General features: G+C 70.8%; 50 protein-coding genes (2 of these 50 only partly in view). 30 read left to right on the top strand and 20 right to left on the bottom strand.

Annotated elements, in window-relative coordinates; genetic code table 11:
• From prpC to M6I34_RS01070, 4 genes are all read right to left on the bottom strand, one after another.
• Positions 1–1,071, bottom strand: the 5' portion of a protein-coding gene (gene prpC, locus M6I34_RS01055) for a bifunctional 2-methylcitrate synthase/citrate synthase (RefSeq protein ID WP_272483866.1). Its footprint begins 87 nt before the window's first position; 1,071 of the gene's 1,158 nt are visible here — the first part of the coding sequence; its start codon is at positions 1,069–1,071; the stop codon falls past the left edge of the window.
• Between the two features lie 54 nt (positions 1,072–1,125).
• Positions 1,126–2,007 carry a methylisocitrate lyase gene (gene prpB / locus M6I34_RS01060; RefSeq protein ID WP_272483867.1) on the bottom strand — a complete coding sequence of 294 codons (882 nt, stop codon included), beginning with the start codon at positions 2,005–2,007 and terminating at the stop codon, positions 1,126–1,128.
• 68 nt (positions 2,008–2,075) lie between these two features.
• Positions 2,076–3,086 (bottom strand): HpcH/HpaI aldolase/citrate lyase family protein, encoded by a 1,011-nt coding sequence (locus tag M6I34_RS01065; RefSeq protein ID WP_272483868.1) that lies wholly within the window; start codon positions 3,084–3,086, stop codon positions 2,076–2,078.
• A 61-nt stretch (positions 3,087–3,147) separates the two neighbouring features.
• Positions 3,148–4,131, bottom strand: a complete 984-nt coding sequence (locus M6I34_RS01070; RefSeq protein ID WP_272483869.1) for a malate dehydrogenase — start codon at positions 4,129–4,131, stop codon at positions 3,148–3,150.
• Positions 4,132–4,320: 189 nt separating this feature from the next.
• Here M6I34_RS01070 and M6I34_RS01075 point away from each other — a divergent pair, with 189 nt between their 5' ends.
• The 8 genes from M6I34_RS01075 (at position 4,321) to M6I34_RS01110 (ending at position 11,512) form a co-directional block, all read left to right on the top strand.
• Positions 4,321–5,088: a GntR family transcriptional regulator gene (locus M6I34_RS01075; protein WP_272483870.1), complete on the top strand. Its 768-nt coding sequence runs from the start codon at positions 4,321–4,323 to the stop codon at positions 5,086–5,088.
• A gap of 113 nt (positions 5,089–5,201) precedes the next feature.
• Positions 5,202–5,627, top strand: coding sequence for a succinate dehydrogenase, cytochrome b556 subunit (gene sdhC / locus M6I34_RS01080; protein ID WP_272483871.1), 426 nt, complete (start codon positions 5,202–5,204; stop codon positions 5,625–5,627).
• 3 nt (positions 5,628–5,630) lie between these two features.
• A complete protein-coding gene (gene sdhD / locus M6I34_RS01085; protein WP_272483872.1) occupies positions 5,631–5,981 on the top strand; it encodes a succinate dehydrogenase, hydrophobic membrane anchor protein in 351 nt (116 codons plus the stop codon).
• 1 nt (position 5,982) lies between these two features.
• Positions 5,983–7,773, top strand: coding sequence for a succinate dehydrogenase flavoprotein subunit (sdhA, locus tag M6I34_RS01090; RefSeq protein ID WP_272483873.1), 1,791 nt, complete (start codon positions 5,983–5,985; stop codon positions 7,771–7,773).
• Between the two features lie 55 nt (positions 7,774–7,828).
• Positions 7,829–8,590 carry a succinate dehydrogenase iron-sulfur subunit gene (locus tag M6I34_RS01095; RefSeq protein ID WP_272483874.1) on the top strand — a complete coding sequence of 254 codons (762 nt, stop codon included), beginning with the start codon at positions 7,829–7,831 and terminating at the stop codon, positions 8,588–8,590.
• Positions 8,590–8,856, top strand: a complete 267-nt coding sequence (locus tag M6I34_RS01100) for a succinate dehydrogenase assembly factor 2 (protein ID WP_272483875.1) — start codon at positions 8,590–8,592, stop codon at positions 8,854–8,856. Before M6I34_RS01095 ends, M6I34_RS01100 begins: the two co-directional genes overlap by 1 nt.
• A 48-nt stretch (positions 8,857–8,904) precedes the next feature.
• Positions 8,905–10,212: a citrate synthase gene (gltA, locus tag M6I34_RS01105; RefSeq protein ID WP_272483876.1), complete on the top strand. Its 1,308-nt coding sequence runs from the start codon at positions 8,905–8,907 to the stop codon at positions 10,210–10,212.
• A gap of 169 nt (positions 10,213–10,381) precedes the next feature.
• Positions 10,382–11,512, top strand: coding sequence for an NAD-dependent epimerase/dehydratase family protein (locus M6I34_RS01110; RefSeq protein WP_272483877.1), 1,131 nt, complete (start codon positions 10,382–10,384; stop codon positions 11,510–11,512).
• On the opposite strand, the gene M6I34_RS01115 is transcribed toward M6I34_RS01110, so the two are convergent.
• Genes M6I34_RS01115 through M6I34_RS01130 form a run of 4 tightly spaced genes read right to left on the bottom strand, consistent with a single transcriptional unit; the run spans position 11,494 to position 16,566 of the window.
• Positions 11,494–11,820 carry an NIPSNAP family protein gene (locus M6I34_RS01115; RefSeq protein WP_272483878.1) on the bottom strand — a complete coding sequence of 109 codons (327 nt, stop codon included), beginning with the start codon at positions 11,818–11,820 and terminating at the stop codon, positions 11,494–11,496. The two genes, M6I34_RS01110 and M6I34_RS01115, sit on opposite strands and share 19 nt — an antisense overlap.
• Before the next feature lie 26 nt (positions 11,821–11,846).
• Entirely contained in the window at positions 11,847–12,902 is a 1,056-nt protein-coding gene (locus tag M6I34_RS01120) for a 2-oxoacid:ferredoxin oxidoreductase subunit beta (protein ID WP_272483879.1), read from the bottom strand.
• A gap of 2 nt (positions 12,903–12,904) precedes the next feature.
• The gene (locus M6I34_RS01125; protein WP_272483880.1) at positions 12,905–14,746 is read right to left on the bottom strand and encodes a 2-oxoacid:acceptor oxidoreductase subunit alpha; all 1,842 of its coding nucleotides are present in this window, start codon (positions 14,744–14,746) and stop codon (positions 12,905–12,907) included.
• A complete protein-coding gene (locus tag M6I34_RS01130) occupies positions 14,746–16,566 on the bottom strand; it encodes an FAD-dependent oxidoreductase (RefSeq protein ID WP_272483881.1) in 1,821 nt (606 codons plus the stop codon). Before M6I34_RS01130 ends, M6I34_RS01125 begins: the two co-directional genes overlap by 1 nt.
• 227 nt (positions 16,567–16,793) lie before the next feature.
• Between M6I34_RS01130 and M6I34_RS01135 the strand changes: the two genes are divergently transcribed.
• From M6I34_RS01135 to M6I34_RS01170, 8 genes are all read left to right on the top strand, one after another.
• Positions 16,794–17,189, top strand: a complete 396-nt coding sequence (locus tag M6I34_RS01135; protein WP_272483882.1) for a PA2779 family protein — start codon at positions 16,794–16,796, stop codon at positions 17,187–17,189.
• A complete protein-coding gene (locus M6I34_RS01140) occupies positions 17,186–18,133 on the top strand; it encodes a PA2778 family cysteine peptidase (protein ID WP_272483883.1) in 948 nt (315 codons plus the stop codon). The genes M6I34_RS01135 and M6I34_RS01140 overlap by 4 nt, the downstream gene beginning before the upstream one ends.
• Positions 18,134–18,439: 306 nt before the next feature.
• On the top strand, positions 18,440–21,301 hold the full coding sequence (locus M6I34_RS01145) for a 2-oxoglutarate dehydrogenase E1 component (protein ID WP_272483884.1): 2,862 nt from the start codon (positions 18,440–18,442) through the stop codon (positions 21,299–21,301).
• 58 nt (positions 21,302–21,359) lie between these two features.
• Positions 21,360–22,640, top strand: a complete 1,281-nt coding sequence (gene odhB, locus M6I34_RS01150) for a 2-oxoglutarate dehydrogenase complex dihydrolipoyllysine-residue succinyltransferase (RefSeq protein WP_272483885.1) — start codon at positions 21,360–21,362, stop codon at positions 22,638–22,640.
• A 12-nt stretch (positions 22,641–22,652) separates the two neighbouring features.
• Positions 22,653–24,086: a dihydrolipoyl dehydrogenase gene (lpdA, locus tag M6I34_RS01155; RefSeq protein ID WP_272483886.1), complete on the top strand. Its 1,434-nt coding sequence runs from the start codon at positions 22,653–22,655 to the stop codon at positions 24,084–24,086.
• Between the two features lie 2 nt (positions 24,087–24,088).
• Positions 24,089–25,195: a cell division protein ZapE gene (gene zapE, locus M6I34_RS01160; protein WP_272483887.1), complete on the top strand. Its 1,107-nt coding sequence runs from the start codon at positions 24,089–24,091 to the stop codon at positions 25,193–25,195.
• Positions 25,196–25,197: 2 nt separating this feature from the next.
• Positions 25,198–26,586, top strand: coding sequence for an AAA family ATPase (locus M6I34_RS01165; RefSeq protein ID WP_272483888.1), 1,389 nt, complete (start codon positions 25,198–25,200; stop codon positions 26,584–26,586).
• Between the two features lie 11 nt (positions 26,587–26,597).
• Positions 26,598–28,259, top strand: coding sequence for a VWA domain-containing protein (locus tag M6I34_RS01170; protein WP_272483889.1), 1,662 nt, complete (start codon positions 26,598–26,600; stop codon positions 28,257–28,259).
• Here M6I34_RS01170 and M6I34_RS01175 read toward each other — a convergent pair.
• A complete protein-coding gene (locus M6I34_RS01175) occupies positions 28,244–29,029 on the bottom strand; it encodes a PP2C family protein-serine/threonine phosphatase (RefSeq protein ID WP_272483890.1) in 786 nt (261 codons plus the stop codon). The genes M6I34_RS01170 and M6I34_RS01175 overlap by 16 nt on opposite strands.
• 23 nt (positions 29,030–29,052) lie before the next feature.
• Between M6I34_RS01175 and M6I34_RS01180 the strand changes: the two genes are divergently transcribed.
• Together M6I34_RS01180 and M6I34_RS01185 are read left to right on the top strand one after the other, a co-directional pair.
• A complete protein-coding gene (locus M6I34_RS01180; protein WP_272483892.1) occupies positions 29,053–29,262 on the top strand; it encodes a YdcH family protein in 210 nt (69 codons plus the stop codon).
• A gap of 49 nt (positions 29,263–29,311) precedes the next feature.
• The gene (locus tag M6I34_RS01185) at positions 29,312–31,387 is read left to right on the top strand and encodes a DNA repair helicase YoaA (protein WP_272483893.1); all 2,076 of its coding nucleotides are present in this window, start codon (positions 29,312–29,314) and stop codon (positions 31,385–31,387) included.
• 16 nt (positions 31,388–31,403) lie between these two features.
• Here M6I34_RS01185 and M6I34_RS01190 read toward each other — a convergent pair whose 3' ends face one another.
• Complete coding sequence (locus tag M6I34_RS01190) at positions 31,404–32,210, bottom strand: outer membrane protein assembly factor BamD (RefSeq protein ID WP_272483894.1); 807 nt, start codon at positions 32,208–32,210, stop codon at positions 31,404–31,406.
• On the opposite strand from M6I34_RS01190, the gene M6I34_RS01195 reads away from it, so the two are divergent.
• Together M6I34_RS01195 and pgeF are read left to right on the top strand one after the other, a co-directional pair.
• The gene (locus M6I34_RS01195; RefSeq protein WP_272483895.1) at positions 32,209–33,315 is read left to right on the top strand and encodes an RluA family pseudouridine synthase; all 1,107 of its coding nucleotides are present in this window, start codon (positions 32,209–32,211) and stop codon (positions 33,313–33,315) included. The two genes, M6I34_RS01190 and M6I34_RS01195, sit on opposite strands and share 2 nt — an antisense overlap.
• Complete coding sequence (gene pgeF, locus M6I34_RS01200; protein ID WP_272483896.1) at positions 33,312–34,124, top strand: peptidoglycan editing factor PgeF; 813 nt, start codon at positions 33,312–33,314, stop codon at positions 34,122–34,124. The genes M6I34_RS01195 and pgeF overlap by 4 nt, the downstream gene beginning before the upstream one ends.
• A gap of 90 nt (positions 34,125–34,214) precedes the next feature.
• On the opposite strand, the gene M6I34_RS01205 is transcribed toward pgeF, so the two are convergent.
• On the bottom strand, positions 34,215–34,493 hold the full coding sequence (locus M6I34_RS01205; RefSeq protein WP_272483897.1) for a hypothetical protein: 279 nt from the start codon (positions 34,491–34,493) through the stop codon (positions 34,215–34,217).
• A 123-nt stretch (positions 34,494–34,616) separates the two neighbouring features.
• Here M6I34_RS01205 and phaC point away from each other — a divergent pair, with 123 nt between their 5' ends.
• From phaC to M6I34_RS01230, 5 genes are all read left to right on the top strand, one after another.
• Positions 34,617–36,470, top strand: coding sequence for a class I poly(R)-hydroxyalkanoic acid synthase (phaC, locus tag M6I34_RS01210; protein ID WP_418953416.1), 1,854 nt, complete (start codon positions 34,617–34,619; stop codon positions 36,468–36,470).
• Between the two features lie 119 nt (positions 36,471–36,589).
• Entirely contained in the window at positions 36,590–37,327 is a 738-nt protein-coding gene (gene phbB, locus M6I34_RS01215) for an acetoacetyl-CoA reductase (RefSeq protein WP_272483899.1), read from the top strand.
• 4 nt (positions 37,328–37,331) lie between these two features.
• The gene (gene phaR, locus M6I34_RS01220) at positions 37,332–37,889 is read left to right on the top strand and encodes a polyhydroxyalkanoate synthesis repressor PhaR (RefSeq protein ID WP_418953417.1); all 558 of its coding nucleotides are present in this window, start codon (positions 37,332–37,334) and stop codon (positions 37,887–37,889) included.
• Positions 37,890–38,028: 139 nt separating this feature from the next.
• The gene (rimO, locus tag M6I34_RS01225) at positions 38,029–39,423 is read left to right on the top strand and encodes a 30S ribosomal protein S12 methylthiotransferase RimO (RefSeq protein ID WP_272483901.1); all 1,395 of its coding nucleotides are present in this window, start codon (positions 38,029–38,031) and stop codon (positions 39,421–39,423) included.
• Positions 39,424–39,521: 98 nt separating this feature from the next.
• On the top strand, positions 39,522–40,793 hold the full coding sequence (locus M6I34_RS01230; protein ID WP_272483902.1) for an O-acetylhomoserine aminocarboxypropyltransferase/cysteine synthase family protein: 1,272 nt from the start codon (positions 39,522–39,524) through the stop codon (positions 40,791–40,793).
• A 315-nt stretch (positions 40,794–41,108) separates the two neighbouring features.
• Here the strand turns inward: M6I34_RS01230 and M6I34_RS01235 are convergent, their stop codons facing one another.
• The 4 genes from M6I34_RS01235 to mfd form a co-directional block, all read right to left on the bottom strand.
• Positions 41,109–42,293 (bottom strand): YbfB/YjiJ family MFS transporter, encoded by a 1,185-nt coding sequence (locus tag M6I34_RS01235; protein ID WP_272483903.1) that lies wholly within the window; start codon positions 42,291–42,293, stop codon positions 41,109–41,111.
• Between the two features lie 71 nt (positions 42,294–42,364).
• The gene (locus M6I34_RS01240) at positions 42,365–42,742 is read right to left on the bottom strand and encodes an MAPEG family protein (protein WP_272483904.1); all 378 of its coding nucleotides are present in this window, start codon (positions 42,740–42,742) and stop codon (positions 42,365–42,367) included.
• A 17-nt stretch (positions 42,743–42,759) separates the two neighbouring features.
• Complete coding sequence (serB, locus tag M6I34_RS01245; RefSeq protein WP_272483905.1) at positions 42,760–43,605, bottom strand: phosphoserine phosphatase SerB; 846 nt, start codon at positions 43,603–43,605, stop codon at positions 42,760–42,762.
• Positions 43,606–43,651: 46 nt separating this feature from the next.
• Positions 43,652–47,182 (bottom strand): transcription-repair coupling factor, encoded by a 3,531-nt coding sequence (mfd, locus tag M6I34_RS01250; protein WP_418953526.1) that lies wholly within the window; start codon positions 47,180–47,182, stop codon positions 43,652–43,654.
• Positions 47,183–47,412: 230 nt separating this feature from the next.
• Here mfd and ispD point away from each other — a divergent pair, with 230 nt between their 5' ends.
• The 5 genes from ispD (at position 47,413) to M6I34_RS01275 (ending at position 51,243) form a co-directional block, all read left to right on the top strand.
• Entirely contained in the window at positions 47,413–48,138 is a 726-nt protein-coding gene (ispD, locus tag M6I34_RS01255) for a 2-C-methyl-D-erythritol 4-phosphate cytidylyltransferase (protein WP_272483906.1), read from the top strand.
• 29 nt (positions 48,139–48,167) lie between these two features.
• Positions 48,168–48,686 (top strand): 2-C-methyl-D-erythritol 2,4-cyclodiphosphate synthase, encoded by a 519-nt coding sequence (ispF, locus tag M6I34_RS01260; protein ID WP_272483907.1) that lies wholly within the window; start codon positions 48,168–48,170, stop codon positions 48,684–48,686.
• Between the two features lie 105 nt (positions 48,687–48,791).
• Positions 48,792–50,162 carry a TrpB-like pyridoxal phosphate-dependent enzyme gene (locus M6I34_RS01265; RefSeq protein ID WP_272483908.1) on the top strand — a complete coding sequence of 457 codons (1,371 nt, stop codon included), beginning with the start codon at positions 48,792–48,794 and terminating at the stop codon, positions 50,160–50,162.
• Between the two features lie 59 nt (positions 50,163–50,221).
• Positions 50,222–50,506 (top strand): GNAT family N-acetyltransferase, encoded by a 285-nt coding sequence (locus M6I34_RS01270; RefSeq protein WP_272483909.1) that lies wholly within the window; start codon positions 50,222–50,224, stop codon positions 50,504–50,506.
• A 20-nt stretch (positions 50,507–50,526) separates the two neighbouring features.
• Complete coding sequence (locus M6I34_RS01275) at positions 50,527–51,243, top strand: lipoyl protein ligase domain-containing protein (protein WP_272483910.1); 717 nt, start codon at positions 50,527–50,529, stop codon at positions 51,241–51,243.
• Positions 51,244–51,394: 151 nt separating this feature from the next.
• Here M6I34_RS01275 and M6I34_RS01280 read toward each other — a convergent pair whose 3' ends face one another.
• The 5 genes from M6I34_RS01280 to ompR all read right to left on the bottom strand — a co-directional run.
• Positions 51,395–51,991: a DUF3501 family protein gene (locus tag M6I34_RS01280; RefSeq protein WP_272483911.1), complete on the bottom strand. Its 597-nt coding sequence runs from the start codon at positions 51,989–51,991 to the stop codon at positions 51,395–51,397.
• Positions 51,992–52,088: 97 nt separating this feature from the next.
• Positions 52,089–53,447 carry a heterodisulfide reductase-related iron-sulfur binding cluster gene (locus tag M6I34_RS01285; RefSeq protein WP_272483912.1) on the bottom strand — a complete coding sequence of 453 codons (1,359 nt, stop codon included), beginning with the start codon at positions 53,445–53,447 and terminating at the stop codon, positions 52,089–52,091.
• 184 nt (positions 53,448–53,631) lie between these two features.
• Positions 53,632–54,051 (bottom strand): rubrerythrin family protein, encoded by a 420-nt coding sequence (locus M6I34_RS01290; RefSeq protein WP_272483913.1) that lies wholly within the window; start codon positions 54,049–54,051, stop codon positions 53,632–53,634.
• 198 nt (positions 54,052–54,249) lie between these two features.
• Positions 54,250–55,575 (bottom strand): ATP-binding protein, encoded by a 1,326-nt coding sequence (locus M6I34_RS01295; protein ID WP_272483914.1) that lies wholly within the window; start codon positions 55,573–55,575, stop codon positions 54,250–54,252.
• Between the two features lie 11 nt (positions 55,576–55,586).
• A protein-coding gene (gene ompR / locus M6I34_RS01300; protein WP_272483915.1) for an osmolarity response regulator transcription factor OmpR crosses the window boundary here: on the bottom strand, positions 55,587–56,116 show its 3' portion. It continues 199 nt past the right edge of the window; 530 of the gene's 729 nt are visible here — the last part of the coding sequence; the start codon falls outside the window, past its right edge — the gene reads right to left on this strand; its stop codon occupies positions 55,587–55,589.

A 56,116-nucleotide genomic window follows, 5' to 3' on the forward strand; every position in this document is an offset into this window, starting at 1 on the left:
CTGCTCGATCACGTGCGCAGCCCAACCCGAGGTCCGGGCGATCACGAAGAGCGGCGTGAACATCGAGGTCGGCACGCCCATCATGTGGTAGCTGACCGCGCTGAACCAGTCGAGGTTCGGGAACATCTTCTTGACGTCCCACATCACGGTCTCGAGCCGCTCGGCGATGTCGAACATCTTCATGTCGCCCGCCGACTTCGAAAGCTTGCGCGCAACCTCCTTGATGATCTTGTTGCGCGGGTCGGCGATCGTGTACACCGGGTGGCCGAAGCCGATGATCACTTCCTTGTTCTCGACGCGCCGGCGGATGTCCGCCTCGGCCTCGTCGGGCGAGTCGTAGCGCTTCTGCACCTCGAAGGCGACCTCGTTGGCGCCGCCGTGCTTCGGGCCGCGCAGCGCGCCGATGCCGCCGGTGATCGCCGAGTACATGTCGGAGCCGGTGCCCGCGATGACGCGGCAGGTGAAGGTGGACGCGTTGAACTCGTGCTCGGCGTACAGGTTCAGCGAGGTGTGCATGGCGCGCACCCACTCGTCCGAGGGCTCGCGGCCGTGCAGCAGGTGCAGGAAGTGGCCGCCGATCGAGTCGTCGTCGGTCTCGACGTCGATCTGCCTGCCGTTGTGGCTGTAGTGGTACCAGTACAGCAGCATCGAGCCGAGCGAGGCCATCAGCCGGTCGGCGATGTCGCGCGCGCCCGGCGTGTTGTGGTCGTCCTTCTCGGGCAGCTGGCAGCCGAGCGCCGACACGCCGGTGCGCATCACGTCCATCGGGTGCGACGAGGCCGGCAGCGACTCCAGCGCGTCCATCACGTTGGCGGGCAGGCCGCGCATCGAGCGCAGCTTGGCCTTGTAGCCGGCCAGCTCCGCGCGGTTGGGCAGCTTGCCGTGCACCAGCAGGTAGGCGATTTCCTCGAACTCGGCCACGTCGGCGATGTCGAGGATGTCGTAGCCCCGGTAGTGCAGGTCGTTGCCGCTGCGGCCGACGGTGCACAGCGCGGTGTTGCCGGCGGTCACGCCGGACAGGGCGACCGACTTCTTCGGCTTGAAGCCGGCGGCTGGGGTCTCTTTGCTCATGGGATCTTCCTCTCGTCTTGGCGGTATTTCTTGGCCCGGCCGGTTCCCGGCGGCTCAGCGCGACTTGGCGAACAGCTCGTCGAGCTTGCGCTCGTAGTCCCAGTAGCCGATCGCGTCGTAGAGCTCCTTGCGGGTCTGCATCGTGTCGACGACTGCCTTCTGCGTGCCGTCGCGGCGCAGCGCCTCGTAGACGTTCTGCGCGGCCTTGTTGGCGGCCCGGAAGGCCGACAGCGGGTACAGCACCATCGCCACGCCGGTGCCGGCGAGCTCCTCCACCGTGTACAGCGGGGTCTGGCCGAACTCGGTGATGTTGGCCAGCACCGGCGCCTTCACCGCGTCGACGAAGCGGCGGTACATCGGCAGCTCGGTCAGCGCTTCGGCGAAGATGCCGTCGGCGCCGGCCTCGATGCAGGCGATCGAGCGCTCGATCGCCGACTCGATGCCCTCGACGGCCAGGGCGTCGGTGCGGGCCATGATGAAGAAGGAGTCGTCGGTGCGGGCGTCGGCCGCGGCCTTGATCCGGTCGACCATCTCCTGCTGCGACACGATCTCCTTGCCCGGCCGGTGGCCGCATCGCTTGGCGCCGACCTGGTCCTCGATGTGCATCGCGGCGGCGCCGAACTTGATCAGCGACTTCGTGGTGCGGGCCACGTTGAAGGCCGACGCCCCGAAGCCGGTGTCGACGTCGACCAGCAGCGGCAGGTCGCAGACGTCGGTGATCCGGCGCACGTCGGTCAGCACGTCGTCGAGCCCGGAGATGCCCAGGTCGGGCAGGCCCAGCGAGCCGGCCGCCACGCCGCCGCCCGACAGGTAGACGGCGCGGAAGCCCGCGTTGCGCACCAGCAGCGCGTGGTTGGCGTTTATCGCGCCGGGGATCTGCAGCGGCGTTTCCTCGGCGAGGGCCTGCCGGAACTTCTGGCCTGCGGTCTGTGTCATGTCGGTGTCTTCCTTGGGTGTTCGGATTGTCGTTCGGGCTGCCTTCGCGGGCTCGGGTGCGGCGCGCCTCAGCCGCCGCCGGCCCGCGGCCCGAAGAAGGCCTGCGCGGCTTCGTCGGGAATCTCGGCGCCGGCCGCCCTTGCGCGCCTCAGCAGGCTCCACCAGTAGCGGTAGCTCGCACGGTCCTGCAGGCGTCCGGCGTGGCGGATCGGGCCCCAGTCCGCGCGCTGCGCGGCCAGCAGGATCTCCGCGCCTTCGCGGACCTGCTCCGGCGACGGGGTCAGCGCGGCCACGATCGGGCCGATCTGGATCGGATGGATGCTCCACATCCTCGTGAAGCCGAACTCGGCCAGCGCCCGGCCGGCGTCGGCGCCCGCCGTGGCGGGGTCGGCGATGTCGGTGCAGACGTTGTGCGACGGGACCTTGCCCTCGCGGTGGCAGGCCATCGCGATGTCGACCTTCGCGCGGCGCACCAGCGGATGCTCGAACTGGCCGGGCGAGGCCATCGCGGAGCCCGGCACGGCGCCGTCGAAGGCGCTGACGTAGTCCATCAGGCCGAAGGAGACCGACTCGACGCGCGGGTGCGCGGCGATCGCGCCGACCTCGGCCAGCGCGCGCGGCGACTCGACCAGCACGTGGACCGGTACCGGCCGCGCGAGCCCCGCCGCGGCCGAGATCGCGTCGAGGGTCTCGACGACACGGGCGAGATCGCGGGCGCGATCGACCTTCGGGACCATCAGGTATGGCAGCCGCTCGCCGGCGCCGCGGACCAGGATCTCGAGGTCGGCGCGCCAGTGCGGATGCGAGGGGTCGTGGATGCGCGCGCCCAGCCGGCCGAAGCGGTTGTCGCCCGAGCGGAGCAGGTCGACCACCATCGCCGCGTGCTCGGCCTCGCGGCCGACCGCCGCGCCGTCCTCGCAGTCGGCGGTGACGTCGAACAGCGGCCGTCCGTTGCGCGCGCCGGCGGCCTGCCGGGCCAGCGACTTGCGGATCAGCGCTTCGCTGCCCGCGTAGTGGTCGCACACCGGAAGCGCCGCCGGCGGCGCCGAGCCCGGGAACAGGACGTCGGCGGGATGCACGCGGCGGCTCCGGTCTGGCGTTTGGTCGCGGGCGCGATCGGCGGCGGCGCGGTGCGCGGCCTCAGCCGAGCAGGTGGGCGACGCCGTCGCGCTCCTCGAACAGTTCGGCGAGCGTGGCGTCCATCCGCGAGCGGCTGAACTCGTCGATCTCCAGGCCCTCGACCATCTTGTACTCGCCGTTGGCGCAGGTGACCGGGAAGCCGTACATGACGTCCTCGGGAATGCCGTAGGAACCGTCCGACGGGATGCCCATCGTGACCCAGCGGCCGTTCGTGCCCAGCGCCCAGTCGCGCATGTGGTCGATCGCCGCATTGGCCGCCGAGGCCGCCGAGGACAGGCCGCGGGCCTCGATGATCGCGGCGCCGCGCTTGCCCACGGTGGGGATGAAGGTGTCGCGGTTCCAGGCGTCGTCGTTGATCATGGCCTTGACCGACTCGCCGCCGATCGTGGCGAAGCGGTAGTCGGGGTACATGGTCGGGCTGTGGTTGCCCCAGACGACCAGCTTCTCGATCTGGTCGACCGGCTTGCCGGTGCGCGCGGCGATCTGCGACAGCGCGCGGTTGTGGTCCAGGCGCAGCATCGCGGTGAAGTTCTTCTTCGGCAGGCCGGGGGCCGACTTCATCGCGATGTACGCGTTGGTGTTGGCCGGGTTGCCGACGACCAGCACCTTGACGTCGCGGCTGGCGGCCTCGTCGAGCGCGCGGCCCTGGACCGTGAAGATCGCGCCGTTGGCCTCGAGCAGGTCCTTGCGCTCCATGCCCTTGCTGCGCGGGCGCGCGCCGACCAGCAGCGCGTAGTCGGCGTCCTTGAAGGCGGCCTTCGGATCGTCGGTCACGACGACGCCGGCCAGCAGCGGGAAGGCGCAGTCCTCGAGCTCCATGACCACCCCGCGCACGGCCGGCAGCGCCGGCGTGATGTCGAGCAGCTGCAGGATGACCGGCTGGTCCTTGCCGAGCATGTCGCCGTTGGCGATGCGGAAGAGCAGGCTGTAGCCGATCTGGCCGGCCGCGCCGGTGACGGCGACGCGCTTTGCGGGTTTGGACATTGTCTGACCTCTGGGCTGAGTGGGATCGGACGGGCGCCCCTGAACGGCCGCGCGGAGCGGCGCCGACGGGCAGGGCCCGGATGGCGCGAAGTTTAGGTCCGGGCGCCCCCGGTGTCAACTTTCATGTATATCTTATATAAGACATAAGAAACTGGACTTCCGGGGCTCGCTCGTGGTTCAATCTCGGCGATGAACGACCCCCAGACCCGTCCCGGAAACGACGCGCCGACCTTCGCGCCGCTCTACCGCCAGATCCAGGCGCTGCTGATGCGCAGCCTGCAGGACGGCGAGTGGAAGCCGGGCGAGGCGATCCCGAGCGAGACCGAGCTGGCCGCGCGCTACCGCGTGAGCCAGGGCACGGTTCGCAAGGCGATCGACGAGCTCGCGGCCGGCCACCTGCTGGTCAGGCGCCAGGGACGGGGCACCTTCGTCGCCTCGCACCAGGAGGTGCGCACCCAGTTCCGTTTCCTGCGCATCCGGCCCGACGAGCCGGCCGGCGCGGGCGAGCCGGCAGCCATGCCGATGACCAGCCGCATCCTCGAGTGCCGCCGCCTGCGGGCGCCGGTCGAGGTGGCGCGGCTGCTGCAATTGCGCACCGGCGAGGCGGTCGTGCAGATCCGGCGTATGCTCGAAGTCGACGGTCGCCCGACCGTGCTCGACGAGATCTGGCTGCCGGGCGCGCGCTTCAAGGGCCTGTCGGCCGAGCGGTTGAGCGCCTACAGCGGGCCGCTCTACGGACTGTTCGAGGCCGAGTTCGGCACGCGGATGATCCGCGCGACCGAGCGGCTGAAGGCGATCGCCGCCGAGCCGGCGCTGGCGCGAGAGCTGGCCGTGCCCGAGGGGTCGCCGTTGCTGCTGGTCGAGCGGCTCACCTACACCTACGAGGACCGACCGGTCGAGTTGCGCAGGGGCTATTCGGTGACCACCGGCCACCACTACTACAACGAACTTATCTGAGCATGCGGGGGGCGTCGGGAGGGGTCCGGAAATACCCGACAGGCGCCGCGACGCGTTGGTGCGATGCGCCAATTTGCGTCAAAATGTAAAGGTTTTGCATCCCAGAGGACGCCATGGCCGACGCGGCACAAAAAGCAGCGGGCAGAGCACGCCCAGAATTCAGGAACATCCACGTCACCCAGATCGTCGGCTACCGATTGCCCCTTGCCGGCATCGTCTCGATCCTGCACCGGGTCAGCGGCGCCCTGATGTTCCTGGTGGGCCTGCCCTTCGTCCTGTACCTGTTCCAGCAGAGCCTGGTCTCGGAGATCAGCTTCGAGAGCTACCGGGCCATCGTCTCGCACTGGTTCGCCAAGCTGGTTCTGCTGGCGCTCGCCTGGGCCTACCTGCACCACCTGTGCGCCGGCATCCGCTACCTGTTCCTCGACATGCACGTGGGCGTCGAGAAGGCGGCCTCGCGCGCCTCGGCGGCGGCGGTGCTGGCGGTCAGCCTCACGCTGACCCTGCTGGTCGCGCTGAAGATCTTCGGAGCGTTCTGAACCATGACCACGAAACGACTGATCGTCGGCGCGCACTACGGCCTGCGCGACTGGCTCGCGCAGCGCATCACCGCGGTGATCATCGCGGCGTACACGCTGGTGCTGCTCGGCTGGCTGTTCGCGCTGCCCGAGCTCACCTACGGCAGCTGGGCCGGCATGTTCGCGTCCACCTGGATGAAGGTGCTGACGCTGCTCGCGCTGGTGTCGCTGGTCTGGCACGCGTGGGTCGGCGTGCGCGACATTTTCATGGACTACATCAAGCCCACGGGCCTGCGCCTGTTCCTGCTGATCGCCACGATCGTGGCGCTGGTCGGCTACGGCATCTGGGCGATCATGATTCTCTGGAGCGTCTGAGATGGCCGACGTGCTGAACCATCTGTCGAACAACCTTCCGCGACGCAAGTTCGACGCGGTCATCGTCGGCGCCGGCGGCGCCGGCATGCGCTGCTCGCTGCAGCTGGCCGAGGCCGGCTACAGCGTGGCGGTGCTGTCCAAGGTCTTCCCGACCCGCTCGCACACGGTGGCCGCGCAGGGCGGCATCGGCGCTTCGCTCGGCAACATGAGCGAGGACAACTGGTACTGGCACATGTTCGACACCGTCAAGGGGTCGGACTACCTCGGCGACCAGGACGCCATCGAGTTCATGTGCCGCGAGGCGCCGAAGGTCGTCTACGAGCTCGAGCACTTCGGCATGCCGTTCGACCGCAATCCCGACGGCACGATCTACCAGCGCCCGTTCGGCGGCCACACCGCCAACTTCGGCGAAAAGCCGGTGCAGCGCGCCTGCGCGGCGGCCGACCGGACCGGCCACGCGCTGCTGCACACGCTGTACCAGCGCAACGTGCGCGCCCGCACCCAGTTCTTCGTCGAGTGGATGGCGCTCGACCTGATCCGGGACAGCGAGGGCGACTGCGTCGGCGTGATCGCGCTCGAGATGGAGACCGGCCAGGTGATGATCCTCGAGGCCAAGGTCACGGTGCTGGCCACCGGCGGCGCCGGCCGGATCTGGCAGGCCTCGACCAACGCCTTCATCAACACCGGCGACGGCATGGGCATGGCTGCGCGCGCCGGCATCCCGCTCGAGGACATGGAGTTCTGGCAGTTCCACCCGACCGGCGTGGCCGGCGCGGGCGTGCTGATCACCGAGGGCGTGCGCGGCGAGGGCGGCATCCTGCTGAACAAGCACGGCGAGCGCTTCATGGAGCGCTACGCGCCCACGCTGAAGGACCTGGCGCCGCGCGACTTCGTGTCGCGCTCGATGGACCAGGAGATCAAGGAAGGCCGCGGCGCCGGCCCCGACGGCGACTACGTGCTGCTCAAGCTCGATCACCTCGGCGCCGAGACGATCATGAAGCGGCTGCCGTCGATCCGCGAGATCGCGATCAAGTTCGCCAACGTCGACCCGATCAAGGACCCGATCCCGGTCGTGCCGACCATCCACTACCAGATGGGCGGCATCCCGACCAACTACCACGGCCAGGTCGTGGTCCCGAAGGACGGCAACCCCAATTCGGTCGTGGGCGGCCTGTACGCGATCGGCGAGTGCGCCTGCGTGTCGGTGCACGGCGCGAACCGGCTGGGCACGAACTCGCTGCTCGACCTGCTGGTGTTCGGCCGCGCGGCCGGCAACCACATCGTCTCGTCCAGGCTCAAGGACGGCGCCCAGAAGCCGCTGCCCAGCGACGCCGGCGACAACGCGCTGGCCCGCCTGGCCAGGCTGGACGGCTCGAAGTCCGGCGAGAACGCGCAGGACGTCGCCAACGACATCCGCCGCACGATGCAGGCCCACTGCGGCGTGTTCCGAACAAGCGAGCTGCTCGAGCAGGGCGTGCAGAAGATCCTCGAGATCGAGGCCCGCTGCAACGACATCCACGTAAAGGACAAGTCGCAGGTCTTCAACACGGCGCGCGTCGAGGCGCTCGAGGTCGCGAACCTGATCGAGACCGCCAAGGCCACGATCGTGTCGGCCGAGGCCCGCAAGGAGAGCCGCGGCGCCCACGCGCATCGCGACTTCCCCGAGCGCGACGACGCCACCTGGATCAAGCACACGCTGTGGTTCTCGGAAGGCAACCGGCTCGAGTACAAGCCGGTCACGATGAAGCCCCTCACCGTGGAAACCTTCCAGCCGAAGGCGCGCACCTTCTGACGCGCGCCCGCACGAGCCCAGCCAACAGACACACCGAACGAGCGCAGGAGCAGCGATGAGCGCAGTGGTCGAATCCCCGGTCAGCGTGACCCCGTCGGGCGCGCAGGCCAAACGCGTGGTGAAGTTCTCGATCTATCGCTACGATCCCGACAAGGACGCCAAGCCCTACATGCAGGACCTCGAGGTCGAGCTCCTGCCCACCGACAAGATGCTGCTCGACGCGCTGATGCGCATCAAGCAGTCCGCCGACGATTCGATCGCGTTCCGCCGCTCCTGCCGCGAGGGCGTGTGCGGCTCCGACGCGATGAACATCAACGGCAAGAATGGCCTGGCCTGCATCACCAACCTTCGCGACCTGAAGGAGCCGATCGTCCTCAAGCCGCTGCCCGGGCTGCCGGTCATCCGCGACCTGATCGTCGACATGACCCAGTTCTTCAAGCAGTACCACTCGATCCGCCCCTACCTGATCAACGACACGCCGCCGCCCGAGAAGGAGCGGCTGCAGTCGCCCGAGGAGCGCGAGGAGCTCGACGGCCTGTACGAGTGCATCCTGTGCGCCTGCTGCAGCACCTCGTGCCCGTCGTTCTGGTGGAACCCCGACAAGTTCGTGGGGCCCGCCGGCCTGCTGCAGGCCTACCGCTTCATCGCCGACAGCCGCGACCAGGCCACGAGCGAGCGCCTCGACGACCTCGAGGACCCGTACCGGCTGTTCCGCTGCCACACGATCATGAACTGCGTCGACGTCTGCCCGAAGGGCCTGAACCCGACGCGCGCGATCGGCAAGATCAAGGAACTGATGGTCAGGCGCACCGTCTGATGGCGGGCAGCCACCAGGCGGACGACGCGCGGCGCCGGCGCCTTCGCTGGCGCTCGCGCCGCGGCCTGCTCGAGAACGACCTGGTCTTCGAGCGCTTCTTCGACCGGTACGAGGAATCGCTGACCGACGACGACGTGGCGGGCCTGGACGAGCTGCTGGGCCTGACCGACAACGAACTGCTTGACCTGATTCTGGGACGGACCGAGCCCGGTCAGGACGCCTCGCCCCAGGCCAGGCGGGTCCTCGGGATGCTGCGCGAGGTCTGAGCGCGCTGCCCCCGGGGCGAAACGATCAACATTGAGAGGAAGAGTCCGATGACCTCGCAGCAAAAAGCCACGCTCTCGTTCACCGACGGCACGCCCTCGGTCGAGTTCCCGGTCTACAAGGGCACGATGGGGCCCGACGTCGTCGACATCCGCAAGCTCTACGGCCAGACCGGGAAGTTCACCTTCGACCCGGGCTTCATGTCGACCGCCGCCTGCGAGTCGAAGATCACCTACATCGACGGCGACAAGGGCGAGCTGCTGTACCGCGGCTACCCGATCGAGCAGCTCGCGCAGCACTGCGACTACCTCGAGATCTGCTACCTGCTGCTGAACGGCGAGCTGCCCAACGAGGAGCAGCGCCGCGACTTCGACTACCGGGTCACGCACCACACGATGGTGCACGAGCAGATGACCCGCTTCTTCGCCGGCTTCCGCCGCGACGCGCACCCGATGGCGGTGCTGGTCGGCTGCGTGGGCGCCCTGTCGGCGTTCTACCACGACTCGCTCGACATCAACGACCCCGAGCACCGTTTCGTGTCGGCGATCCGGCTGATCGCCAAGATGCCGACGCTGACCGCGATGGCCTACAAGTACAACGTCGGCCAGCCGTTCATGTACCCGCGCAACGACCTGTCGTACTCGGCGAACTTCCTGCGCATGATGTTCGGCACGCCCTGCGACGACTACAAGCCGAACGACGTGCTGGTGCGCGCGCTCGACCGCATCCTGATCCTGCACGCCGACCACGAGCAGAACGCCTCGACCTCCACGGTGCGGCTGGCCGGCTCGTCGGGCGCCAATCCGTTCGCCTGCATCGCGGCGGGCATCGCCACGCTCTGGGGCCCGGCCCACGGCGGCGCGAACGAGGCCTGCCTGATCATGCTCAACGAGATCCAGAAGCAGGGCGGCGTCGAGAAGATCGGCGACTTCATCGACAAGGTGAAGGACAAGAATTCCGGCGTGAAGCTGATGGGCTTCGGCCACCGGGTCTACAAGAACTACGACCCGCGCGCCAAGCTGATGCGCGAGACCTGCCACGAAGTGCTGGGCGAGCTCGGCCTGCACGACGACCCGCTCTTCGCGCTCGCGATGAAGCTCGAGCAGATCGCGCTGGAAGACGACTACTTCGTGCAGCGCAAGCTGTACCCGAACGTCGACTTCTACTCGGGCATCGTCCAGAAGGCGATGGGCATCCCGACCAGCATGTTCACCTGCATCTTCGCGCTGGCCCGCACCGTGGGCTGGATCGCGCAGTGGGGCGAGATGATCGCCGATCCCGACCAGAAGATCGGCCGGCCGCGCCAGCTGTTCACCGGCAAGACCCCGCGCGAGGTGCTGCCGATCGACAAGCGCTGAGCTGGCGGCGGGCGGGGGCCGGGCGGGAACGCGCAGGCCGGGCCCGCAAGGCTCGGGAGGGCGGCTTCGGCCGCCCTTTTTCGTTCCCGCCCTCCCGCGATGGACAGGCGGGCGCTCCGGCGTCACACTGCCCGCTCGGGGTTTCCCCGGGCGGCTGTCGGAGGCGACGATGCGCGTGTTCCTGACCGGAGGCACGGGATTCATCGGCGAGGCGCTGGTTCGGGCGATCGAGCGGCGCGGCTGGACGCTCGACGCACTGGTGCGCAGGCCCGAGGCGCCGCAGGCGCGCTGGATCGCGTCCCGGGGCGGCAGGCTGGTGCCCGGCGACATAAACGACGCCGCTTCGATGCGCGAGGCGATGCGCGAGGCGCAGCTCGTGGTCCACAATGCGGGCCTCTACGAATACGGCGCCGACCGGGCGCTGCGCGAGCGCCTGCAGCGGGTCAACGTCGACGGCACCGACACCGTTCTGGGCCTGGCGCACGAGCTCGGCGTGCCGCGCGCGCTCTACGTGTCTAGCACTGTCACCACCGGCGACACCGGCGCGCAGCCCCGCGACGAGTCCTGGCAGCGCCAGCGCCCCCCGGCGACCGCCTACGAGCGAAGCAAGACTGAGGCGCACCGGGTCGCGCGGCGTTGGGCCGACCGGGGGCTGCCGCTGGTGATCGCCCGCCCGAACGCGGTCGTCGGCGTCAACGACCATTCGGTCCTCGGCTACCTGCTCCGGCTCTACCTGCTCGGGATGCTGCTGCCGATCGGCTGGTCGCCGGCCACCGTGTTCGCCCATGTGCAGGTCGACGCGCTGGCCGAAGGGATGCTGCTCGCGGCCGAGAAGGGCGGGGTGGGCGAGGAGTACCTGTTCAGCGGCGACCCGGTCACGAACAGGCAGATGCTCGGATTCTGGGCCGCCCATCCGGGCCGATTCCTGCCGCGACTGTGGCTGCCCCCGGCCGTGGTGAAGCCGATGTTCGCCCCGATGGAGCCGCTCCTCAGGCTGGCCGGGCTGCCGGCCTTCCTGTCCCGCGAAACCGTCGCCGTCGGCGCGATGAACCTGAACTACGACAGCGGCAAGGCCCGCCGGGAGCTCGGCTGGCGGCACCCGGCCCCCGAACCGATGTGGCGGGAGATCGTCGAGGGCGAGCGGGCCCTGCTCGATGCGCGGCGCCACCAGGGCCTGCGCGCGAGGCTGATGCCCGTGGCGACGAGGCCCGACGACGCGCTTCCGGCCGATGCGAGCACCGGCCAGGCCACGGCCGCCGGGCAAGCGTCCGGCCGGCCGGATCAGCGGACGCTGGAGTAGGGCGTCGGCTTCAGGAACATGTTGGTGATGTGCCCGACGATCGGGCCATCGGCCTCGCTGGCGGCCTTGGCGGCGAGCCACTCGGGGTCGCTCGCGAACGCGCTCCACTTGCGCTCGCACTCGGCCATGCTCTCCCACTCGAGCAGGTAGTACAGGTCGTTGTTGCTTTCGCCGACCTGCACGGTCCAGAAGCCGGCCTGGCGGATGCCGTGCTTTTCCCAGAGCTTCAGCGTGACCGTTTCGAAGCGCTTGTGCAGGTTGGGCAGGCGGCCGGGCAGGCAGTGGTAGATGCGGAGTTCGTGGATCATTTCGAGGATGGGAGGGGAAGGGGAAGTCATCGAAGCGACGCGTTGATGCGGTCGAGCATGGCCGAACCGGGGCACAGCGTCCTTTCGTCGAGCAGGTTCATCGGCGTGGCCGGCGTGCCGAGGCGCTGGTGCAGGTCGCCGGCGTCGGGGTCGACGAACAGCAGCCCGGTGACGATCTCGCCGCGGGCCTGGTGCTGCATCACGTGGTTCATCGCGCCGATCCGGTCGCGCGGGTCGAAGTCGTCGGCGAGCTTGCGCAGGCGCAGGACGGAGCCATCGTGTTGCGGCACGTCGACGACCTCGCCGGCCGCGTACTCGGCGGTGATCTCGCTGCGCCGGGGCATGAAGTCGATGCGGTTGACCGCCTCGTTGTGCTCGCGAACGTAGTCGTAGCTGCGGGTGCTGCCGGCGTGGTTGTTGAAGGCCACGCAGGGACTGATCACGTCGATGAAGGCGGCGCCGCCGTGGGCGAGCGCGCCCTTGATCAGGGGCACCAGCTGCGCCTTGTCGCCGGAGAAGCCGCGCGCCACGTAGGTCGCGCCGAGCTGCAGCGCGAGCGGCACCAGATCGATCGCCGAGTCGGTGTTGACCGCGCCGCGCTTGGACTTCGAGCCCTGGTCGGCGGTGGCCGAGAACTGGCCCTTGGTCAGGCCGTAGACGCCGTTGTTCTCGACGATGTAGGTCATGTTCACGCCGCGGCGCATCAGGTGCGCGAACTGCCCGAGCCCGATCGAGGCGGAGTCGCCGTCGCCCGACACGCCCAGGTAGATCAGCTCCCGGTTGGCCAGCGCGGCGCCGGTGAGCACCGACGGCATGCGGCCGTGAACCGTGTTGAAGCCGTGCGAGTTGCCGAGGAAGTAGTCCGGGGTCTTGGACGAGCAGCCGATGCCCGACAGCTTGGCCACCCGGTGGGGCTCGACGTCGAGCTCCCAGCAGGCCTGGATGATGGCCGCCGAGATCGAGTCGTGACCGCATCCGGCGCAAAGCGTGGAGATCTTGCCTTCGTAGTCGCGCCTGGTGTAGCCGAGCCGGTTGGTCGGCAGCGTGGGGTGGTGCAGGGCGGGTTTCGCGAGATAGGTCATGGTCAGGCCACCTTGCCGCGCTTGATCGGTTCGACGTTGGCCCCGCTCATCCGGTCGGCGATCGCGTCGGTGATGAAGCGGGCGGTGATCGGCGTGCCGTCGAAGTGGAGGATCGGAACCAGCCTGGCGGGGTCGATGCCCAGCTCGTTGACCAGCATCGAGCGCATCTGGGCATCGCGGTTCTGCTCGACGACGAACACGGTCTGGTGGGCTGCGATGAACCTGCCGACCTCGTCGCCGAACGGGAACGCGCGGATCCGCAGCGTGTCGAGCTGCAGGTCGCGCGCGGCGAGCGCTTCGTGCGCCTCGGCCATCGCCGGGGCGGTCGAGCCGAAGTGGATCACGCCGAAGCGGGCGGGCTTGTCCGCTTTCTTTTCGATCGCGGCCGGCACCAGCTTCTTAGCGGTGTCGAGCTTCTTCAGCAGCCGCTGCACGTTGTAGACGTAGTCGGGCCCGGCCTCGGAATAGCGCGCGTAGGCATCCTTGGTGGTGCCGCGGGTGAAGTAGCCGCCCTTGGTGGGATGCGTGCCGGGCAGCGTGCGGAACGGGATGCCGTCGCCGTCCACGTCCAGGTAGCGGCCGAAGTCGCGGCCGGCATCGAGCATGTCGGCGGTCATCAGCTTGCCGCGGTCGTACTTGCGGGAGTCGTCCCACTTCAGTGGCGCGCACAGCCGCTGGTTCATCCCGATGTCGAGGTCGGTCATCAGGAAGACCGGCGTCTGCAGCCGGTCGGCCAGGTCCAGTGCCTGCGCGGCGAACTCGAAGCACTCGTGCGGGTCCTCGGGGATCAGCAGCACGTGCTTCGTGTCGCCGTGCGAGGCGTAGGCGCAGGCGATCAGGTCGGCCTGCTGCGTGCGCGTGGGCATGCCGGTGGAGGGGCCGCCCCGCTGCACGTCGATGATGACCGCCGGGATCTCGGCGAAGTAGGCCAGGCCGATGAACTCGGTCATCAGCGAGATGCCGGGGCCGGACGTGGCGGTGAAGGCGCGCGCCCCGTTCCAGCCCGCGCCGACGACCATGCCGATCGAGGCGAGCTCGTCCTCGGCCTGGACGATCGCGAAGCGGTTCTCGCCGCTCTCCTTGTCGACGCGCAGCCTGGAGCAGAACTTCTGGAAGGCCTCGGCAACCGACGACGAGGGCGTTATCGGGTACCACGCGCAGACCGTCGCGCCGCCGTACACGCAGCCGAGCGCCGCAGCGGCGTTGCCTTCCATGAAGATGCGGTCGCCGACGTTGGCCGCGCGCCTCACCTTGAGGCCCGTCGCGTCGTCGAGGTGCTCGGTCGCGTAGTGGAAACCCTTGCGGAAGGCGTCGAGGTTGGGCGTGAGGAGCTTCTCCTTGCCCTTGTACTGCTCGCCGACCAGCTGCGCGATCGCCTCGGGGTCGATGCCCAGCAGCGCGGCCAGCACGCCCACGTACATGATGTTCTTGAGCAGCTGCCGCTCGCGCGGGTCGGAGTAGGCCGCGTTGCACATCTGGGTGAGCGGCACGCCGATCGGGTGGACGTCGGTGCGGAACTTGCCCGGCGGCAGCGGCTTCGTGCTGTCGTACAGCAGATAGCCGCCCGGATCGATCTCGGCCAGGTCGCGGTCCCAGGTCTGCGGGTTCATCGCGACCATCAGGTCGACGCCGCCGCGCCGGCCCAGCCAGCCCTTCTCGGTGACGCGCACCTCGTACCAGGTCGGCAGGCCCTGGATGTTGGACGGGAAGATGTTGCGCGGGCTGACCGGCACCCCCATGCGCAGGAAGCTGCGGGCGAACAGCTCGTTGGCCGAGGCGGACCCCGACCCGTTGACGTTGGCGAACTTGACGACGAAGTCGTTGACGGCCTCGATCCGCTTCATCAGGCAGCCTTCCTTTGCGGGGGCCGGCAGGCAGGGCCGGCGTGGGTCATCGAGATCAGGGTCTTCTGCATGTCCCAGGCGCCGGTCGGACAGCGTTCGGCGCACAGCCCGCAGTGCAGGCAGACGTCCTCGTCCTTGACCATGACGCGGCCGGTCTTCAGGCCGTCCTGCACGTAGAGCGCCTGCTCGAGGTTCGAGGCCGGCGCGCGCAGCCGCTGCCGGAGCCCGGCCTCGTCGCCGTCGGCGGTGAACGTGATGCAGTCCATCGGGCAGATGTCGACGCAGGCGTCGCACTCGATGCACTGCGGCGCGCTGAACACGGTCTGCACGTCGCAGTTCAGGCAGCGCTGGGCCTCGCGGATCGCGGTCTTGGCGTCGAAGCCGAGCTCGACCTCGACGCGGATGTCGCGCAGCGCCTGGTTGACGTCGCGCCAGGGCACGCGGTGGCGCGCCTCGAGCGAGACGTCGTTGTCGTAGCTCCACTCGTGGATGCCCATCTTCTGGGACATCGTCTCGACCGCGGGAAGGGGGCGGTCCTCGACCGGCTCGCCGTTCAGCATGCGGTCGATCGAGACGGCGGCCTCGTGGCCGTGCGCGACCGCCCAGATGATGTTCTTGGGCCCGAGCGCGGCGTCGCCGCCGAAGAAGACCTGCGGCAGCGTGGAGCGCAGCGTGACCGGGTCGAGCTTCGGCATGCCCCAGTCGTCGAACTCGATGCCGATGTCGCGCTCGATCCAGGGGAAGGCGTTCTCCTGGCCGACGGCGACCAGCACCTCGTCGCACTCGAGGTGCACGTCGGGCTCGCCCGACGGCACCAGCTTGCGGCGGCCGCGCTCGTCGTACTCGGCGCGCACCTTCTCGAAGACCATGCCGGTCAGCTTGCCCGACTCGTGCAGGAAGGCCTTGGGCACCAGCCAGTTCAGGATCGGGATGCCTTCGTGCATCGCGTCTTCCTTCTCCCACGGCGATGCCTTCATCTCGTCGAAGCCGGAGCGCACGACGACCTTGACGTCCTCGCCGCCGAGCCGGCGCGCGGTGCGGCAGCAGTCCATCGCGGTGTTGCCGCCGCCCAGCACCAGCACGCGCTTTCCGACCGAGGTGGTGTGGCCGAACGAGACCGACGCGAGCCATTCGATGCCGACGCGGATCTTCGCCGCGGCTTCGCTGCGGCCGGGGATGTCGAGGTCGCGCCCGCGCGGTGCGCCGCAGCCGACGAACACCGCGTCGAAGCCTTCGGCCAGCAGCGCCTTCATCGAGTCGATCCGCTGACCCGCGCGGAAGTCGACGCCCAGGCCGAGGATGTAGCCGGTCTCCTCGTCGATGACCTCCTCGGGGAGGCGGAAGCGGGGGATCTGTGTGCGGATCATGCCGCCCGCCCGGTGGCCTTCGTCGAAGACGGTGACCCGGTAGCCGATCGCCGCCAGGTCGCGGGCCACGGTCAGCGAGGCCGGGCCGCCGCCGATGCAGGCGACGCGCGGCGCGTCGGGCCGCTGCGGCGGGCGGGGCAGCCGGTGCCGGATGTCGTCCTTCAGGTCGGCCGCGACGCGCTTGAGCCTGCAGATCGCGACCGGCTCGGGGCGCTCGGCCTGGCGCTCCTCGACCCGGCCGCGTCGGCAGGCCGGTTCGCAGGGACGGTCGCAGGTTCGTCCGAGGATGCCGGGGAAGACGTTGGAGCGCCAGTTCACCATGTAGGCGTCGCTGTGGCGACCGGCGGCGATCAGGCGGATGTATTCGGGGACGGGGGTGTGGGCCGGGCAGGCCCACTGACAGTCGACTACCTTGTGGAAGTAGTCGGGGTTGCGGATGTCGGTGGCCTGCAACGGTCTCCTCCTGCCGTGCCTGGGGCGACGGGCACCCGGAATGGAGCCCGCCCCGGCCGGCGCATGCTTTCGGGCCAGTCTACCCCGCTGCCTTCGGCCGGAAAAGCGCGCCGGTGCCGTTTGTCGGCAATTTCGTTGCGCCGGCGTGATTTTGTGCGCTGCGATTTGCCGTGACCGGGTTGCGCGGTGCAGACTGGACGATCCTTGCACCTTCGCGGAGATCCGCCATGTTCAGGAACGTCGTTTCACGCACCCTGTCCACCGCGCTCGTCGTGACGATCCTCGGCACCACGATGCCGGCACCGGCATCGGCCCGGATGATCGGCTCGGACGAGACGCTGACTTCGGCCCAGGTCGACGCCGACCGAGCCACGGTCGGTGCGTGGCTGGCCCGCCAGGAGGTGCGCGACGAACTTCTCGCGATGGGGGTCAGCCCGGCCGAGGTGGAAGCGCGCGTGGCCGCGCTCGGCGACGACGAGATCCGCGAACTGGCCGGCAAGGTCGGCACGGCCCCGGCCGGCAGCGGGGTGGTCGGCGCGCTGTTCGCGGTGTTCGTCATCCTGCTGGTCACCGACATCCTGGGCCTGACCAAGGTCTTCCCGTTCACCCGCTCGGTGCGTTGAGCCGGCGGGCGCTGCTCGGCGCGCTGGCCGTCGCGCCGCTCGCGCTCGCGGGTTGCGCGGCGCCGCAGGCGAGCCGGCTGCGCGACGGGATCTCGGGCGGGCAAGGCGAGGCTGCCGGCCTTCCGGCTCGCGCGCGGCTGGACGGAATCCCTTTCTTCGCGCAGCGCGACTGGGAGTGCGGGCCGGCGGCGCTCGCGATGGCGATGCAGCCCGCCGGCGTGCGCGTGTCGCCCGAGGCGCTGGTGCCCGAGGTCTGGGTGCCGGCCAGGCGCGGCAGCCTGCAGCCCGAGATGCTCGCTGCGCCGCGCCGCCGCGGCCTGCTGACGGTGCGGATCGGCAGCCGGCTCGCCGATCCGTTGCGGGCGGTCGCCGGCGGCCTGCCGGTCGTCGTGTTCCAGAACCTCGGCCTGTCCGCGGCACCGGTCTGGCACTACGCTGTCCTGATCGGCTACGACCTCGATAGCGAGAAGGTCGTCCTGCATACCGGCGTCGACGAGGCCTCCGAGCAGTCGATCCATCCGTTCGAGCGGACCTGGGTGCGCGGCGGCGCCTGGGCGATGACAGCGTCGCTGCCCGCCCGCCTGCCGGACGGTGCCGACGAGTCGTCGGTGGCGCGCGGGATGGCCTCGCTCGAGCGGGTCGATGCCGCCGCCGCCTTGCGCGGATGGCCGGCGGTGCTGGCGCGCTGGCCGGACAACCGGACTGCCGCGCTGGGGCTGGGCAACGCGGCGTGGGCGAGCGGCGATCGCGCCGCGGCGCTCGCCGCCTGGCAGCGGGCGGTGCGCCGCCACCCGGACTTCGCCGACGCCTGGAACAACCTCGCGCATGCGCTGGGCGAGGCCGGGGAGCGTGGCGCAGCGATCGAGGCAGCGCGAAAGGCGATCGAGCTCGGCGGCCCCCGCGCTGCCGCCTATCGGGAGACGCTCGAGCGCCTGTCGCGCTGAGCCTTCCGGGAGCTGGGCCGGCCGGAGGCGAGCCCCTCGGCGCGCGCGGCCGAGGCATCCGGGCAACAGGATCCGGGCGAAGTGCCGACAATCCGGCGTAACGACCCGGGGGCAAGTGCCGGTACGCCGCACCCAGGTGTTAACATTTGAAGATTCGCCAAAGCTGCCTTATGTCCTGATCCCCCTCCATCAGCTCAGCAATGTCTCGAGTCCTGCCACCGGAAGCCGGTGAGGATTCGCCGGCGTCGTCCTTTCGCGGCGGCCGGGCATCTTTGACGAGAAACTCGTTCAACAAGGTGAAGCACCATGATGAAAGCCTTCCGGTCGAACTCGTACCTGTTCGGCGGCAATGCTCCATATGTCGAAGAGCTCTACGAGAGCTACCTGAACAACCCGGGCTCGGTGCCCGACGCCTGGCGCGCCTGGTTCGACAGCCTGCAGATGGTGCCGGCGGCCGACGGCAAGCCTGAAACCCGCGACGTCGCGCACGCCCCGATCGTCCAGTCCTTCGCCGAGCGCGCCCGCGAGGGCACGCTGCAGCCGCGCGTGATGGGCGGCGACGCCGCCACCGCCCGCAAGCAGGTCTTCGTCCAGCAGCTTGTGGCCGCCTATCGCAACGTCGGTTCGCGCTGGGCCGACCTGGATCCCCTGAAGCGCCAGGAGCGCCCGCCGATCCCCGAGCTCGAGCCGGCCTTCTACGACTTCACCGAAGGCGACCACGCCAACATCTACTCGGCGGCGAACACCTATTTCGGCTTCGACAACGCGCCGCTGCGCGACATCCTGCAGGCGCTGCGCGACACCTACTGCGGCTCGATCGGCGCCGAGTTCATGTACATCAGCGACCAGGCCCAGAAGCGCTGGTGGCAGGAGCGCCTCGAGTCGACGCGCGCCCGGCCGAACTACTCGCCCGAGAAGAAGAAGCGCATCCTCGAGCGGCTGACCGCCGCCGAAGGCCTCGAGCGCTACCTGCACACCAAGTTCGTCGGCCAGAAGCGCTTTTCGCTCGAGGGCGGCGAGACCTTCATCGCCGCGATGGACGAGCTGATCCAGCGGGCCGGCGAGGCCGGCATCCAGGAGATCGTGATCGGCATGGCCCACCGCGGCCGCCTGAACGTGCTGGTGAACACGCTGGGCAAGATGCCCAAGGACCTGTTCGCCGAGTTCGAGGGGCACCACGCCGACGACCTGCCCAGCGGCGACGTCAAGTACCACAAGGGCTTCTCGAGCGACGTCTCCACCCCGGGCGGCCCGGTCCACCTGTCGCTGGCCTTCAACCCGTCCCACCTGGAGATCGTCAACCCGGTGGTCGAGGGCTCTGCCAAGGCGCGGATGGTCCGGCGCAACGACCGCAACGGCGACCAGGTGCTGCCGGTGCTCGTGCACGGGGACGCGGCCTTCGCCGGGCAGGGCGTCGTCATGGAGACGCTGAACCTGGCGCAGACCCGCGGCTACGGCACGCGCGGCACGGTGCACATCGTCATCAACAACCAGATCGGCTTCACCACCTCGGATCCGCGCGACACCCGCTCGACGATCTACTGCACCGACGTGGTCAAGATGATCGAGGCGCCGGTGCTGCACGTGAACGGCGACGATCCCGAGGCCGTCGTCTACGCGACCCAGCTGGCGCTGGAGTTCCGCCAGCAGTTCCGCAAGGACGTGGTCGTCGACATCGTCTGCTTCCGCAAGCTCGGCCACAACGAGCAGGACACGCCGGCGGTCACGCAGCCGATGATGTACAAGAAGATCGCGGCGCACCCGGGCACCCGGAAGCTGTACGCGGAGCGCCTGGCCGCGCAGAACGTGATCGCCGAGGACGAAGGCGACCGCTTCGTCGCCGACTACCGCAAGGCGATGGACGAGGGCAAGCACACGGTGGACCCGGTCATCACGAACTTCAAGAGCAAGTTCGCGGTCGACTGGCTGCCCTTCCTGAACCGCAAGTGGACCGATTCGGCCGACACCGCGGTGCCGCTGGCCGAGCTGCAGCGCCTGGGCGAGCGCATCACGACGCTGCCGGCCGACCTGAAGCTGCACCCGCTGGTCGAGAAGGTGGTCAACGACCGCCGCGCGATGGCCCGCGGCGAGATGCCGCTCGACTGGGGCATGGGCGAGCACCTGGCCTTCGCGACGCTGTGCGCGGCGGGTTACGGCGTGCGCCTGTCGGGCCAGGATTCGGGCCGCGGCACCTTCACGCACCGGCACGCGGTGCTGCACGACCAGAACCGCGAGAAGTGGGATGCGGGCGCGTACATCCCGCTGCAGTTCGTCTCGGAGAACCAGGGCAACTTCATCGTCATCGACTCGGTGCTTTCCGAGGAGGCGGTGCTCGGCTTCGAGTACGGCTACGCGTCGTCCGATCCGAACACGCTGGTGATCTGGGAGGGGCAGTTCGGCGACTTCGTCAACGGCGCGCAGGTCGTCATCGACCAGTTCATCTCTTCGGGCGAGACCAAGTGGGGCCGGGCCAACGGCCTGGTCATGATGCTGCCGCACGGCTACGAAGGCCAGGGGCCGGAGCACTCGTCGGCGCGTCCCGAGCGCTTCCTGCAGCTGTGCGCCGAGCACAACATGCAGGTGTGCCAGCCGACCACCCCCTCGCAGATCTTCCACCTGTTGCGCAGGCAGATGATCCGGATGTTCCGCAAGCCGCTGATCATCCTCACGCCGAAGTCGCTGCTGCGCCACAAGGAAGCCGTTTCCTCGCTGGACGAGTTCGCCAGGGGCGAGTTCCGGACGGTGCTGGCCGAGCCGGACGCGGCGATCGACCCGAAGAAGGTGCGCCGGGTCATCGTGAGCACCGGCCGCGTGCACTACGACCTGGTTGCGGGCCGGCGCGAGCGCGAGCGCGACGACGTCGCGCTGCTGCGGATCGAGCAGCTGTACCCGTTCCCGCACAAGGCGCTCGAGGCCGAGCTCAGGAAGTACCCGAACGCGACGCAGGTGGTCTGGTGCCAGGACGAGCCGCAGAACCAGGGCGCCTGGTTCTACGTCCAGCATCACCTGTCCGACGCGCTGAAGGAGGGCCAGAAGCTCGGCTACGCCGGGCGCGCGCCCTCGGCCTCGCCGGCGGTCGGCTACTACGACAAGCACTACGCGCAGCAGAAGGAACTGATCGCCGCCGCATTCGGCGACAGCAAGTCCCGCTCGCGCAAGGCCGCCTGACCGCAGGCCCGGCCCCATCCTCCCGATACACGAATTCTCCGCTGGAGACCCAGGAAAAATGGCCCTCATCGAAGTCAAGGTCCCGCAGCTGTCCGAATCGGTCGCCGAGGCGACGCTGCTGCAGTGGCACAAGAAAGTCGGCGAAGCGGTGGCTCGCGACGAGAACCTGATCGACATCGAGACCGACAAGGTCGTGCTCGAGCTGCCCGCGCCCGATGCCGGCGTGATCTCCCAGATCGTCAAGGGCGACGGCAGCACCGTCGTGGCCGGCGAAGTGATCGCGGTCATCGACACCGAGGCGAAGGCCGGCGCGGTGGCCGCGCCTGCCGCTGCCCCGGCGGCGGCTCCGGCGCCTGCCGCAGCCGCGCCGGCCGCGGCGCCGGCTGCACCCGCCGCCGCGGCAGGTGGCGCGAAGGCCGGCGTGGCGATGCCCGCCGCCGCCAAGCTGATGGCCGAGGCCGGCCTGTCGCCGGCCCAGGTGCCCGGCACCGGCCGCGACGGCCGCATCACCAAGGGCGACGTGCTGGCCGCTGCCGCCGCGCCCGCCGCCGCGCCGGCGCCGGCGATCCCGACCGGCGTGCCGACCAGCAGCCTGCCCGAGGTCAAGCCGCCGGTCGACCTGGCGAGCATGCTCGAGGGGCGCCCCGAGCAGCGCGTGCCGATGTCGCGGCTGCGCCAGCGCGTGGCCGAGCGGCTGCTGCAGTCGCAGGCGACCAACGCGATCCTGACGACCTTCAACGAGGTCAACATGCAGCCGGTCATGGACCTGCGCAAGAAATACCAGGACCGCTTCGAGAAGGAGCACGGCACCCGGCTCGGCTTCATGTCCTTCTTCGTGAAGGCGGCCGTGCACGCGCTGAAGAAGTTCCCGGTGGTCAACGCGTCTGTCGACGGCACCGACATCGTCTACCACGGCTACTTCGACATCGGCGTGGCGGTGGGCTCGCCGCGCGGCCTGGTCGTGCCGGTCGTGCGCAACGCCGACCAGTTGAACTTCGCGCAGATCGAGAAGCAGATCGCCGAGTACGGCAAGCGCGCGCAGGACGGCAAGCTCGGCCTCGAGGACCTCACCGGCGGCACCTTCTCGATCAGCAACGGCGGCGTGTTCGGCTCGATGCTCTCCACGCCGATCATCAACCCGCCGCAGTCTGCCATCCTGGGCATCCACGCGACCAAGGAGCGGCCGGTCGTCGAGAACGGCCAGATCGTGATCCGCCCGATCAACTACCTGGCGCTGTCCTACGATCACCGGATCATCGACGGCCGGGAGGCGGTGCTCTTCCTCGTCGCGATCAAGGAGGCGCTCGAGGACCCGTCGCGCCTTCTCCTCGACCTGTAAGGAGAGCGCGACATGTCCCAGAATTTCGACGTCGTCGTCATCGGCGCCGGCTCCAGCGGCTACATCGCCGCGGTCCGCGCGGCCCAGCTCGGCTTTCGCGTCGCTTGCGTCGAGAAGTGGCGCAACCCGAACGGCGAGTACGCGCTCGGCGGCACCTGCCTGAACGTCGGATGCATCCCGTCCAAGGCGCTGCTGGCCTCTAGCGAGGAGTACGAGAAGGCCGCCGGCCATCTCGACGAGCACGGCATCTCGGTCTCGAGCGTGAAGATCGACGTGCCGAAGATGATCGCCCGCAAGGACTCGATCGTCTCGAAGATGACCAAGGGCATCGAGTTCCTGTTCCGCAAGAACAAGATCACCTGGCTCAAGGGCCATGCCCGCTTCGTGTCCGGCGAGGGCGCGTCGATCCGCCTCGAGGTCATCGAGGACGGCGAGGCGCTGCTCGTCGAGGCCGCGAACGTGATCATCGCCACCGGCTCGAAGCCGCGGCACCTGCCCGGCATCCCGGTCGACAACAAGCTGATCTGCGACAACGAGGGCGCGCTCGCGATGACCGAGGTGCCCAAGCGGCTCGGCGTCATCGGCGCCGGCGTGATCGGCCTGGAACTCGGCTCGGTCTGGCGCAGGCTCGGCGCCGAGGTCACGATCCTCGAGGCTCTTCCGACCTTCCTGGCCGCCACCGACGTCGCGGTCCAGAAGGAGGCGGCCAAGCTGTTCGCCAAGCAGGGCCTGAAGATCGAGCTCGGCGTGAAGATCGGCGAGGTCGTGACCGGCAAGAAGGGCGTCAAGGTCGCCTGGACGGACGCCAAGGGCGGGGCGCAGGCGCTGGAGTGCGACCGGCTGATCGTTTCGGTCGGGCGGGTGCCGCACACCGAGGGGCTGGGCCTGGAAACCATCGGCCTGGCCACCGACGAGCGCGGCTTCATCCCGGTCGACGGGCACTGCCGCACCGCCTTGCCCAACGTCTACGCGATCGGCGACGTGGTCCGCGGCCCGATGCTCGCCCACAAGGGCGAGGACGAGGGCGTGATGGTCGCCGAGCTGATCGCCGGCCAGAAGCCGCACATCGACTACGACAAGATCCCCTGGGTCATCTACACCTCGCCCGAGATCGCCTGGGTCGGCAAGACCGAGCAGCAGCTCAAGGAAGAGGGGCGCGCGATCAAGACCGGCCAGTTCCCGTTCGCGATCAACGGCCGCGCGCTGGGCATCGGCTCGCCCGAAGGCTTCGTCAAGGTGATCGCCGATGCCGCGACCGACGAGGTGCTCGGCGTGCACGTGGTCGCGTCGTCGGCCTCGGACCTGATCGCCGAGGCGACGATGGCGATGGAGTTCAAGGCCTCGGCCGAGGACATCGGCCGGATCTGCCACGCGCACCCGTCGCTGGCCGAGGTGATGCGCGAGGCGGCCCTGGCGGCTTCCGACAAGCGCGCGCTGAACATGTGACGATGGGCGTCGTCCAGACCTGGCGCGCGGAGCTGGCGCGGCGAGGCTACCAGGCCGACGCCGCGCAGCTCGCGGCGATCGAGCGGCTGCAGCGGATGCACGACGAACTGGTCGTGTTCAAGGCGAAGCGCTCGACCCGGCTCAAGCGGCTGATCAACCGGCCCGCGGTGCCGCGCGGCGTCTGGATGTACGGCGGGGTGGGGCGCGGCAAGAGCTTCCTGATGGACTGCTTCTACGAGGCGGTCCCGGTGGTGCGCAAGACCCGGCTGCACTTCCACGAGTTCATGCGCGGGGTGCACCGCGAGCTCGAGGAGCTGAAGGGCACGGCCGACCCGCTCGACGCGGTCGCCGAGCGCGTGGCCAGGCGCTACCGGCTGATCTGCTTCGACGAGTTCCACGTGTCGGACATCGCCGACGCGATGATCCTCGAGCGGCTGATGCGGGGCCTGTTCGCGCACGGGGTCACCTTCGTGATGACCTCGAACTACCACCCCGACGCGCTGTATCCCGAGGGCCTGCACCGCGACCGGGTGCTGCCGGCGATCGCGCTGATCCGCGAGCACGTCGACGTGGTCAACGTCGACGCCGGGGTCGACTACCGCCGGCGCTCGATGGCGCAGGTCCAGGCCTATCACTGGCCGGACGACGCGGCCGCCCGCGCGGCGCTCGAGCAGGCCTTCGTCGCGGTGGCCGAGGCCCACGACGAGAACCCGCAGATGCTGATCGAGAACCGCGAGCTGCGCGCGCTCAGGCGGGCCGGCGGCGCGGTCTGGTTCGACTTCGACACGCTTTGCGGCGGCCCGCGCTCGCAGAACGACTACCTGGAACTGGCCAGCCTGTTCCACACGGTGATCCTGTCCGGCGTGCCGAAGATGGGCGCGAACATGGCCTCGCAGGCGCGCCGCTTCGTGTGGCTGGTCGACGTGCTCTACGACCGTCGCGTGAAGCTGATCGTGTCGGCCGCCTGCCCGCCGGAGCAGCTCTATACCGAGGGCTCGTTCGCCAACGAGTTCCACCGCACGGTGAGCCGGCTGGTCGAGATGCAGTCGCGCGAGTACCTCGAGGCGCCGCGGCGCGAGGAAGGCGCCGCGCTGGGCGCGGCGGGCTGACGATGGTCGCGGTGCCGTCCACCGAACGGATCGCCGCGCTGGTGTCCGAGCTGTCCTGCGGGCTGGTCGAGCGCGACGAGCCCGCCCGCCTGCTGCTGCTGGCGGCCTTCGCCGGCGAGCACATGCTGCTGGTCGGGCCGCCCGGAACCGCCAAGAGCGAGCTCGCGCGCCGCCTGCACCGGGTGGTCGGCGGCCGCTGGTTCGAGCGCCTGCTCACCCGCTTCACCGTGCCCGAGGAGGTCTTCGGGCCGATGTCGCTGGCCGCGCTCGACGAGGGGCGCTACGAGCGCGACGTGTCCGGCTACCTGCCGGACGCGTCGGTCGCCTTCCTCGACGAGGTGTTCCGGGCGAACTCCGCGATCCTGAACGCGCTGCTCGCGCTGCTGAACGAGCGGGTCTTCGACCAGGGCTCCCAGCGGATCGCCACGCCGCTGGTCGCGCTGGTCGGGGCCACCAACGAGATACCGGACGACGAGGCGCTGCGGGCCTTCCTCGACCGCTTCCTGGTCCGCTGCTTCGTCGAGCCGGTCGGCGACGAGGCCTTCGGCGAGCTGCTCGGGGCGGGCGCCGGCGCGGACGCGCCGGACGCATCGCCGTCGCCGCCGCGACTCGATGCAGGGGAGCTGCAGGCGGCCCGGCGCGAGGCCGCCGGCGTCGCGCTTCCGCCGCCCGTCGTCGCCACGCTCGGGGCGCTGCGCAGGCAGGCTCGCGACTGGAACCTGCCGGTGTCGGACCGGCGCTGGGTGCGCGCCGCGCAGCTGCTGCGGGTCGCGGCCGCGACCGCAGGGCGCGACGAGGTGGGCCTCGACGACCTGCTGCTGCTCAAGTACGTGTTGCCCGAGCGGGCGGACCAGGTCGAGCAGGTCGAGCAGTGGCTGCTCGCTCGCCTGGGCGCCGACGCGCCGCTCGAGCCGGTGCGGGCGGCGCGGATCGTCGAGGCCTTCGAGAAGCAGATCGAGCTGGAGCAGGGCGCCACCGAGCTGGCCTTCGACGATTCCGGCAAGCTCTCCCTGGTGCAGAAGGTCGGCGGCGCCGAGGCCGAGACGATGTCCGGCGCCGCGCCGCGTCTCTCCGCCTTCAGCCGGCGCAAGCGCTACGGTGCGACCCACATCCGCGCGCGCATCGCGCAGATCGACGCGGCGCTCGCCGACTTCGACGCTTTCGCAGGGCAGGCCGCCGGCCACCGCGACAGGGTCGCGGCGCGACTGGGCCGGCATCCCTGGCTCACGCCGGCCTTCGTGGCGCGCATCGGGCAGGTGCTGGCGGCCAATGCCGCCACGGTCGCCGGCCTGCGCGAGCGGCTCGCCGGCATCCGCGCGGCCTTCGCCGCGCTGCCGCTGGCCGACGACGACGACGGCCGTGCGCCCGCGCCGGTGGCAGTCGGCAGCTGAGCAGGGCGCCGGTGGACGATCCGCTGGCGCTCGACCGGCTTGCGCTCGAGCGTCGCTACGCCGGGCTGGACAGGCTGCATCGCCGGCTCTGGCTTCCGGCGATCGTCAACGGGGAGGGCAGCCTGCCCGAGCGGCTCGCGGCGCTGGCCGACTGGCGCGAGCGACTGCTCGCCGGCGCTGAGCCGAGGCGCGCCGACGATCGCTGGCCGGCCGCGGACGTCACGGAAGCCTTCGCCGCGGCGTTCGAGCGGCTGGACCTGCCGTCACTGTGCCGTCGTCACGAGGAAGTGACCGACCAGGTGCTGCGAAGCATGCTGTGGCACCTGGACCGGCTGGCCGCGATCGCCTCCCGCCTGGGCCGCGCCGAGGCGGCCCGGGCCTGCGCCGATGCCTTCGTCGAGGACTGGACGACCGAGTCGGCCGACCTGAAGGCGGTCCTGCGGCTCTTCGAGTCGCTCGACGGCCTGGCCAGCCTGGCGAACTGGTCCCGTGTCAGGGGCCTGTTGCGCGACGAGCGCTGGCAGTCCGTGCTCGACACGCACGCGACGCTGCAGCGCCTGCCCGGGCTGGCCGCGCTGATCAGGCGGCTGGGGCGCGTGCGGCCCGAGCACGAGATCGAGCTTCGCGACAGCGCGACCGTGACCGACGACGCGGCGGCAAGGCAGTGGGCGCGACGCCGCGTGGACGTCGAGATCCCCGGCGCGGCGGTCGAGATCGAGGGGATCCGCCGGGCGGGAGACCTGTCGCGCCTGGTCGCCAGCGAAGCGGCCGACTGGCTGCGCAGCCGGCGCCGCGCCGGGCACGAGGCGGTCGCGAGGCCGGGCGCCGCGATGACGCCCGGACGGGCCCGCCGGCTTCGCCGGCTGTTCGCGGCCCGGCTGGCCGAGCAGTCGCTGCTGGCCTACCAGCATCGGCAGTTCGTCGCCGAGTTCCGGATGATCGAGGCGCCGGCGGTGGCCTCGCGCTCGCAGCCGGCGCCGCGGGCCCGGCTGGAGGCGGGGCCGATGATCCTGTGCGTCGACACCTCTGCGTCGATGGCTGGCGGTCCCGAGCAGGTCGGCAAGGCGATGGTCTTCGAGGCGATGCGCACCGCGGCGCGAGAGCGGCGGGCCTGCCTGCTGCTGGCCTTCAGCGGCCCCGGCGACCTGCGCCAGCTCGAGCTCGGCGCCGACGCCGACGGTCTCGAGCGGCTCGCGGACTTCCTGGCGAGCAGCTTCCACGGCGGCACCGACATCGTCGATCCGGTGGAACGCGCGCTGGACCTGCTCGAGACCGGCGCCTGGCGCCAGGCCGACCTGCTGATCGCCTCCGACGGCGAGTTCGGCGCCACCTCGGCGCTGCTCGACCGGCTGCGTGCCGCCCGCGAGCGGCTGGGCCTGCGGGTGCAGGGCGTGCTGATCGGCGACCGCGAGACGATCGGCTTGCGCGAGGTCGCCGACGAGGTCTTCTGGGTGCGCGACTGGCGCCGCTTCGGCCAGCGTCATGCGCAAATCGAGTCGCCGGTGCACGACAGCCGCCTGACCCGCCTGTACTTCCCGAATGCGTCGATGCGGCCGCCCGACCCGGAGCGATCGCCCGAGCCGGCGCGATCGCCCGAGCCTGATCGGCCGGCGGGCCCGGATCAGGCGGAGAGCCCGGATCAGGCGGAGGATCCGGATCAGCCGGCCGGCTGAGTGCCGCCGCCCAGCCGCATCAGCACCAGCGAGCAGTTGTCGCCGCGGCCGCGGGCGCGCTTGCGGGCCAGCTCGATCAGGCGCGCGGCGGCGTCGCGGCACGACATCGACACGATGATCTCGGCGAGCTCCTCGGGGTGGAAGTAGGCCCAGAGACCGTCGGAGCACAGCAGGAAGCTGTCCTCCGGGCAGGGGTCGTCGATGCCGCCGATGTCCGGCCAGGGCTTGCGCAGGCCGCCGATCGAGTTCACCAGCATCTGCGCGGACGGGTGAAGCCGCGCGCGCTCGGGCGTGGACTTGCCTTCGGATACCAGCTGCCACGCGTAGTTGTGGTCGGCGGTGCAGTGGCGCAGCTCGGTGCCGCGGAAGTGATAGATCCTGCTGTCGCCCACGTGGCACCAGTCGACCCTGCCGGGCTGCACGAGCACCGACGCGAAGGTGCTGTGCGGCTCCTTGTCGGTGGCCAGCGCAGCGAGCTTGACCACGGCGTGGACTTCGGCGACCAGCGTGGCGAAGAAGCCCTCGGGCGACTCCTCGGCCGGCGCGAAGCGGTCGAAGCAGTTCTGGGCCGCCAGGATCACGTTCTCGGCCGCCAGCGCGCCGCCGCTGCGCCCCCCGAGTCCGTCGGCGAGCAGCCCGAGCGCGCAGCGCTGGGCCTGGCGGCCCTGCAGCACCGCGACGCGATCCTGCTGCTCGCTGCGGTCGCCTCGGTGCTGGCCGGTGCAGGCGACGACCTGGAGGCCGGGCAGGCTGGATTCGCTGACGCGCATGGTGCAGAATATTAGTCGATACCATGCCTGACGACCGCAGCCCAGAATCGATCCAGCGACGCATCGCCGAGCTCCAGCTCGAGCATCGCGGGCTCGACGCGATGATCGACGCGCTGGGACGCGAGCCCCGCTTCGACGAACTGCAGCTGCGCAGGCTCAAGAAGCGCAAGCTCCAGATCAAGGACACGATCACCCTGCTGCAGATGCAGCTGGTGCCCGACGTGCCTGCCTGACCTTCTTGCGAGCGGCCGCTCCGGTCCTCTCGCGCCGCCCGCTTCCCCCTTGTCTTCCCACGATCCAGATTTCGCCGACCGCGTGGCCGGGGCCTTCGATCCGGACGGCCCGCTCGACCGGGCACAACCGGGCTTCGTCGCGCGCGAGGGCCAGCGCCGCATGGCGATCGCCGTCGCGCAGGCGATCGCCCGCGGCGAGACGCTGGTGGCCGAGGCCGGGACCGGCACCGGCAAGACCTTCGCCTACCTGGTGCCGGCGCTGCTGTCGGGCGGGCGGGTGCTGGTCAGCACCGGCACCCGCACCCTGCAGGACCAGCTCTTTCGCCGCGACCTGCCGGCGGTGCGCGACGCGCTCGGGCTGGGGCTGCGTACGGCGCTGCTGAAGGGGCGCTCGAACTACGTCTGCCACCACCACCTGCGCCGCAACCTGGAAGAGGGCCGCTTCGAGCGGCGCGAGGACATCGCGCTGCTGCGCCGGATCGAGCGCTTCGCGGCGGTGTCCGCCAGCGGCGACCGGGCCGAGGCGCCGGGCATCCCGGAGGATTCGCCGATCTGGGCGAAGGCGACGTCGACCAGGGAGAACTGCCTGGGGCAGGACTGTCCCGATCTCGACCGCTGTTTCGTCTTCCGGGCCCGGCAGGCGGCGCAGCAAGCCGACGTCGTCGTGGTGAACCATCACCTGTTCTGCGCCGACATGGCGCTGCGCGACGAAGGGGTTTCGGAGCTGCTGCCCAGCGCGAGCGCGATCGTCTTCGACGAGGCGCACCAGCTGCCGGAGATCGCGGTGCAGTTCTTCGGCCGCAGCCTCGGCACCCGCCAGCTCGGCGATTTCGCGCGAGACCTGCTCAGGATAGGCATCGCGGACGCGCGCGACGCCTGCGACTGGACGAAGGCGGTCGGCGAGCTGGAGCAGGCGGTGCGCGTGTGGCGGCTGGCGGCCGGCAGGCCCGGCCGGCGCGACGCCCCGCAGCTGCGCGCCGACCGCGAGCAGCGGCAGGCGCTCGACGCGCTGCTCTCGGTGCTGGAGCGGACCGACGACCTGCTGATGGCCGCGGCGCAGCGCAGCCGCGACCTGGCCCGGCTTGCGCTGCGCGGCGCCGAGCTCCATCGACGGCTGGCACAGTGGCTCGCGATGCTGGACCGCTCCGGCGAGGCTGTCGAGCCTGCCTGGCCGGACGACGCCGCGGGCGCCGGCGGGGCAACCGCGGGCGACGCCGGCGCGGCGCCGGCCGAGCTCGCCGACGATCCCGGCGAGGCGGTCATCTGGAGCGAGGTGCACCAGGCCGGCGTGGTCCTGCACGCCACCCCGCTTTCGGTCGCGCCGGCGATGCGTCGCCATCGCGAACAGGCGGTGCGCGCCTGGATCTTCGTGTCGGCGACGCTTTCGGTCGCCGGCGACTTCGGACACTTCACCGACGCGATCGGCATGCCCGACGCGACGACCCTGCAGCTCGGCAGCCCCTTCGACTACGCGAACAACGCCAGGCTCTTCGTGCCGCGGGGCTGCGGCGATCCGGGCAGCCCGGGCTTCGCCGAGCGGCTGGTCGAGACCTGCTGGCCGCTGCTCGAGGCGAACGCGGGGCGCGCCTTCGTGCTGTGCACCAGCTTGCGGATGGTCGACCGTGTCGCCGCGCTGCTGCGCGAGCGCGCGGACCGCCAGGACGAGCCGCTGGAGCTGCTGGTGCAGGGCAGCGCGCCGCGGGCGGCCCTGCTGGAGAGGTTCCGCGCTGCCGAGCGGCCGGTGCTGGTCGGCAGCGCGAGCTTCTGGGAGGGGGTCGACGTGGCCGGCCGCCAGCTGTCGCTGGTCGTCATCGACAAGCTGCCCTTCGCGCCGCCCGACGATCCGGTGCTGCGCGCCCGGATCGAAGCGATGCGCCGTCGCGGCGGCGATCCGTTCCGCGAGCTGCAGCTGCCGGCGGCGGCGATGGCCCTGAAGCAGGGCGCGGGGCGCCTGATCCGCTCCGAGACCGACCGCGGCCTGCTGGTGGTGTGCGACGAGCGGCTCGTGAGCCGCGGCTACGGCCGCAGCCTGGTCCGCAGCCTGCCGCCCTTCGGCATCACCCGAGACGCGGACGAGGCGCTGGCCTGGCTAAGGGAAGAAGCGCAGCCTGCGGACGCGGGCTGAAGGCAGCGTGGCGCGCTCAGCGCCAGACCTGCCACCAGCGACGATCGTCGCTGGCAGCGACGCGCTCCAGCGCCTCGCTGTCCGGGAAGTTGCGATCGAGCACGCGCTTCGCGTCGTCGCGCAGGTCGTTCAGTTCGAGCTTGTCGTAGGACAGCACCAGGATCGCGAGCGCGTCCTCGACGGCCGGCGCCTGCTGGTACTTCCGGACCACCTCCTGCGCGCGGTTGGCGGCCGCCACGTAGGCGCCGCGCTGGAAGTAGTAGCGGGCGATCAGCATCTCGCCGCGGGCCATCGACCCGACCAGGTAGGTCATCCGGGCCTCGGCGTCGGCCGCGTACTTGCTTTGAGGGAAGCGGGTGACCAGCTGCTTGAAGGAGTCGAATGACTCGCGCGCGGCCTGCAGGTCGCGCTCGGCGAGGTCCTGCCCGCCGAGCCAGGCGATCAGGCCCTGCTGCTCGTTGAAGTTGATCAGCCCTTTCAGGTAGAGCGCGTAGTCCAGCGCCGGGTGCTCGGGGTGCAGCCGCAGGAAGCGGTCGATCGCGGCCAGCGCGAGCGCGCGCTCGCCGTCCTTGTAGTGGGCCCAGGCGATCTCGAGCTGCGCCTGCTGCGCCCATCGGCCGAAAGGGTAGCGCGACTCGAGCTTCTCGAGGATCTGGACCGCGCGCGGATAGTTGGCGGAGGCCATTTCCTCCTTGGCCTCTGCATATAATCGGTCGGGAGACCAGCCGAGCGTGGGATCCGGCGCATTGCTGGTGCCGCAGGCGGCGAGTGCCACAACCATCGCGGCGAGCACCGCGCGAAGCCGGAACGCTGTCGATTTCATGAAGACGATTATAGCCAAGGCAGGGGCCGACCCCTGGCCGGAAGCAGACGATTTCGAGGCCGGCGACGAGCCTGGCGCATCCGAGGCGGAGCCGATCGTGCTCGACGCCGCGGGCGGGCGCGGCGAGCGGCTCGATCGCTTCCTGGCCGCGCATCTCTCCGGCCGCTTGCCCGCAGCCTTCGGCGACGTCTCCCGGACGCGAATTCAGCGCTGGATCGAGCTCGGCGCGGTGCGCTGCGACGGGCGCGCGAGCTCGCCGAGCACGAAGCTGGGCGGCTTCGAGACGATCGTCGTCGAGCCCCAGCCTCGCGAGGCCGACGGCGCCTTCGTCGCCGAGCCGGTGCCGGTCGCGGTGGTCTGGCGCGACGAATCCCTGATCGTGATCGACAAGCCCGCGGGCCTGGTCGTGCACCCGGCGGCGGGCAACTGGCGAGGTACCCTGCTCAACGGCCTGCTGCACCTCGATCCGGCGCTCGCGGCGCTGCCCAGGGCCGGCATCGTGCACCGCCTCGACAAGGACACCAGCGGGCTGATGGTCGTGGCGCGCACCGAGCAGGCGATGTCGGCGCTGGCCGCGCAGCTCGCCGACCGGAGCATGGGACGGCGCTACCTGGCGATCGTGGCCGGCGTGCCGCCCGGCCAGGGAACGGTCGATGCGCCGATCGGGCGCGACGACAGGGTGCGCGTGCGGATGGCCGTGGTCGCGCCGGCGCGCGGCCGGTCCGCGCGCACGCACTTCGCCGCGCTCGCCGCGGGCCGGATCGACGGCAGGCCGGTGTCCCTGGTCGAGTGCCGGCTGGACACCGGCCGCACCCACCAGATTCGCGTTCACATGGCGCATGCGGGATTTCCGCTGGTCGGCGACACGCTCTACGGCGGCCCCGCGCTGGCCGGCTTCGGCCGGCAGGCCCTCCACGCCTGGCGCCTGTCGCTCAGCCATCCGGTCGATGCGCGCGCCTGCGCCTGGGTGTCGCCACCGCCCGAGGACCTGCGCGCGCTGCTGGCTCGCGCGGGAATCGACGAATCGGCGTTGCCGCAAGCCGCGCGGGCGGGCGCGCCGCACGCCGAGCCGGCCGCGCGCAAGGGCGAGGAAGCGAAGCGATGACCGGGCGAAGCGTCGAGACGTCCGGAGCGCCGTGGCGCGGACTGGCCGCGGTCGTGCCCGACTGGCCCGCGCCGCCGCCGGTGCGTGGCTTCGTCACCGGTCGGGCCGGCGGGGTCAGCACCGGCGCCTGGGGGCTTCACGGCGACCGTCCCGGCGGCCTGAACCTGGGCGCGCGCTGCGGCGACGATCCGGCCGCAGTCGGCGAGAACCGGCGACGGCTCTCCGCGGTGCTGCCGGCCGAACCCGTCTGGCTCAGGCAGGTCCACGGCGTGGACGTTCACGTGGCGATCGGCGGCGGTGCCGTCGGGGACGAACCGATCGCCGATGCGGCGGTCACGGACCGGCCGGGTGTCGTGCTCGCGGTGCTGACCGCCGACTGCCTGCCGGTGTTGTTCGCCGATTCGCGCGGCCGCGCGGTCGGCGCCGCCCACGCCGGATGGCGCGGGCTCGCCGCCGGCGTGCTCGAGCGCACCGTGCAGGCGATGCGCGCGCTGCTGCCGGACGACGCGCAGGTCCTCGCGTGGCTGGGCCCGGGCATCGGGCAGGCCGCGTTCGAGGTCGGCGACGAGGTGCGCGAGGCGTTCCTGGCAGGCGATCCCGGTTCGGGCGAGGCCTTCGAACCGGGCGCGCGCGCCGGCAAGTGGCAGGCCGACCTGTACGCGCTGGCGCGCCGCAGGCTGGCGCGCGCCGGCGTGCATCGGGTCGACGGCGGCGGCTTCTGCACCTGGACCGACAGCGAGCGCTTCTGGTCGTATCGGCGGCGGGCCGAGGGCGGGCGGATGGCCAGCCTGGTCTGGATCGAGGACTGAGCAAGCCCGGTCTGGATCGAGGACCGAGCCTGGCATGGGTCGAGGACCGGGGCAGGGCGGGAATGTCCCGTTCTGCCGGGACGTCGCTGCTCATCGGACTGGACGCGGCGGTTCCGCTGGAGGGGCGGCGGGCGTCGTCGCTCCGGGCGACTGCTCGCTCGCCTCGCCGCCGCCGGCCTTCGCGCCGGCCTCGGCCGACGCCGCGCGTTGCCGCCGGCGTCGCCGCTCGGGGGTGCCCATCAGCCACAGCAGGATCGACAGCGGGAACAGGCCGTAGAACAGGAAGGTGGCCACACCGGCCACGAACGAGGTCTCGGTCAGCGCCATCAGCAGGGTGACGTAGATCCACGCGATGGCGACGATGTACATCGGAATTCTCGTATCGGGGTGCGGCGCGCAAGCCCTTTCACGGCCGGGCGCTCGCGTTGACAAATGACCGGCGCAGTGCAGAATGCCTTAAAGATACCTGCAGCCGAACCAAGGGAGGGCTGGATGCCTGGCAAGACACGGGGGACTTCCGAAGCCGCGGGCGAGGCGCCTGCGCGCAAGCGTCGCGCGCCCGCGCAGCGGAGCGCGACCGAGGCTGCCGGAACCGCTCCGGCCAAGTCGCGGAAGTCCTCGTCGGCGTCTCGCTCCGCGAAGGCAGGCGGCACCACGAAGGCGGGCAGCGCGCCCAAGGCGCGCGGGGCGTCCAAGGCTTCCGGGGCGGCCAGGGGCGCCGCAGCGCGGGCGGACGGCGCGAGCGCGGGGGAGGCCGGGGCGGGCGGTGCCGCCCCGATGCCGCAGCCGCCGCACGTCACGCCCGATCGCCTGGCCGAGTTGCAGGCCGAGTACCTGGCACGGCTCGGCGAGATGATGTCGGGCGCGTCGGGCCAGCAGCCGGCGGACCGGCGCTTCTCCGGAGACGCCTGGCAGGCCGGCATGTTCGGCTGGACCGCCAACCTCTACCTGCTGAACGCCGAGTTCATGCGCAAGCTCGCCGAGTCGGTCGACGCCGACCCGAAGACGCAGGAGCGGATCCGGTTCGCGACGCAGCAGTGGATCGACGCGATGTCGCCGGCCAACTACCTGGCCACGAACCCCGAGGCGCAGCGCAAGCTGCTCGAGACCCGCGGCGAGAGCCTGATGCACGGCGTCCGCCACATGCTCGACGACCTGCAGAAGGGCCGGATCTCGCACACCGACGAAACCGTCTTCGAGGTCGGCCGGAACATGGCCACGACGCCCGGCAGCGTCGTCTACCAGAACGAACTGTTCCAGCTGATCCAGTACGCGCCCACCACCGCGCAGGTCGCGCGCCGGCCGCTGCTGATGGTGCCGCCCTGCATCAACAAGTACTACATCCTCGACCTGCAGCCGGCGAACTCGGTGGTCGCCTGGGCGGTCGCGCAGGGACACACGGTGTTCATGCTGTCCTGGCGGAACGTGGACGCCGAGCAGGGCGGCCTCACCTGGGACGACTACATCGAGCACGGCGTGATCGAGGCGATCCGGCGCTCGCGCGAGATCGCCGACGTCGACCGGATCAACGTGCTCGGCTTCTGCGTGGGCGGCACGCTGCTCGGCACGGCGGCCGCCGTCCTGGCCGGGCGCGGCGAGCGGCTGATCGAGTCGATGACGCTGCTGACCACCTTCCTCGACTTCTCGCGGCCGGGCACGATCGGCGTGTTCATCGACGAGAATTTCGTCGCCTTCCGGGAGCGCACGATCGGCGGCGGCGGCATCATGCCTGGCCGCGAGCTGGCCACCACCTTCAACTTCCTGCGCCCCAACGACCTGGTCTGGAACTACGTCGTCAGCAAGTACCTGAAGGGCGAAGACCCGCCGGCCTTCGACCTGCTCTACTGGAACGCGGACAGCACGAACCTGCCGGGTCCGATGTTCTGCTGGTACCTGCGGCACACCTACCTGCAGAACGAGCTCAGGATTCCCGGCCGGCTTCGGGTCTGCGGCGTGCCGGTGGACCTCGGCGCGATCGAGGTGCCCACCTACATCTACGGCTCGCGCGAGGACCACATCGTGCCCTGGCAGGGCGCGTACGAGTCCACCCGCCTGCTGAAGGGACAGAACCGCTTCGTGCTGGGCGCCAGCGGCCACATCGCCGGCGTGATCAACCCGCCAGCGCCGAACAAGCGCAGCCACTGGACCAACGACTCGCTGCCCCAGCAGGCCGAGGACTGGTTCGACGGCGCGACCGAGCATCGCGGCAGCTGGTGGCCGGACTGGGGCCAGTGGCTCGCGCAGTTCAGCGGAGGGCTCAGGCCCGCGCCGACCGCGCCGGGCAACGCGAAGCACCGGCCGATCGAGCCGGCGCCGGGCAGCTACGTTAAGAAGAAGGCCGAGTGAACGGTGCAACGGCCCGGGGCCCGAACCGCGGCGCGCAGGCGCCGGGTGCGGCGCTCCGAAAGGAGGCGCGAGTTCGCCGCGCCGCCGACCTCACCGAATAACCGAAGCAGAGGATGACGATGACCAAGAAGATCGCCTACGTGACGGGCGGAATGGGCGGAATCGGTACGGCGATCTGCCGAAAGTTCCACGACATGGGCTACACCGTGGTGGCCGGCTGCGGGCCGACCCGCAACTTCGACAAGTGGCTCGGCGAGCAGAAGGCCGAGGGCTACACCTTTCACGCGTCGGTCGGCAACGTCGCCGACTGGGACTCGACCAAGGCGGCCTTCGACAAGGTCAAGGCCGAGATCGGCCCGATCGACATCCTGGTGAACAACGCCGGGATCACGCGCGACGGCGTCTTCCGCAAGATGTCGCTCGACGACTGGCGCTCGGTCATCGACACCAACCTGAACTCGCTGTTCAACGTCACCAAGCAGGTGATCGACGGCATGCTCGACAAGGGCTGGGGCCGCATCATCAACATCTCGTCGGTCAACGGCGAGAAGGGGCAGTTCGGCCAGACCAACTATTCTGCGGCCAAGGCCGGCATGCACGGCTTCACGATGGCGCTGGCCCAGGAGGTCGCCAGCAAGGGGGTCACGGTCAACACCGTGTCGCCCGGCTACATCGCGACCGACATGGTCATGGCGGTTCGCGAGGACGTCCGCGAGAAGATCATCCAGACCATCCCGGTGCGCCGGCTCGGCAAGGCCGAGGAGATCGGCTCGATCTGCAGCTGGCTGACCACCGACGACGCGGGATTCACCACCGGGGCCGACTTCTCGTGCAACGGCGGCCTGCACATGGGGTGAGGAAATGGCGAACGCCATGCGACTGATCAAGAAGTACCCGAATCGCCGGCTCTACGACACGCAGACCAGTGCCTACATCACGCTGGCCGACGTCAAGCAGCTGGTGCTGGCGAACGAGGACTTCAAGGTCGTCGACGCGAAGAGCTCGGAGGACCTGACCCGGAGCATCCTGCTGCAGATCATCCTCGAGGAGGAGGCGGGCGGCACGCCGCTCTTCTCCTCGCCGATGCTCGCGCAGATCATCCGGTTCTACGGTCACGCGATGCAGGGAATGATGGGCACCTACCTGGAGAAGACGATGCAGGCCTTCGTCGAGATCCAGAACAAGATGCAGGAGCAGTCCAAGGGCTTCTACGACCCGAAGGGCATGCCGAACCCGGAGCTCTGGGCGCAGTTCATGTCGATGCAGGCGCCGATGGTCCAGGCCATGATGGGCAACTACATCGAGCAGAGCAAGAACCTGTTCGTGCAGATGCAGGAGCAGATGCAGCAGCAGACCCGCAACATGTTCCAGAACTTCCCGTTCGCGGGCACGCCGCCCGAGCCGCCGGAGCGCAAGTAGCCCCGGCAGCGCGGCGCGATACAATCCGCTCTCGTCCGCACGCCGCCCGACCGGGCGGCGTTTTTCATTGCGGCCGGGCCCGGGCCCAGCGCGAGTCGCTGGCTGCGGTGTCCCGGCGCCGACCCGATCCGAGGCTCAAATGACCGAACCCGTCCGTTCGACCCGCCGCCGGCCGCCCAGGGCGCCGAAGGTCGGCTTCGTCTCGCTCGGCTGCCCGAAGGCGCTGGTCGACTCGGAGCGGATCATCACCCAGCTGCGCGCCGAGGGCTACGACATCGCCGGCGACTACGCCGGCTCGGACCTGGTGGTCGTCAACACCTGCGGCTTCATCGACGAGGCGGTGCAGGAGTCGCTCGACGCGATCGGCGAGGCGCTGGCCGAGAACGGCAAGGTGATCGTGACCGGCTGCCTGGGCGCCCGCACCGGCGAGGGCGGCGGCAAGCTGGTCGAGCAGGTGCATCCGAAGGTGCTGGCCGTCACCGGCCCGCACGCGGCCGACGAGGTGATGACGCACGTGCACGCGCACCTGCCGAAGCCGCACGACCCGTTCACCGACCTGGTGCCGGAGGCGGGCATCAAGCTGACGCCGAAGCACTACGCCTACCTGAAGATCTCCGAGGGCTGCAATCATCGTTGCAGCTTCTGCATCATCCCGTCGATGCGCGGCGACCTGGTCAGCCGGCCGATCGGCGAGGTGGTGCGCGAGGCCGAGGCGCTGGTGCGCAGCGGCGTCAAGGAGCTGCTGGTGATCTCGCAGGACACCAGCGCCTACGGGGTGGACGTCAGGTACCGGACCGGTTTCGTGAATGGCCGGCCGGTGCGCACCCGGATGACCGAGCTGGTGAAGGAGCTCGCGCAGCTGGGCGCTTGGGTCAGGCTGCACTACGTGTACCCGTACCCGCACGTCGACGAGGTGCTGCCGCTGATGGCCGAGGGAAAGGTGCTGCCCTACCTGGACGTGCCCTTCCAGCACGCGCACCCGCGCATCCTGAAGCTGATGAAGCGGCCCGCTTCGGGCGAACGCAACATCGAGCGGATCCGGGCCTGGCGGGCGATCTGCCCGGACCTGACGATACGCAGCACCTTCATCGCCGGATTCCCCGGCGAGACCGAGGCCGAGTTCGAGTACCTGCTCGACTTCCTTCGTGAGGCCGAGCTCGACAGGGTGGGCTGCTTCGCCTACTCGCCGGTCGAAGGCGCCGCCGCCAACGAGCTGCCCGGCGCGCTGCCCGACGAGGTTCGCCACGAGCGCCAGGCGCGTTTCATGGAAGTGCAGCAGGCGATCAGCGAGCGCCGGCTGCGGCGATGGGTCGGCCGCGAGACCGAGGTGATCGTCGATGCGATCGAGCACGACCGCAAGGCGAAGGCCTGGCGGGCGGTGGCGCGCTCGCAGGGCGACGCCCCCGAGATCGACGGCCTCGTCTACGTGGACCTGGCCGGCGAGGCGCAAGCCAAGGCCGCGCCGCCGGGGACCTTCCTTCGCGTGCGGATCGACGAGGCGGACGAGCACGACCTGTACGCGACCGCGCTCTGACTTCTTCCGGCCGCGCATGAGCTCATGCGCGAGCCGGCATTGCTTCGCGTGCTGCCAGCCGGCGGCGAGAATCGGGCCCCGAATCCATGGAGCCCGAGATGAAGCCCGAGACCCTCGCCGTGCACGCCGGCTATTCGCCCGACCCGACCACGAAGTCGGTCGCGGTGCCGATCTACCAGACCACCTCGTACGCGTTCGACTCGGCGCAGCACGGCGCGGACCTGTTCGACCTGAAGGTCGCGGGCAACATCTACACCCGGATCATGAACCCGACGACCGACGTGCTCGAAAAGCGCGTCGCGGCGCTCGAGGGCGGCATCGCGGGGCTCGCGCTGGCCTCGGGCCAGGCGGCGATCACCTATGCGATCCAGACGATCGCCGAGGCCGGTGACAACATCGTGTCGGCCACCCGGCTCTACGGCGGCACCTACAACCTGTTCGCCCACACGCTGCCGCAATTCGGCATCGAGACCCGCTTCGCCGACGGTGAGGACCCGGTGTCGTTCGAGGGCCTGATCGACGCGCGCACGAAGGCGGTGTTCGTCGAGAGCATCGGCAACCCGTCGGGCAGCGTGGCCGACATCGCCGCCTTCGCGAAGATCGCCCATGCGCACGGCGTGCCGCTGATCGTCGACAACACGGTGGCCTCGCCCTTCCTGCTGCGGCCGATCGAGCACGGCGCCGACATCGTCGTGCACTCGCTGACCAAGTACATCGGCGGCCACGGCAACTCGATCGGCGGCATCATCGTGGACTCGGGCAAGTTCCCGTGGGCCGAACACAAGGCCCGCTTCCGCCGGCTCAACGAGCCCGACGCGTCGTATCACGGCGTCGTCTACACCGAGGCGCTGGGCCCGGCGGCCTACATCGGGCGGGCCCGGGTCGTGCCGCTGCGCAATACCGGCGCCGCGCTGTCGCCGTTCAATGCCTTCCTGATCCTACAGGGCCTCGAGACGCTGCCGCTGCGGATGGAACGGATCTCGGCCAACGCGCTGGCGATCGCGCGCCACCTGGCGTCGCATCCGCGGGTCGAGTGGGTCCGCTATCCGGGCCTCGAGAGCTCGGCGGATCATGCGAAGGCGAAGCGCTACCTGCCAAACGGCGCCTCCGGCATCCTGTCCATCGGCCTGAAGGGTGGCCGCGAGGCCGGCGAGCGCTTCCTCGACGCGCTGCAGCTGGTGCTCCGTCTGGTCAACATCGGCGACGTGCGCACGCTGGCCACGCATCCGGCGAGCACCACGCACCGCCAACTTTCCCCGGCCGAGCTGGCCTCGGCCGGCGTGTCGCCCGAGCTGGTGCGGCTGTCGATCGGCATCGAGCACGTCGACGACCTGATCGCCGACCTCGACCGCGCAATCGCGGCGGCGTAACCTCGCGTCGTGCGAGGCATTGCGGGGCAGGCCCGGGGCCGGCGCGCTTCGGCAGCGCCGAGTCGCGCAGGGCGCGTGGCCCGCGCGCGAAGCGCGCATCGTTCCTCTGACTTGCCGCCGCCTGTCCGAGCGCAGCGAACGCAGTGAGCGAAGCGAGTTCGGCGGCAGGCCACGCGCCCGAGCAACGAGGGCAGTCCGGCCGGCAGGCCGGACCGCTGTCGTCGCGCGCCGGCCCCGGGCCTGCCCCCGCAGTGCCCGGTCTCAGGCGCTTCCTCGCCGTGCCCGAGTCCGGCTCCGGACCCGCAGCGTTCGGCTTCAGGCCCGCCCGCGCAGCGCCCGGCCGGCTGCCGCGGTGAGGGCCGCGCCGGCCAACAGCGCGGCCACCGCGAGCCAGGAGGCCGACACGAAGCTGCCGCTGCGCTCGGCCAGCCAGCCGCCGATCGCCGGCCCGACGATCTGGCCCACGCTGAACGCGACCGTCATTCTCGCGATCGTCTGGTCGGGGCGGTCGGCGGCCAGCGCGCGGGCGGTGGACAGGCCGAGCGCGGTGATCGCCATGAAGGTGCCGCCGAGCAGCGCGGCGCCGACCAGGATCGCGGGCGGCCCGCTGCCGAGCGCCGCCAGCGCGACGCCGATCGCCTCGAGCACGAAGGCGGCGACGATCGCGCGGTAGGGGCCGGTGCGCGCGGCGATCTTCGCCCAGATCCAGTTCGATGGCGCGCCGGCCAGCCCCACCGCCAGCCAGGCCCAGAACTCCCAGGCGGGGGCGTCGGGAAGCCTGCGCACCATGACCACTATGAAGGTCGCGGTGATCACGTAGCCGAAGCCCAGGCAGCCGTAGCCGACGAGCAGAAAACGCAGCGAACGGGCCGCGCCGGCAGGTGCCGGGGCCGGCTTCGCCGGGGCGGCCTGCGGGCGCGCCGCGACGGCCAGCCGGCGCCAGGGCGGGATGGCGAGCAGCGCGGCGATCGCGCCCATCGCGAGCCAGAGCGACGGCGCGCCCATGCCGGCCGAGCGGCCGGCGAACACCACGAGCGCCGACAGCGCGATGCCGGCGCCGACGCCCGAGTAGAGCAGGCTGCCCAGCATCGGCCGCGCGGTGCGGGCGGCCAGGTCGAAGATCGTGCCGGACGCGTAGACAAGAACGAAGGCGCTGGCCATGCCGCCGGCGAAGCGCAGCAGCGCCCATCCCGCCGCTCCGGCGTCGAGCGCCATCACCGCCGTGGTGGCCACGCTGAGCGCGATGCCGGCGCGCAGGCCGAGCGCCCGGTGCCGGGCGAACACGGCGCGGGTCGCGAGCAGCGCTCCGGCGAGGTAGCCCGCGAAGTTCGCCGAGGCCACCAGGCCCGCGCCCGACAGCGACAGTCCGCCCCCCTCGAGCATCGCGGGCAGCAGCGGGGTGTAGGCGAACCGGCCGATGCCCATCGCCAGCGCCAGCGCGCAGGCGCCGGCGATCGCCGCCGCCAGCGCGGCTTCGGCCGGCCCCGGGCTCGACTGCACGCCAGGCGGTGGGCTCGGCGGTTTGCCAGGCGGTGGGCTCGGCGGCACGCCCTGCGGCCCCGGCGCCCCGCTCACCACAGCGCCGCGAAGTACAGCGCCAGCGAAGCCAGGAAGCCGAAGGTCCAGACGATCGACCGCGCGGTGGCGCGGTCGATCACGTACAGCCAGACGTAGGCGATCCGGCACGCGACGAAGAACCCGGCCAGCAGGTCGACGACCAGCGGCGAGGCGCCCGCCTGGCTCGCGACCAGCACGCCGGCGGCGAAGACCGGGAAGGCCTCCCACGAATTCGCCTGGGCCGCGACGGCTCGCGCGCGGTGGCCGGTCTGCGCGGCGAGCCAGGCGCGGGGGTTCCGGTTGTCGTAGTCGCGCAGGCCCCACTTGGCGATTCCGGCGCAGGCAACGGGCAGGATCGCGGCGACGACCAGGCAGACGGTGGCGAAACTCATGGCGGCGGCCCCTTCGTTCAGCTGGCCGGCGGCAGCCAGCCGAGCAGGGCGTCGAGCCCGTTGTGGTTGATCGCGAAGGTGGTCTTCTCGCGCACGACCGGCTTGGCGCGGTACGCGACCGAGACGCCGGCGATGCCCATCATCTCCAGGTCGTTGGCGCCGTCGCCCACCGCGATTGCCTGCGCCGTCGGGCAGCCGATCCGGGCGCACGCGTCCTCGAGCGCCTGCCGCTTGCCGCTCGCGTTGACGATCTTGCCGACCAGGCCCCCGGTGAGCCTGCCGCCGGCGATCTCCAGCGTGTTGGAGCGGGTGAAGTCGATGCCGAGCCGCGCCTTGAGGCGGTCGGTGAAGAAGGTGAAGCCGCCCGAGACGAGCAGGATCTTCAGGCCGGCTGCCTTAAGTTGCGCGACCAGCCGCTCGGCGCCGGGGGTCAGCCGCACCCGCTCGTCCCACACCTTCTGCAGCGTCTCCTCGGGCAGGCCCTCGAGCAGCGCGACCCGCCGGCGCAGGCTCTCGTCGTAGTCGGCGATCTCGCCGCGCATCGCGGCCTCGGTGATCGCGGCGACCTCGGCCTTGCGGCCCACGAAGTCGGCGATCTCGTCCACGCACTCGATCGTGATCAGCGTGGAGTCCATGTCGAAGGCCGCGATGCGGTAGTCGGCCAGCGTCGCGCCCTGCGGCACCAGGCCGGCGTCGACCGCCTGTTCGTCGGCCAGGCGGGCGGCCCGCTCGCGGTCGATGCGCACGCCGCGCCACGCGGCGAGCGCGGGCTCGCGCCGGTCGGGCGAGCGGCCCACCGCCTCGGCGAAGGACCGGACGGCGGCGTCGCCGAGTTCGGGGTGCTGGATGATCAGGTCGGTCATCGTCGTGTCGGGGGTTGCGGCCGGTCGGCCGGGTGCGCGTGCGGCATCAGTCCGCGAGCGCGTCGAGGATCTCGCGGATCCGCTGCACGCGCAGCGAGAGGTCCGGGGTGGCCAGCGTGAAGCGCAGGCGGTCCTGGCCGGACAGCTTGACGTCGCGCCGCGACTGGATCAGCGCGATGATGCGGGCCGGGTCGATCGGCGGGTTCGGCCGGAACTGCACGACGATCGTGTCCGGCGAGGCGTCGATCTTGGCCACGCCGAGCGGCTTCGAGACGATGCGCAGCCGGTGCGTCTCCAGCAGCGCGCGCGCCGCGTCGGGAAGCTTTCCGAAGCGGTCGACGAGTTCCTCGCGCAGGCCGTCGAGCGCGTCCCGGGTCTCGCAGTTGGCCATCCGCTTGTACAGGGTCAGCCGCTCGTGCACGTCTGCGCAGTAGTCGGCCGGCAGCAGCGCCGGCACGTGCAGGTTGATCTCGGTGGTCGCGGACAGCGGCGCGCTCAGGTCCGGCTCGCGACCCGCCTTCAGCGAGCGCACCGCCTCGTTGAGCATCTCGGTGTACAGCGCGAAGCCGACCTCCTTCATGTCGCCGGACTGGTTCTCGCCGAGCACCTCGCCCGCGCCGCGGATCTCCAGGTCGTGCATCGCCAGGTAGAAGCCCGAGCCGAGCTCCTCCATCATCTGGATCGCCTCCAGCCGCTTGGCCGCGTCCTTGGTGATCGCCGACTCGTCGGGGATCAGCAGGTAGGCATAGGCCTGGTGGTGCGAGCGCCCGACCCGGCCGCGCAGCTGGTGCAGCTGCGCAAGGCCGAAGCGGTCGGCCCGGTGCATCACGATGGTGTTGGCGGTCGGCACGTCGATGCCGGTCTCGATGATCGTCGTGCACAGCAGCACGTTGAAGCGCTGCTGGTGGAAGTCGCGCATCACCCGCTCGAGCTCGCGCTCGGGCATCTGGCCGTGGGCCACCGCGATCCGCGCCTCGGGCACCAGCTCGGCGAGGCGCTGGCGGCGGTTCTCGATCGTTTCGACCTCGTTGTGCAGGAAGTAGACCTGGCCGCCGCGCTTGAGCTCTCGAAGCAGCGCCTCGCGGATCGTGCCGTCGGACTCGCGGCGCACGAAGGTCTTGATCGCCAGGCGCTTCTGCGGCGCGGTGGCGATCACCGAGAAGTCGCGGATGCCCTCGAGGCTCATCGCCAGCGTGCGCGGGATCGGCGTGGCGGTCAGCGTGAGCACGTCGACCTCGGCCCGCAGCGCCTTCAGCGCCTCCTTCTGCCGAACGCCGAAGCGATGCTCCTCGTCGATGATGACCAGGCCCAGGCGCGGGAACTTCAGTTCGGGCGACAGCAGCTTGTGCGTGCCGATCACGATGTCGACCTCGCCCTTCGCGATGCCGTCGAGCGCCGCCTTCGTCTCCTTGCCCGAGCGGAAGCGCGACAGCTCGGCGAGCTTGACCGGCCAGTTCGCGAAGCGGTCGGAGAAGGTCTGGAAGTGCTGCTCGGCCAGCAGCGTGGTGGGCGTGAGGACCGCGACCTGCTTGCCGTCGGCCACGGCCACGAAGGCCGCGCGCAGCGCGACCTCGGTCTTGCCGAAGCCGACGTCGCCGCAGACCAGCCGGTCCATCGGCTTGCCCGAGACCATGTCCTGCACGACCGCGTGGATCGCGGCGAGCTGGTCCGGGGTCTCCTCGAAGCCGAAGCCGTCGGCGAAGGCCTCGTAGTCGTTCATCTGCAGCGTAAACGCGTGCCCGGTGCGCGCGGCGCGGCGCGCGTACAGGTTCAGCAGCTCGGCCGCGGCGTCGCGCGCCTGCTGGGCGGCCTTGCGCCGCGCCTTCTCCCACTGGCCGGAGCCGAGCTGGTGCAGCGGCGCCTCGTCGGGATTGGCGCCGCTGTAGCGCCCGATCACGTGCAGTTGGGAGACGGGCACGTAGAGCGTGGCCTGCCCGGCATAGCTGAGGTGCAGGAACTCGGTGGGGCCGTCGCCGAGGTCCATCGTGACCAGCCCTTCGTAGCGGCCGATGCCGTGCTGGACGTGCACGACCGGGTCGCCGACCTTCAGTTCGGACAGGTCGCGGATGATCGAGTCGACGTCGGTCTGCGTCTCGCGCAGCCCGCGCCGCGTGCGCCGGACCGTGCCGGCGAAGAGTTCGGCCTCGGTGACGATCGCCAGTCGGCCGGCGGCCAGCTCGAAGCCGTCGTGCAGGGGGCCGACGGCAAGCGCCGCATCGTCGGCCCCGGCGGCGAAGGCGCTCCAGTCGTCGATCGCCGGCAGCGTGACGCCGTGGTCGAGCAGCAGCTGCGACAGGGTCTCGCGGCGGCCCGGCGATTCGGCGACGATCAGCTTGCGGCCGGGGTGCGCGGCCAGGAAGCTCGCGAGCCGCTCGACCGGGTTCTGGGCGCGCCGGTCGACCGCGAGGCCGGGCAGCGCGGCAGCGAAGCCGTCGACGCCTGATGCCGCCTCGGCCGCCGCACCGGCGGGAGGGAACTCGGCCGCCGTACCGGCGGGAACGGTCTCGCCGGCCGCCATGCCGGTCGCGGGCGCCTGGCCCGGCCGCGCGAGCGCCCAGCGGCCGAATCGCTTCGCGTCGGTGAAGAAGCGCTCGGCGTCGATGAAGACCTCGTCGGGCGAGAGCAGCGGCCGCTCCGGGTCGTGGGCGAGGAAGCGGTGGCGCTGCGCGATGTCGTCGCCGAAGGCGCGGGCCGCCCGCTCGATGTCGCCGTGCGACACGACGAGCGTCTGCTCCGGCAGGTAGTCGAAGAGGGTGGCGGTCTCGTCGAAGAACAGCGGCAGCCAGTACTCGATGCCGGCCGGCGCGATGCCGTTGCCGACGTCGCGATAGAGCGGGCTCTTCGACGGGTCGCCCTCGAAGCGCTCGCGCCAGCGCCCGCGGAAGGCGGTGCGCGCGGCCTCGTCCATCGGGAACTCGCGGCCCGGCAGCAGCCTGACCTTCTCGATCGGGTACAGGCTGCGCTGCGTGTCCGGGTCGAAGGTGCGGATCGACTCGATCTCGTCGCCGAACAGGTCGAGCCGGTAGGGCAGGGTCGAGCCCATCGGGAAGAGGTCGATCAGCCCGCCGCGCACGCAGTACTCGCCCGGGTGCACGACCTGCGACACGTGGTCGTAGCCGGCCAGCGTGAGCTGCGAGCGCAGTCGCTTCTCGTCGAGCGACTGGCCCTTGTGGAAGTGGAAGGTGTGCGAGGCGAGGAAGGCCGGCGGCGCGAGCCGGTGCAGCGCTGTCGTCGCGGGCACCAGCAACACGTCGACGTCGTTGCGGTGAAGCGCGTACAGCGTCGACAGCCGCTCGGAGATCAGGTCTTCGTGAGGGGAGAAGGCGTCCCAGGGCAGCGTCTCCCAGTCCGGGAGCAGGCGGGTGCGCAGCGACGGCGCGAACCAGCCGATCTCGACGGCCAGCCGCTGGGCGTCGACGGCCGCCGCGCAGACGATCGCGAGGGTCCGGCCGCCGCGCGCCTCACGCACGGCCAGCGCGGCCAGCAGCAGCGCGTCGGACGAGCCGTGGCATGGCGGCAGCGCGCGGACCTTGCCGGGGGCCGGCGCGGGAATCGCCTCGACGGCGGCAAGGCGCAGCGCGCGCTCGGCATCGTGCCGGGCGCTCGCCGGGGCATCGCCCGGTCGGCGGGCGTCCGCGCCAGGTGTCGCTCCGGTGGGGCGGTCCTCGGCGGGGGCGCCGCCGTGCTCGGGCTGCAGGGCGGTGGAGGTCAAGTCGGAATCCGTTCGGGCACCGCGCGGCCGGCCCGGCTCGCTGCGGCGAAAGCTTAGAATTCTAACTTTTCCGACTCGCTCCCGACGATTCCGCGATGACGACGACCGCCGGCGCGCCGCGCTGCCTGGCCGTGATGCCTGCCGGCGGCACCGGTTCGAGGCTCGGCGCCGAGGTGCCGAAGCAGTACCTCGACCTGCGGGGCGAGCCGATGATCGCGCGCGCCGCGCGCGGGCTTCTGGCCGCGCCCTGGATCGAGCGGCTCGTGGTCGTCGTGGCGCCCGGCGATCGGCGCGCCGAGGCCGCGCTCGCGGGCCTGCCGCGCACGACCCTGCTGCGCGAGGGCGGCCCGACCCGTCGCGACACGGTGCTGGCCGGACTGCGCTGCCTGCAGCGCGAGCACGCCGCGGGTCCGCTCGACTGGGCGCTGGTGCACGATGCGGCGCGCCCCGGCCTGGACCTCGCCACGCTCGACGGCCTGCGCGATGCGCTGGCCGGCGATCCGGTCGGCGGCCTGCTGGCGTTGCCGGTCAGCGACACGGTCAAGCGCGCCGACTCGGCGGACGCGCCGCGGGTGGCCGGCACGCTCCAGCGCGAGGGGCTCTGGCTGGCCCAGACGCCGCAGATGTTCAGGCTGGGCCCGCTGCTCGATGCGCTGGCCCGCTTTCCCGAGGTGACCGACGAGGCTGCCGCGATCGAGCGCGCCGGCCTGGCGCCGCGCCTGGTCGCCGGCTCGCGCGCGAACTTCAAGGTGACCACCGCGGACGATCTCGAACTGATGCGGCGCCTGCTGGCGGACGCGCGGCCCGCGCCGCCCGAATGAGGCCGCGCCGCGCCGACCAGGAGGACCCGATGAACGACGAATCCGCACCCCTTGCCGCCGGCGGCGGCCCGGCCTTCCGGATCGGCCAGGGCTGGGACGTTCACGCGCTGGTTCCCGGCCGCCAGCTGATCGTGGGCGGCGTCGCGATCCCGCACACGCACGGGCTGCTCGGCCACTCCGACGCCGACGTGCTGCTGCACGCGATCACCGACGCGATCCTCGGGGCGGCGGCGCTCGGCGACATCGGGCGGCACTTTCCCGACACCGATCCCGCCTTCGCCGGCGCCGACAGCGTCGCCCTGCTGGCCGAGGCGACGCGACGCGTGCGCGCGGCCGGCTTCGAGATCGGCAACGTCGACGCCACGATCGTTGCGCAGGCGCCGAAGATGGCGCCGCACATCGCCGCGATGGTCGCGCGCATCGCGGCCGCGCTCGGCGTCGACCCGGGCCGCGTGAACGTGAAGGCCAAGACCAGCGAGCGGCTCGGCTACCTGGGCCGCGGCGAGGCGATCGCGGCCGACGCGGTCGCTCTGCTGGTGCGCGGCTGAAGCGCGCCCGGCAGGGGCTGCGCGCTGCGTTATAGTCTCCCCCGACCCGGACCGGCGCCCCGCATGCGGACCGGCCCGAACGGCATTCATTCGAGGAGAGGATCGATGGGCGATCAAGTGAAGTACCTGCTGGACGAGAGCAGGATCCCGAAGCACTGGTACAACATCCAGGCCGACCTTCCGAAGGCGCTGCCGCCGGTGCTGCACCCCGGCACGATGAAGCCGGTCGGCCCCGACGACCTCGCGCCGCTGTTCCCGATGGCGCTGATCATGCAGGAGGTCACCACCGAGCGCGAGATCGAGATCCCCGAGCCGGTGCGCGACATCTATCGCGTGTGGCGTCCGGCGCCGCTGTTCCGCGCGCGCCGCCTCGAGCAGGCGCTGGGCACGCCGGCCAAGATCTTCTACAAGTACGAGGGCGTGAGCCCGGCGGGCAGCCACAAGCCGAACACCGCGGTCGCCCAGGCCTTCTACAACAAGGAGGCCGGCGTCACCCGCCTGACCACCGAGACCGGCGCCGGCCAGTGGGGCTCGTCGCTGGCCTTCGCCGGCGCGCTGTTCGGCATCGACGTCACGGTCTTCCAGGTGCGCGTTTCCTACGACCAGAAGCCGTATCGCCGCGCGCTGATGGAGTCCTACGGCGCGCGCTGCGTCGCGTCGCCGTCCAGCGAGACCGAGTACGGCCGCGCGGTGCTCGCGCAGCGTCCCGACCACCCGGGCAGCCTCGGCATCGCGATCTCCGAGGCGGTGGAGATCGCCGCGCAGCGCGAGGACACCAAGTACGCGCTCGGCTCGGTTCTCAACCACGTGCTGCTGCACCAGACCGTGGTCGGCCTGGAGGCGATCGAGCAGATGGAGATGGCCGACGCATATCCGGACGTGATCGTCGGCTGCACCGGCGGCGGCTCGAACTTCGCCGGCATCACCTTTCCGTTCATCGGCGCGGGGCTGCGCGGCGGCGCCAAGCCGCGCATCGTGGCGGTCGAGCCGGCCGCCTGCCCGTCGCTCACGCGCGGCAAGTACGCGTACGACTTCGGCGACACCGGGCACATGACGCCGCTCACGAAGATGCACACGCTGGGCTCGACCTTCACGCCGCCGGGCTTCCACGCGGGCGGCCTGCGCTACCACGGCATGGCGCCGCTGGTCTCGCACCTGAAGGAGCTGGGCCTGATCGAGGCGGTCGCCTACCACCAGGTCGAATGCTTCGCCGCCGGCATCCAGTTCGCGCGCACCGAAGGCATCCTGCCCGCGCCGGAGGCCAACCACGCGGTCAAGGGCGCGATCGAGGAGGCGCTGCGCTGCAAGCGGGAAGGGCGCTCGGAGACGATCCTGTTCAACCTGTGCGGCCACGGCCACTTCGACATGCAGGCCTACATGGACTACGCGTCGGGCAAGCTGACCGACCAGAAGTACGACGAGAAGGAGCTGGCGATGGCCCTTTCGGGCCTGCCCAGCGTGCCCGAGCCCGCCTGAGGCAAGGGTCGGGCGGGGCGCCCGGCGTGGCGCCCCGCGCAAGCGAGAACGGAGCCGGCATGCAGGTCGAGGTTCGACACGACGAGGCGGCGTCGCGATTCGAGGCCACCGTGGAAGGGCTGCTCTGCCGGGCCGACTACCGGCTCGACGGCGACACGATGCGGGTCTTCCACACCGAGGTGCCGCCCGCCCTCGAGGGGCGCGGCATCGCTGCGGAGCTGGTGCGCGCGCTGTTCGCGCATGCCGCCGACCGGGGCCTGAAGGTCGACCCCCTCTGCTCCTACGTGCGCGCCTGGGCGCGGCGCCATCCCGAGGTGCAGGGCCTGCTCGCGCGCGGCAGCTGAGCCTCGCCCGCCCGATCGCGATGCCGGTCCACACCGACGCCGCCGGCGAGCAGGCCTGGAACTCGGCCGCGATCTCGGCGCGCCCGGCTTCGGTCGCCTCGCGGGTCTGGCTGTGGCCGAGGCCGGCGATCGTGCTGGGTTGCGCGCAGCGCGGTCTCGCCGAGGCAGTGCGCGATCGTGTCGGAAGCCGGATCGAGGTGCGGGTTCGCGAGGCGGGTGGCGGCGCGGTGCTGGTCGGACCCTGGATGATCGGGGTGTCGCTGGTGCTGCCCGCGAGCGATCCTCGCGCCGGACGGTCGCCTACCGACGGCTACGCCTGGCTGTCGCTGCGCCTGGTCGAGGCTTTGCGCTCTGCGGGCTGCAACGCGCGGGCCGTGCCTCCCGCGGAACTGCGAGGCAGCGCGCCGGATGGGGCGCCCGCGGCGGCCCCGCGTGCGGACGCCTGGCCTTCGGCGACGCCTGTGACCTGGGCCTGCTTCGGCTCGCTGTCGCCGTGGGAGATCGTCGATGCGCGCGGCCGCAAGCTGGTCGGGCTTGCGCAGCGGCGCACGCGCGACGCGGTGCTGCTGGTGGCCGGGGTGCTCGCGACCGAGCCGCAGTGGGAGATACTTTGCAGCGCGATGGGTTATCCGGGCGACGCGCAGCGGCTGCGGCAGCTGACCGCGGCCTGCCTGCCGACGGGCGCGCAGGCGACCGAACTTTCGGCCCGGATCGAGGCGGAGATCGCGCGGTACTGATCCGCTCGCGGGCTGTCCGCGCCGCTCAGAGCGTGTGAAGAAATCGTAGCGAGCGGCCCGAGGTCGCGTCGAGAAGCGCAGCCGTACGGAGGAGTACGGCGAGCATCGCAGGTGCGAGACCGGGCCGCGCAGTAGATTTATTCACACGCTCTCAGGCCAGGTCGCCCACCAGCGCCGCGCGAGTCTCTGCCGAAACCGGCTCCTGCGAGGCCTTGTAGTTCGCGTGGTCCACGCCGATCGACAGCGGCACGCCGTACTTCAGCGCGGCGGCCATGTCCTCGGTCAGCTCGAAGCGCATGAAGTGCACCGACGAGGTCTTCTCCTCGTTCTCGCGCTCCAGGTCCTCGTCGGCGATCGCGTAGACCTTCGGGGAGCCTTCGACCTGCACCCAGACCTTGTCCTCGATGCCGATCAGCTTCGCGAGCTCGCGCTTGCGCACGTCGGCGTCCTCGTACTCGATCAGCATCGTGGCCTTCAGGTTGCGGCCGTCCGGGATCAGCGGGTTGTAGGCCTCGAGCTCGTGCTCGATGCCTTCTTCCTCGAAGATCTTCTCGATGCGCAGCATCTCCTGGATCTGGTAGCGGACCGTCAGCTCGTCCTCGAACAGCAGCGTGACGTGCTCGCCCAGATGGACGGTGCGGTGCTTCTTGTGCTCGATGACCTTCTTGCGGAACTCGGGCCGCGCCTTGGCGTAGGCCTCGAGGGTCATCAGCGAGTCACGGGTGACTTTCGGCATTTCGTGTTCCATTCATCGATCCGGAGCGGGGCGTGGGACCCGGTTCGACCAAGCGTGTATCGGGGAGCGACTCGAACCGGGTCCCACGCCCCGGTCCGGGTCGACTGACTCATGCCAGGCCGTAGGCCATGCGAAGCAGGGTGATCGGATGCGCCAGCTTGCCGTCGACGTTGCGGCCGGCCTCGGTCATCCCCTGCTCGATGTGGTGCCCGGCCAGCTGGCAGTCCGACGCGATCCAGTCGGGCTCGCCGCCGCCGGGATGCTCGGCCATCTGCCGGAACACCGGGCGGCCGATCTTCATCGCGACCTCGTGGAACTCCTTCTTCACGCCCCAGGTGCCGGCGTGGCCCGAGCAGCGTTCGATCGCGTTGACGTTGGTGTCGGGCACCATCTGCAGCATCTCGCGGGTCTTCTGGCCCACGTTCTGCACCCGCAGGTGACAGGCGATGTGGTACGAGACCTTGCCCAGCGCGGTCTTGAAGTCGGTCTTGAGCAGGCCGTCCTTCGCGCGCGCGACGAAGTACTCGAACGGGTCGTACATCGCCTCCTGGACCGCCTTCACGTCGGCATCGTCCGGGAACATCAGCGGCAGTTCCTGCTTGAACATCAGCGCGCAGGACGGGATGGGCGCGAGGATCGCATAGCCCTCGCGCGCGAGCTTCGCCAGCGCCGGGATGTTCTTCTCCTTGAGCGCCGCCACCGACTCGAGGTCGCCGAGCTCGAGCTTCGGCATGCCGCAACAGGCCTCCTTCTCGGCCAGCACGTGCGGGATCTCGTTGTGGTCGAGCACCTTGATCAGGTCGTGGCCGATGCCGGGCTCGTTGTAGTTGATGTAGCAGGTCGCGTAGATCGCCACCTTGCCGGGCGTGCGCTCGCCGTCGCGCACCGGGTAGCCCTTCGAGGGTGCCGCGTAGGAGCGGAACTTCTCGCTGGTGAAATCCGGCAGCCAGGCCTTGTGGTGGACGCCGAGCTGCTTCTCGACGACGTTGCGCACGGTCTTGTTCTTCGCGAGCGCGTTGACCGCCTTGACCACGACCGGGATGCCGGCCAGCGTGCCGTTGCGGTCGGTCGACGACAGCGTCTTGTCGCGGAACTGGGTGGGCGTGCCCTGCCTGAACTGGATCGCCTTCGCGCGCAGCATCAGGTGCGGGAAGTCGAGATTCCACGGGTGCGGCGGCACGTACGGGCACTTCGTCATGTAGCAGACGTCGCACAGGTAGCACTGGTCGACGACCTTCCAGTAGTCCTTGCGGTCGACCCCGTCGATTTCCATCGTCGACGACTCGTCGACCAGGTCGAACAGCGTCGGAAACGCGTTGCACAGGCTGACGCAGCGCCGGCATCCGTGGCAGATGTCGAACACCCGCTCCATTTCGTCGAGCGCCGCCTTCTCGTCGTAGAACTCGGGGTTCTTCCAGTCGAGCGGATGGCGGGTAGGGGCTTCGAGCGAACCTTCGCGTACGGTCATCGTCGTTACCTGCAGAAGTCGTGGAATTCGAGCTTGGCGGCCGCGGCGGCCCGCCGCGGATTCCGGTGCGTTGCGCGCGCCGGAGCCTGGAACGAAAAGGGGAGCGCGAGCGCTCCCCCGTCCGCTGGCCGGGGAACGTGCGCGCAGGTCGGCCGACCCGCGCGCCGCAGCCCCGGACGGGCGCTCAGGCCAGGCCTTCGAGGGCCTTGGCGAACTTGTTCGCGTGCGAACGCTCGGCCTTGGCCAGCGTCTCGAACCAGTCGGCGATCTCGTCGAAACCCTCGTCGCGGGCGGTCTTGGCCATGCCCGGGTACATGTCGGTGTACTCGTGGGTCTCGCCGGCGACGGCGGCCTTCAGGTTGGCTTCCGACGGGCCGATCGGCAGGTCGGTGGCCGGGTCGCCCACTTCGGCCAGGTAGTCCAGGTGGCCGTGCGCGTGGCCGGTCTCGCCTTCGGCGGTCGAGCGGAACAGCGCGGCGACTTCGGGATGACCCTCGACGTCGGCCTTGTTTGCGAAGTACAGGTAGCGGCGGTTGGCCTGGCTCTCGCCGGCGAACGCGTCCTTCAGATTCTGATGCGTCTTGGTTCCCTTGAGGGTCGGCATTGAAGTCTCCTTGACTTGCGTTGGGTCGGAGGAACGTCGCGCCGCGTTCGAGCGGTCGTCGACGGGCAAGGGGAGGTTAGCAAAGTCCGATTGCGAGTGCCAATTGACGATGCATATGCGATTGATTGGTCGAGACTATCGCGTGCTTCGACGACAGGCCGTTGCGGGCCCCGGCAGTGTGCTCCGCGTTCGCCGGGCTCACGCAGCCAGCGTCGGCAACTCGAGTATCGCGCGCAGGCCCTTGCCGGCCTCCGAGGCGAGCGCGAGGCTGCCGCCGTAGCGCCGCGCGATCCGCTCGACGATCGCCAGCCCCAGCCCGGCGCCGCCGGCGTCGCTGCGCTCGGCGTCGAGCCGCTCGAAGGGACGCGTCAGTCGCTCGAGCTGGTCTGGCGGCACGCCGGGGCCGGCATCCGAGACCTCGATCCGGATCCCGCCCGGCGTGGCGGCAGCGCGCAGGTCGATCCGCGCGATGCCGTCGGGGCTGCGGCCGTAGCGCAGCGCGTTGTCGATCAGGTTGCCGATCGCCCTGGCCAGGTCGGTCGGGTCGCCCCGCCAGGACCGCGTGTCGCCCGCGTCGACCGAGAGCTCCAGCGTATCGGTGGCCGCGAGCGGCCGGTAGCTCGCCGCGGTCGCCTCGATCAGCGCGGGCACGTCGACGGTCTCGCCGCGCGGCGGCTGCGCGATCCGCGCGTAGTGCACGAACTGTCCGACGATCCGGTCGATGCGCTCGATGTCGCCGGCCATCGCGTCGCGCTGGGCCTCTTCGAGCGCCGCCAACTCGATCTCCATGCGCAGCCGCGCGAGCGGGCTGCGGATGTCGTGCGAGATGCCGGCCAGCGCGATCGTCCGGTCGCGCTCGAGCGCCGCGAGGTCGGCTGCCATGCGGTTGAAGCGCCGGTTCAGCTCGGCGATCTCGCTGGGGCCGCTGACCGGCAGCGCCGGTGGCGGCTCGCCCCGGCTCACCGCGCCGAGCGCGCGCGCCAGCACCGCGAGCGGCCGGTTGACCAGGCGCGAGAGCAGCAGCGCGCCCACCAGCGACAGCGACAGCGCGATCGCGCCGAGCAGGCGGATGCTGGGCCCGAACTGCCGCTCGATTCGCTCGCGCGGCAGGATCAGCCAGTAGGCGTCGCCCTCGATGCCGAAGCTGATCCACACGCCGTCGACGCCGTTGACGCGCCCGGCGACCTGGGTCGGCTCGCCGAGCAGCTGCCGCAGGCGCGGCTCGATCGCGCGCAGCCGCGGGCCGGAGCCCTGCGGATCGATCCGGTCGCCCGGCTCGAGCGGCAGCACGCGGACCCCTTCGTCGCGCGCGAGCTCCTCGAGCAGCAGCAGCCGGCGCTCGGCGTCGGCGCTGACCAGCGCAGAGCGGGTCAGGTTCAGCACGGTGGCCAGCTCCCAGGCCAGCCGTTGCTCGGGCGGCGCCGGGTCGAGCAGCCGCATCGCGCCGAGCGTGGCGGCCAGGCTCGCCACGATCAGCGCGCCGAGCATCAGGAATGTGCGCCAGAACAGGCTGATCCGCGGCATCGGCGGCCGGCTCACTGGCCGTCGGGCACGAACACGTAGCCGACGCCCCAGACGGTCTGGATGTAGCGGGGTTGTTGCGGGTCGGTCTCGATCAGCTTTCGCAGCCGCGACACCTGGACGTCGAGGCTGCGGTCGTAGGCGCCGTACTCGCGGCCGCGGGCGAGCGCCATCAGCTTCTCGCGCGACAGCGGCGAGCGCGGGTGGCGCACCAGGGTCTTGAGCACCGAGAACTCCCCCGAGGTGAGCGGCACCGGCTCGCCGTCGCGCGTCAGCGCCCGGGTGGCGAGGTTCAGCACGAAGGGGCCGAAGGCCACTTCCTCGGGCTCGGCCGACGGCGCGCCCGGCAGCTCGGGCGGCGGCTGGCGGCGCAGCACCGCGTGGATGCGGGCCAGCAACTCGCGCGGATTGAAGGGCTTGGGCAGGTAGTCGTCGGCACCGACCTCGAGCCCTATGATGCGGTCGACGTCGTCGCCGCGCGCGGTCAGCATCACGACCGGCGTGCGTTCGCCGGCGCCGCGCAGCCGGCGCACGATCGACAGGC

This window comes from Zeimonas sediminis (genome assembly GCF_023721795.1).
GTDB lineage: Bacteria > Pseudomonadota > Gammaproteobacteria > Burkholderiales > Burkholderiaceae_E > Zeimonas > Zeimonas sediminis.

Bases quoted from the DNA above. Each gene is read 5' to 3' on its own strand.
- M6I34_RS01230 (WP_272483902.1), top strand. From the start codon at position 39,522: ATGAAGCCCGAGACCCTCGCCGTGCACGCCGGCTATTCGCCCGACCCG.
- M6I34_RS01285 (WP_272483912.1), bottom strand. From the start codon at position 53,447: ATGACCGTACGCGAAGGTTCGCTCGAAGCCCCTACCCGCCATCCGCTC.
- lpdA (WP_272483886.1), top strand. From the start codon at position 22,653: ATGTCCCAGAATTTCGACGTCGTCGTCATCGGCGCCGGCTCCAGCGGC.
- M6I34_RS01205 (WP_272483897.1), bottom strand. From the start codon at position 34,493: ATGTACATCGTCGCCATCGCGTGGATCTACGTCACCCTGCTGATGGCG.
- M6I34_RS01125 (WP_272483880.1), bottom strand. From the start codon at position 14,746: ATGAAGCGGATCGAGGCCGTCAACGACTTCGTCGTCAAGTTCGCCAAC.
- phaR (WP_418953417.1), top strand. From the start codon at position 37,332: ATGGCGAACGCCATGCGACTGATCAAGAAGTACCCGAATCGCCGGCTC.
- sdhA (WP_272483873.1), top strand. From the start codon at position 5,983: ATGGCCGACGTGCTGAACCATCTGTCGAACAACCTTCCGCGACGCAAG.
- M6I34_RS01275 (WP_272483910.1), top strand. From the start codon at position 50,527: ATGCCGGTCCACACCGACGCCGCCGGCGAGCAGGCCTGGAACTCGGCC.
- odhB (WP_272483885.1), top strand. From the start codon at position 21,360: ATGGCCCTCATCGAAGTCAAGGTCCCGCAGCTGTCCGAATCGGTCGCC.
- sdhD (WP_272483872.1), top strand. From the start codon at position 5,631: ATGACCACGAAACGACTGATCGTCGGCGCGCACTACGGCCTGCGCGAC.
- ispD (WP_272483906.1), top strand. From the start codon at position 47,413: ATGACGACGACCGCCGGCGCGCCGCGCTGCCTGGCCGTGATGCCTGCC.
- M6I34_RS01280 (WP_272483911.1), bottom strand. From the start codon at position 51,991: ATGGAACACGAAATGCCGAAAGTCACCCGTGACTCGCTGATGACCCTC.
- M6I34_RS01145 (WP_272483884.1), top strand. From the start codon at position 18,440: ATGATGAAAGCCTTCCGGTCGAACTCGTACCTGTTCGGCGGCAATGCT.
- M6I34_RS01165 (WP_272483888.1), top strand. From the start codon at position 25,198: ATGGTCGCGGTGCCGTCCACCGAACGGATCGCCGCGCTGGTGTCCGAG.
- M6I34_RS01270 (WP_272483909.1), top strand. From the start codon at position 50,222: ATGCAGGTCGAGGTTCGACACGACGAGGCGGCGTCGCGATTCGAGGCC.
- M6I34_RS01075 (WP_272483870.1), top strand. From the start codon at position 4,321: ATGAACGACCCCCAGACCCGTCCCGGAAACGACGCGCCGACCTTCGCG.
- phaC (WP_418953416.1), top strand. From the start codon at position 34,617: ATGCCTGGCAAGACACGGGGGACTTCCGAAGCCGCGGGCGAGGCGCCT.
- M6I34_RS01115 (WP_272483878.1), bottom strand. From the start codon at position 11,820: ATGATCCACGAACTCCGCATCTACCACTGCCTGCCCGGCCGCCTGCCC.
- M6I34_RS01290 (WP_272483913.1), bottom strand. From the start codon at position 54,051: ATGCCGACCCTCAAGGGAACCAAGACGCATCAGAATCTGAAGGACGCG.
- M6I34_RS01110 (WP_272483877.1), top strand. From the start codon at position 10,382: ATGCGCGTGTTCCTGACCGGAGGCACGGGATTCATCGGCGAGGCGCTG.
- gltA (WP_272483876.1), top strand. From the start codon at position 8,905: ATGACCTCGCAGCAAAAAGCCACGCTCTCGTTCACCGACGGCACGCCC.
- pgeF (WP_272483896.1), top strand. From the start codon at position 33,312: ATGACCGGGCGAAGCGTCGAGACGTCCGGAGCGCCGTGGCGCGGACTG.
- M6I34_RS01180 (WP_272483892.1), top strand. From the start codon at position 29,053: ATGCCTGACGACCGCAGCCCAGAATCGATCCAGCGACGCATCGCCGAG.
- M6I34_RS01195 (WP_272483895.1), top strand. From the start codon at position 32,209: ATGAAGACGATTATAGCCAAGGCAGGGGCCGACCCCTGGCCGGAAGCA.
- M6I34_RS01100 (WP_272483875.1), top strand. From the start codon at position 8,590: ATGGCGGGCAGCCACCAGGCGGACGACGCGCGGCGCCGGCGCCTTCGC.
- sdhC (WP_272483871.1), top strand. From the start codon at position 5,202: ATGGCCGACGCGGCACAAAAAGCAGCGGGCAGAGCACGCCCAGAATTC.
- serB (WP_272483905.1), bottom strand. From the start codon at position 43,605: ATGACCGACCTGATCATCCAGCACCCCGAACTCGGCGACGCCGCCGTC.
- M6I34_RS01070 (WP_272483869.1), bottom strand. From the start codon at position 4,131: ATGTCCAAACCCGCAAAGCGCGTCGCCGTCACCGGCGCGGCCGGCCAG.
- phbB (WP_272483899.1), top strand. From the start codon at position 36,590: ATGACCAAGAAGATCGCCTACGTGACGGGCGGAATGGGCGGAATCGGT.
- M6I34_RS01175 (WP_272483890.1), bottom strand. From the start codon at position 29,029: ATGCGCGTCAGCGAATCCAGCCTGCCCGGCCTCCAGGTCGTCGCCTGC.
- zapE (WP_272483887.1), top strand. From the start codon at position 24,089: ATGGGCGTCGTCCAGACCTGGCGCGCGGAGCTGGCGCGGCGAGGCTAC.
- rimO (WP_272483901.1), top strand. From the start codon at position 38,029: ATGACCGAACCCGTCCGTTCGACCCGCCGCCGGCCGCCCAGGGCGCCG.
- ispF (WP_272483907.1), top strand. From the start codon at position 48,168: ATGAACGACGAATCCGCACCCCTTGCCGCCGGCGGCGGCCCGGCCTTC.
- M6I34_RS01240 (WP_272483904.1), bottom strand. From the start codon at position 42,742: ATGAGTTTCGCCACCGTCTGCCTGGTCGTCGCCGCGATCCTGCCCGTT.
- M6I34_RS01265 (WP_272483908.1), top strand. From the start codon at position 48,792: ATGGGCGATCAAGTGAAGTACCTGCTGGACGAGAGCAGGATCCCGAAG.
- M6I34_RS01190 (WP_272483894.1), bottom strand. From the start codon at position 32,210: ATGAAATCGACAGCGTTCCGGCTTCGCGCGGTGCTCGCCGCGATGGTT.
- M6I34_RS01120 (WP_272483879.1), bottom strand. From the start codon at position 12,902: ATGACCTATCTCGCGAAACCCGCCCTGCACCACCCCACGCTGCCGACC.
- prpB (WP_272483867.1), bottom strand. From the start codon at position 2,007: ATGACACAGACCGCAGGCCAGAAGTTCCGGCAGGCCCTCGCCGAGGAA.
- M6I34_RS01095 (WP_272483874.1), top strand. From the start codon at position 7,829: ATGAGCGCAGTGGTCGAATCCCCGGTCAGCGTGACCCCGTCGGGCGCG.
- M6I34_RS01135 (WP_272483882.1), top strand. From the start codon at position 16,794: ATGTTCAGGAACGTCGTTTCACGCACCCTGTCCACCGCGCTCGTCGTG.
- M6I34_RS01295 (WP_272483914.1), bottom strand. From the start codon at position 55,575: ATGCCGCGGATCAGCCTGTTCTGGCGCACATTCCTGATGCTCGGCGCG.